Here is a 55,477-nt window from a genome sequence, read left to right on the forward strand (position 1 = left end):
GGGCGGCGGCCGGCCGCGCCGGCCGCGCCGGGCGGGGCCGCGGCCCCCGCCGGCGGGGCGCCCGCCCCGCCCCCCGGCGCGCCCGCCCCCCCCCCCCCCCCCCCCCGCCGCGCAGACCGGCACCGTGCCCCTGATCGACCAAATCACAAGTGATCCGAAGATTGGCGACCAGCCGAGTGGCGACCAGGCGAGCGGCGATCAGGCCGAAACCTCCAAGCTGCAGCCGGCGCCCAAGCCCGACACAAAGGCTGAAGCTAAGCCGTCAGCCAGCAAGCAGTCCGCCAGCACCCCGGCCACGGTTCCGGTGGCGCCGCAGCGTCCGTCCGACCAACCGGTCGATGTGGTTGGCGAGGTCAAGCCCGATCAGGTTGCTTCCATCGATCCGGCCGCGGCCGGGGCTGGTTCGTGGTCGATACAGATCGCTTCGCAGCCGACAGTCGAAAGCGCCCAGGCGACTTACCAGGATCTGCAGCGCCGCTACGGCAGCGTGCTTTCCGGCCGCACCGCCAACATCGTCAAGGCCGAGATCGCCGGCAAGGGCACCTTCTACCGCGTCCGCGTTCCGGCGCAGTCTCGCAACGAGGCGATCAAACTGTGCACCAGCTACAAGGCTGCCGGCGGCAATTGCTTCGTGTCCCACTAGGCACCAAAACCTCTCGAAAAGTCGGCGTCCGCGCCGGCTTTTTTGCGTGAACGGAAACCTCTGAAGGCAATTGCGGGCGATTCCCTTTGTCGGCGCGAAGCTCTAAACTGTTCCGCATGACCGAATCAAAATCCATGATCCTCGGCTGCGCCGGGAAATCACTGACCCGCGACGAGATCCGTTTCTATCGCAACGAATGCCCGTGGGGCTTCATCCTGTTTGCGCGCAATATCGGCGAGACCGAGCAGATCCGCGATCTGGTGGCCGCCATGCGCGACTGCGTCGGGCGTGCGGATGCGCCGGTGTTCATCGACCAGGAGGGCGGCCGGGTGCAGCGCCTACGGCCGCCGCTGGCGCCGAACTATCCGGCTGCCGGTGCACTCGGCGCCTTGTGGCGCGACGACCATGACGCCGGCACCCGTGCCGCATGGCTGATGGCGCGGCTGCATGCCTTCGACCTGCTGCGCTACGGCATCACGGCGGATTGCCTGCCGGTGCTCGACGTGCCCATCGAGGGCGCCAGCGACGTCATCGGCGCGCGCGCCTATGGCAAGGAGCCGCGCGCCGTCATCGAATTGGGTCGCGCCGCGGCGGAAGGCCTGATGGCGGGCGGCGTGCTGCCGGTGATGAAGCATATTCCCGGTCATGGAAGGGCCTTCGCCGATACGCATTTCGAACTGCCGACCGTCGACGCCTCGATCGGCGACTTGCAGCGGCATGATTTTGCCCCGTTCAGGGAGCTCAACCATTTGCCGATGGCGATGACGGCGCATGTCGTCTATAGCGCGATCGACCCGAAGAACCCGGCCACCACATCCGGCAAGGTCATCGAAAAGATCATCCGCGGCGAAATCGGCTTCGACGGGCTGTTGATGAGCGACGACACCTCGATGAAGGCACTTTCTGGGGATTTCCCGTCAAAGGCGGCCGCTATCCTTGCGGCGGGCTGCGATCTGGTCCTTCACTGCAACGGCGTGTTCGAGGAGATGGCCGGCATTGCATCGCGCACGACCGGGCTGGAAGGCAAGTCGTTTGAGCGCGCGGAGCGGGCGCTGACCTATATCAGGAACCGTGACGTGGCGGACGAGACCGAGATTCGGGCCGAATTTGCCAGTTATTTCGACGCGGTGGCCTAGCATCAAAGGAAGCGAAGTGGCGGAAACATTGGACCTGAAGGCCGGCAAGGCCGCACCGATGGACCGCTTGTGGGCCGAGAACGACGATTCTCGGCTGACCGGCGATCCGGCGTTGGTCGTCGATGTGGCCGGCTTCGAAGGTCCGCTCGATCTTCTGCTGCATCTTGCCCGCAATCAGAAGGTCGACCTGTCGCGCATCTCGATCCTGGCGCTGGCCGAACAGTATCTGGCCTTCGTCGAGAAGGTGAGGGCGCTGAGGCTGGAGCTTGCCGCCGACTATCTGGTGATGGCGGCGTGGCTGGCGTTTCTCAAGTCGAAGCTCCTGATCCCCAAGCAGCCCGGCGACGAAGGCGAAAGCGGCGAGGAACTGGCGGCAGTGCTGCAGTTCCGGCTGAAGCGGCTGGAGGCGATGCGCGACGCGGCGGCACGGCTGGTCAACCGCAACCGGCTCGGACGCGACGTGTTTGCACGCGGCATGCCGGAAATGGTCATCGTCGAGAAGCGCAATGCCTATTCGGCCTCGCTCTACGACCTGTTGACCGCCTATGCCCAGCAGCGCCAGAAGCAGGCAATAACCAATGTGACGATCGCCAGGCGCGGCGTGTGGTCGCTCAAGGATGCGCGCGACGTGCTGACCAGGCTGATCGGGTCGCTGCGCGACTGGACGGCGCTCGACAGTTTCCTGGTCGAATATCTGGCCGGCCCGGAAGAGCGGCGCACCGCGGTTGCCAGTTCGTTTGCGGCGACGCTGGAACTGGTGCGCGAAGGCAAGATGGAAATGCGGCAGGACCAGGTGTTCGCGCCGCTTTATCTGCGCGGCCGCGCCCAGGCCATCAAGATAGTCGAGGTAACACCATGAGCGAACGCGCCAACGCTTCGGTCATTCCGTTCAAGGTCGACGACGATGCCGAGCAAGGCGCGGTCGCCGAAAACCCGGCACAAAATCAGGGGCAGAATTTGTCGCGGAATCCTGGCGAGCGGCTGCATATGGCGGAGGCCGTACGGATGGCCGAGGCGATCGTATTCGCCAGCGCCGAGCCGGTCAGCGAAAAACAGCTCACTTCGCGACTGCCCGACGGCATCAACATTGCCGCGGCAATGGCCGAACTGCAGCAGATCTATGCGCGGCGCGGCGTCAATCTGGTGCGCGTCGGCGATGCCTGGGCGTTTCGCACCGCCGGCGACCTCGCCTTCCTGATGAGCCGTGACACGGTGCAGCAGCGCAAGCTGTCCCGCGCTGCCCTCGAAGTGCTGGCGATCATCGCCTACCACCAGCCGGTAACGCGCGCCGAGATCGAGGACATCCGCGGCGTCGAGACCTCAAAGGGGACGCTCGACACGCTGATGGAGACCGAATGGGTGAGGATGCGCGGCCGGCGCCGCACGCCCGGCCGTCCCGTCACCTACGGCACGACCGACATTTTCCTCGACCATTTCGCGCTGGAGGAGATCCGCGATCTCCCCGGCATGGAGGAATTGAAAGGTGCCGGGCTGCTGTCCGGCCGCATGCCGTCGAATTTCTCGGTGCCGCTGCCGCCGGCCGACCCCGATGCGCTCACCGACGACGAGGATCCGCTGACCGACATCGACCTCGAAGAACTCGGCCTTTTGACGCCGCGCGTCACGGAAGATTGAGCCGAGCGCCATCTTAAAGCCACAGGCAGGATGGAACTGCGCCGATTGGTAGCGGGCCGCCGTGCCGAAAGTGCGTGACTTCGGCCACTCATTCATGAACTCTGTCGCAGTTCTGTTTGAATCCGAACCCGAAAGCGCATAGATCAGCGTCTGGGAAACCGTTCGAGAGAGATTTGCTATGGGTTCATTTTCGATTTGGCACTGGATGATCGTTCTGGTGATCGTGCTGCTGGTGTTCGGCCGCGGCAAGATCCCCGAGTTGATGGGCGACATGGCCAAGGGCATCAAGAGCTTCAAGAAGGGCATGGCCGACGACGAGACAGCCGAGGACAAGCGCACCGTCGAACACCGTTCCGACGAAACCGTTTCGGTACCGAAGGAAAAGGCCAGCAAAAGCTGAGCCCAAAACTTTAGTCGGCCAAAACTTGAGTCGGAACGTATAGCCATGTTCGAAGTCGGCTGGACCGAGATGCTGGTGATCGCGATCGTCATGATCGTGGTCGTCGGGCCCAAGGATTTGCCCAACATGCTGCGCACCTTCGGCCGCACAACTGCGAAGCTGCGGAGCATGGCGTCCGATTTCCAGCGGCAGTTCAACGATGCGTTGAAGGAAGCCGAGCTCGACGACGTCAAGAAGTCGGTCGATTCGCTGAGAAGCCTCAATCCGGCAGCCGAGATCAGGAAGCAGCTCAATCCATTCGAGCAGGCCGCCGCCGACGTCCGTTCCGGCGTCGACGCAGTGATGAAACCCAAGCCGGCCGTCGATGCCGCCGCTTCGACGGAGCAGGCGGCCGAGCCGCTTAAGAACGGCGCAACGACGATGCCGGGCGTCAGCCCGCCGGAGCCGACGCCGGCCACGCCGATCTTTCCGGCGATGACGGACGAGTCCGTCGTAGCGCCGGCAGTGCAGGCGCAAACGGCTGCAGCGGCCGTGCCGAAAAAAGCACCTGCGGCAAAGAAGAAGCCAGCGCCCGCGAAAGCCGCGGCCGCCGTCCCGGCCAAGCCGGCAAAGACCGCTGCGCCAAAGCCTGCCGCAAAAGCTGAGCAAAAAGCGCAGTCGTCAGCGGCGAAGAAGCCGGCGTCAGCAACGAAGAAGCCGGCCGCCAGGAAAACGGCGGGAGCCGCCAAGTGAGCGTTTCGGACAAGGAAAAGGACGAGATAGAAAAATCGTCGGCTCCGCTGATGGAGCACCTGATCGAGTTGCGCCGGCGGCTGATCTGGTCGATTGGCGGTTTTTTTGTTGCCTTCCTGGTCTGCTTCTTTTTCGCCAAGCGGCTGTTCAACCTTCTGGTCATTCCGTTCAGATGGGCGACCCAATGGGCCGGGCTCGACCCGCACAAGGTCGAGCTGATCTATACGGCGCCACAGGAGTTCTTCTTTACCCAGGTCAAGCTCGCCATGTTCGGCGGCATGGTCATCGCCTTTCCGCTGATCGCCACGCAGATCTACAAATTCATCGCGCCCGGCCTCTACAAAAACGAGCGCAACGCCTTCCTGCCGTTCCTGATCGCCTCGCCGATCCTGTTCCTGATGGGCGCATCGCTGGTCTATTTCTTCTTCACGCCGATGGTGATGTGGTTCTTCCTCGCCATGCAGCAGACCGGCACCAACGACCAGGTGCAGATTTCGCTGCTGCCGAAAGTGTCCGAATATCTCAGCCTGATCATGACGCTGATCTTCTCCTTCGGCCTGGTGTTCCAGCTGCCGGTGGTGACAAGCCTGATGACGCGGGTCGGCATGCTGTCGTCCACGGCCCTGGCCGAGAAGCGCAAATGGGCGATCGTCATCGCCTTCGTGGTGGCGGCGGTGCTGACGCCGCCCGACCCGATGAGCCAGATCGGCCTCGCCATTCCGACGATCCTGCTCTACGAGGTCTCGATCTGGTCGGCCCGGCTGATCGAACGCAGCAAGGAGCGCGACCGTGTGGCCCGCGAAAAGCAGGACGCCACCGAAGAGGTGGCCGAAAAGCCGGCAGACGCGTCTTCGACGTAGTTGGGGGCGAGTGGTCTTTCGCCGGCACTGTCGTATTTTGTTCTTGCTTTGTGCCGGCAGCTATGCTATTAATTTGGGTATGGTGCTGATTCGGCGCCGAGGACCCGCCCACTGAGGCGGGTTTTTTGGTTCAGATTCCTTTCGACCAAATGTTGCGAGTGCTGCCGACATCAATGTCGGCAGGACAGAGGGGGGCGCGAAGGAACTCGGCTTGACATCTTGCATCGATCAGGGATGCGGTTTACGCCCTCTGGTCTTTGTTTTGGGCATTTCCTTGCCCCGAAACCGCCGTGCCGAGGACGAACAGACCATGCTTGACATCAAATGGATTCGCGACAACTCGAAGGCCCTTGTCGAAGCGCTCCAGAAGCGCTCGTGGTCGGCCGGGGATGCGCAGTCCACGGTCGACGACCTGATCGCCGCGGATGAGGCGCGGCGCGAGCATCTGACCGAGCTGCAGACCAGGCAGGAACGCCGCAACGCCGCATCGAAGGAGATCGGCAATGCCATGCGCTCGGGCGATGCAGCTCTTGCCGAAAGGCTGAAGGCCGAGGTCGGCGAGATCAAGGCCTTCATCCAGAATGGCGAGGCGCGCGAGCGCGAGCTCGACAAGGCGCTGAACGATGCGCTGGCAGTGCTGCCAAACGTGCCGTTCGACGACGTACCGGTCGGCAAGGACGAGCACGACAACGTCGTCAAGCGCGTCGTCGGCGAGGTGCCGACGCGGCCGAACTGGGTGAAGGAGCATTTCGAGATCGGCGAAGCGCTCGGCATGATGGATTTCGAGCGGGCAGCACGGCTTTCCGGCTCGCGCTTCACCGTGCTCAAAAGCGGCCTGGCGCGGATGGAACGCGCGCTCGGCCAGTTCATGCTCGACCTGCACACGACCGAGCATGGCTATGAGGAGATTCAGCCGCCACTGATGGTGCGTGACGAGGTGCTTTTCGGCACCGGGCAGCTGCCGAAATTCGAGGAGGATTTATTCTTCGTTCGGCACGGGGACGGCAGGCTTGGCCTAATCCCAACCGCCGAAGTGCCGCTCACCAATCTCGTTCGCGACGAGATCACGCCGCACGAAAAACTGCCGCTGCGCTATACGGCGCTGACGCCGTGCTTCCGCTCCGAGGCGGGCTCGGCCGGGCGCGACACGCGCGGCATGCTGCGCCAGCACCAGTTCTACAAGGTCGAACTGGTGTCGATCACCGACCAGGAGACTTCGGTTGCCGAGCATGAGCGCATGACCGAATGCGCCGAGGAGGTGCTGAAGCGGCTCGGTCTGCCGTTCCGCACCGTGACGCTGTGCACCGGCGACATGGGCTTTGGCGCGCGCAAGACCTACGACATCGAGGTCTGGCTGTCCGGCCAGAATGCCTATCGCGAGATATCGTCGTGCTCGGTATGCGGCGATTTCCAGGCGCGGCGCATGGACGCCCGCTACAAGGACAAAGACGGCAAGGGCAACCGCTTCGTCCACACGCTGAACGGTTCCGGCACCGCCGTCGGCCGCGCTCTCATTGCCGTCATCGAAAATTACCAGAACGAGGACGGCAGCGTAACCATTCCTGAAGCGCTTCGGCCTTACATGGGCGGTCTCGCAAAGATCGAATCATCGAAGTGACAAGCTTGTCGGCCCCGCGTTCCTTCGCGCCCCCCTCTGTCCTGCCGGACATCTCCCCCTCAAGGGGGGAGATTGCGCCGTCATCACAGCTTTCGCCAACTGTTGGCGTAGCAAGGAAGGCGGCGGCTACGGAATTGCCGATCTCCCCCCTTGAGGGGGAGATGTCAAGCGGTGGAAAAGAGGGCAGGACAGAGGGGGGTATCGTAGAGCGCTGCCGTCAATCCAATTCTGCAAAGGCGGTCTCATGCGCATCCTTCTGACCAACGACGACGGCATCCATGCCGAGGGCCTTGCATCACTCGAACGCATCACGCGCACGCTGTCGGACGACGTCTGGGTGGTGGCACCGGAACAGGATCAGTCCGGCTATGCGCATTCGCTGTCGATCTCGGAGCCGCTGCGGCTCAGGAAAATCGGCGAAAAGCACTTTGCGGTGCGCGGAACGCCGACCGACTGTGTCATCATGGGCGTGAAGAAGATCCTGCCCGAAGCGCCTGACCTGATCCTGTCCGGCGTCAATTCCGGCGCCAACATCGCCGACGACGTCACCTATTCGGGCACGGTCGCCGGCGCCATGGAAGGCGCGCTGCTCGGCGTGCGATCGATCGCCATCAGCCAGGCCTATTCCTATGTCGGCGAGGACCGCGTCGTTCCCTACGAGACGACCGAAGCGCTGGCGCCGGCCCTGCTCGAAAAGCTCGTCGCCATGCCGTTGCCGGACGGCGTGCTGCTCAACGTCAATTTTCCGAACTGTGCGCCGGAAGAGATCGCCGGAACTGTAGTCACTTCGCAGGGCAAGCTGGTCCACAGCCTGTGGGTCGACGAGCGGCGCGACGGGCGCGGCCTGCCTTACTACTGGCTGCGCTTCGGCCGCGAGCCGGTCGAGGGCAAGCAAGGCACCGACCTCCATGCCTTGCGCAATCGGCTGGTGTCGGTGACGCCGCTGCAGCTCGATCTCACCGCGCATGAAATCCGCGATCAACTGGCCAAGGCGCTCGCATGAACTTGAACCACGCTGCAACGGTCGACGAGCGCGAAGGTTTCGCTGCCTTCCTGCTTCGTCTGCGCGGCAGGGGGACGGTGCCGAAGGCGCTGATCGCCGCCTTCGAGGCGACGCCGCGGCGCGGCTTTCTGTCTCCGCATTTCCACCCGATAGCCTGGTCGGACCGTATGCTGCCGATCGAATGCGGCGAGGCCATCGAAGGCGCCGACCTGCAGGCGGCGGTGATCGCGGCACTTGCCATCGAGCCGGGCAACCGGGTGCTCGAGATCGGCACCGGGTCCGGCTACACGGCGGCGGTGATGTCGCGGCTTGCCGCGCGGATCGTCACCATCGACCGTTACAAGACGCTGGCCGAACAGGCCCGGCAGCGGCTCGAGGCGCTCGCCATCGGCAATGTCATCGTGCGCCAGGCGGACGGTTCCAACGGGCTGGCCAACGAAGCGCCGTTCGACCGCATCGTCGCCTGGGCGGCCTTCGACAGCCTGCCGCGCTTTCTCCTCGACCAATTGTCGAGCGGCGGCATCGTCATCGCGCCGATCGGACCCGACGAAGGCGAGCAGGTGCTGGCCAAGCTGACCAAGGTCGGCAGCCGCTTCGAACGCGAGGATATCGGCCTGGTGCGCCTGCAGCCGATCCTGCACGGTGTCGCCGCGGTGATCTAGGCTGTGTCGATATTCAGGTTAGGCCGGCCTGCAAATGGCGGCTTCCTCCACTTCCGGCCTTCGCCGGCCGAAGCATTCATAAGAGGTCGCGGCAGTTAAGGCTATGGCCGGCGTAGGCCGGTGCTCACGTACCCAAAAGTACGCTCCGCTCCGGTTCTCGGAACCCACCATTTTCGGCTCGGCCTGACCTGAATCTCGACACACCCGGCGCTCGATCCTCGAATATTTTAAGAAAATTTGCGTCTGATTCTACAAGTTTAACCGACCGGTAACATTAACGCGCTTTAATCACACTCAGTTGTACCGGGTCTGTGCGGGTTAGTGCGATGCAATTCAGTGTTTTGAAGGCAAACGGACGCAATCTGGCGCGTGGCTGCGCCGTCCTCATGATCGCAGGCGCTGCGACGGGGTGTAGTTCCCAGGTGGCGCGGTTCAACAGCGTCGATGACGTGTTCACCGCCTCGACCAACAACCAGCGCGCCATCATCGACAAGCAGGATGCTGCCCAGCCCTATCCGGGCGATGTTGCGGCCGCGCCGATCGACGGCAGCCACACCCAGTCGGTCAGCCGCTCAAGCCTCGAACCGGTTACGGGACAGCAGTTGCCACCGCCGGCTCCCGCCCTGGCACCCGCAGCCCGTCCGGTGCGTACCGCTGCCGCGCCGACCCTGGCGCCTGCCGCTCCTCGTGTCGACAGGACGGCAACCGGCACCGTCGCTCCGGCGGCAAGGCCGTTCAAGAACGCCGAGCCCGACGCGCCGCGCATGGCGACGGCCGCCGGCGCACCGCATGCAACCGAGATCGTCGTCAAGGACGGCGAGACCATTTCCGGCCTGTCACGGCGCTACGGCGTGCCGGCCGATGCCATCATGAAAGTAAACGGGCTGAGCGCGACCAAGGGGCTGAAGACCGGCCAGAAGCTCGTCATCCCGGCCTATGCGTATTCGAGCAACGGCGCCACGCCGAAAGTCGCCGACGCCAAGCCCGCGAACGGCACCAGGCACGACCAGCCGGCCGACGCGCCGGAGAAGGTGGCCGTGCTGCCGCAGCAGCCGAAGCTCAGGGAAGGCAAGTCTGCCGCGCAGGTGGACGCCTCGGCTGCCGCAAGCCAGCCGAAGGATGGAAAGACCGCGCCCAAAGTGGCTTCGGCGACGGCCAAGCCAGCCGGTGCTGGCGGCACCTACACGGTTCAGCAAGGCGATACGCTGTCGGCCATCGCCAGAAAGACCGGCGTCGGCGTCGTCGCGTTGAAGCAGGCGAACGGCATGCAGGATGGACTGCTCAAGATCGGCCAGACCCTGAAAGTGCCGGCAGGCGGAACCGCTGTCGTCGCCAGTGCGAAGCCGGCAAAGGTCGATCCGGTGACGACGGCCACCACCCAGCCGCCTGCCAAGGCCACGCCGACGCAGACGCTCGCCTCCTACACGCCGCCAAAGAAGGACGCGAAAGTCATCCAGCAGGCCGAGGACGACGATGCGGTGGCGCCGGACGCAACGGGCATCGGCAAGATGCGCTGGCCGGTGCGCGGCCGCGTGATCTCAAGCTTCGGCGGCGGCAAGGACGGCGTCGACATTGCCGTGCCCGAGGGGACGCCGGTCAAGGCAGCTGAAAACGGCGTCGTCATCTATGCCGGTGACGGCCTCAAGGAATTCGGCAACACGGTGCTGGTGCGGCACGAAAACGGTCTGGTCACTGTCTACGGCCACGCCAGCTCGATCGAGGTGCAGCGCGGCCAAAAGGTCAAGCGCGGCCAGGAAATCGCCCTGTCCGGCATGAGCGGCACCACCGACTCGCCGAAACTGCATTTCGAAGTGCGCAAGAACTCGGCGCCGGTCGATCCTTCGACCTATCTCGAATAGAAGACGAAAGCGATTTGCGGGCCACTTGACCTTCAGCCCGCCGAGGAAGTCCGCTCCGCAAGGTGCGGGCTTCTTCTGCTGTTAGTCCTTGAGCGGCTAATCCTTCAGCGATTTGCCGAGCCGGCCTGCCAGATCCTGGGTGAACTGCCAGGCGACGCGGCCCGAACGGCTGCCGCGCGTCGTCGCCCATTCCAGCGCCTCGGCGCGCAGCGTCTCGGGATCGATGGCGAGATCGTGATGGCGGACATAGCCTTCGATCATGTCGAGATATTCGTCCTGCGAACATTTGTGGAAGCCAAGCCACAGGCCGAAACGGTCCGACAGCGAAACCTTTTCCTCGACCGCTTCGGACGGATTGATCGCCGTCGAGCGCTCATTGTCGATCATGTCGCGCGGCAACAGATGCCGCCGGTTCGAGGTGGCGTAGAAGATGACGTTGGCCGGGCGGCCCTCGACGCCGCCTTCAAGCGCTGCCTTCAGCGATTTATAGGACGTGTCGTCATGGTCGAATGACAGGTCGTCGCAAAACAGGATGAAGCGGAAGGGTGCCGCCTTCAGCAGTCCCATCAGCTTCGGCAGCGTGTCGATGTCTTCGCGATGGATCTCGATAAGCTTGAGCGGCAGGTCGAGCTTGGCCGAAGCGTTGACCGCGGCGTGCACCGCCTTGACCAGCGACGATTTGCCCATGCCGCGCGCGCCCCACAACAGCACGTTGTTGGCGGCGTAGCCGGAGGCGAAGCGCTCGGTGTTGTCGACCAATATGTCGCGGACGCGGTCGACGCCGCGGATCAGGCCGATGTCGACGCGGTTGACCTTGCGCACCGGTTCCAGATAGCCGGGATCGGCCTGCCAGACGAAGCAATCGGCCTCGCCGAGGTTGGTTTGCGGCACCGGCGGCGGGGCGAGGCGGGCGACCGCCTCGATCAGGCGGTCGAGCTTCTGGCTCAGGATATCGATGGTACTGTCGGTCATCTCTTGTCTTTTTTGTTTCGCTTTCAGGATGGTGCGGCAGGCCAACCTACCTGATTTCAGCGGTTTCGAAACTCGTCCCAAGCATTTGTTCGGGCATGATCTTTTGCGGAAACCGAGCGTCGCTTTTGGGGATCACCCTCTAACACGGCTCACCAGGCTGGAAAAGCAGCCGATTTGCCCGGCCGCGCAGTTGCATTGGCAACGTTACCGACTATATTCCGGCCAAATTTGGCGGGGCCGTCAAATTCCCAGAACGGTTAAGGCGGCTGTTTTTAAAATTCAGGAGTACCTCGATGTTCGTGACACCGGCATACGCCCAAGGCATCGGCGGGGACTCGTCCGCAATGTTTATCCAGATCGTGCCGTTTGCTCTGATTTTCGTGATCATGTATTTTCTGATCATCCGGCCGCAGCGCACGCAGCTGAAGAAGCGCGGCGAGATGCTGGCGGCGGTTCGCCGCGGCGACACCGTTGTCACCGGTGGCGGCTTGGTCGGCAAGGTAACCAAGGTGATCGACGATAACGAGCTCGAGATCGACCTTGGCGGCGGCACCAAGGTGACGGCGCTGCGCTCGACGCTTGCCGACGTGCGCGTCAAGGGCGAGCCGGTGGCGAACCAGAACGCCAAGAAATAACCGAATTGTCGGCGGAACGATCCGCCAGTACGCCCTGACGGACGACGCCATATGCTCTATTTCTCGCGCTTCAAGATGATCCTGATCTGGCTGGCCGTGGCCGCCACGGTGGTCCTCGCTGCGCCCAATCTTTTCTCGGCAAGCACCTTGGCCCAACTGCCCAGTTGGGTGCCGAAGCGGCAGATGACGCTCGGCCTCGACCTGCAGGGCGGCTCGCACATCCTGCTCAGGATGGATCCGAACGATCTGATCAAGGACCAGCTGGAGACGACGCGCGACGAAATTCGAACGCTGCTGCGCAATGCCAAGGTCGGCTATACCGGCCTTTCCGGATCGGGCCGCAGCGTTCAGGTCCGTATCACCGATGCCAATCAGGTCGATGCCGCCAAGAATGCGTTGAAGACATTAACCGATCCGGTGCAAGCTGGCCTGTTCAGCGGCGGCTCCATCCGGGAGATGACACTGGATGAATCCCAGCCCGGCCTGCTCAAGTTCACCGTCACCGATGCCGGCATCAAATACCGCACCTCGGCGGCGCTGACGCAGTCGATCGAGGTCGTCGGTCGCCGCGTCAACGAGCTCGGCACCACCGAGCCGATCGTGCAAAGGCAGGGCGACGATCGCGTTCTGGTCCAGGTGCCGGGCCTGCAGGATCCGCAGCGGCTGAAGGAGATCCTCGGCCAGACCGCCAAGCTGACCTTCCAGATGGTCGACCAGTCGATGCCGGTGCAGGATGCGCTCAAGGGCCGCCCGCCGGCGGGGTCCTCGGTGCTCTATTCGCAGGACGATCCGCCCGTTCCCTATCTGATCGAGAACCGCGTCATCGTCTCGGGTGAAGACCTCGACAAAGCGAGTGCGACCTATAACTCCCAGACCAACGAGCCGGTGGTTTCGTTCACCTTCAATTCCAGGGGAGCGACGCGGTTCGGCCAGGCGACATCGCAGAATGTCGGCAAGCTGTTCGCCATCATCCTCGACAATCAGGTGATTTCGGCGCCGCAGATCCGCGAACCGATCCTTGGCGGCAGCGGCCAAATCTCGGGCAATTTTACTGCCGAGAGCGCCAACGACCTCGCCGTGCTGCTGCGTGCCGGCGCTTTGCCGGCGACCCTCACCGTGATCGAGGAGCGCACGGTTGGCCCTGGCCTCGGCCAGGACTCCATCCATGCCGGCAAGGTCGCCGGCATCATCGGGTCAATCCTGGTGGTGGCGTTCATGTTCGTCGCCTACGGTTTCCTCGGCTTCCTCGCCAACATCGCGCTGGCGGTGCATGTTGCGATGATCGTCGGGCTGCTGTCGCTGCTTGGAGCGACGCTGACCCTACCTGGTATCGCCGGTATCGTGCTGACCATCGGCATGGCGGTCGATTCGAACGTCCTCATCTATGAACGCATCCGCGAGGAGCGACGTGCCGGCCGCTCGGTCATTCAGGCGATCGATACCGGTTTCAGCAAGGCGCTGGCGACCATCGTCGATTCCAACGTGACCTCGCTGATCGCAACCGTGGTGCTGTTCTGGCTCGGAACCGGGCCGGTGAAGGGTTTTGCCGTCACCTATGCCATCGGCATCCTGACCACGGTCTTCACCGCCTTCACCTTCACCCGCCTGCTGGTGTCGATCTGGCTTCGCCGCGCCCGTCCGAAGGAGTTGCCGCGGGCGCCAGTGACGTTCATTCCACCCGGCACGAAAATTCCGTTCATGGGCATCCGCCGCTGGACGTTCACACTGTCCAGCGTGCTTTCGGTGCTGTCGGTCATCGGCTTCATGACCATCGACATCAATTACGGCATCGATTTCAAGGGCGGCTCACTGATCGAGGTGCAGTCCAAGGCCGGCAATGCCGATCTGGCCGACATCCGCGGCAGGCTGACGGAACTTAATATCGGCGAGGTGCAGGTTCAGCAGTTCGGCGAGCCGAACGACGTGTTGATCCGCGTCGGTACGCAGGAGGGCGGCGAGAACGCCGAGCAGACCGTCATCGACAAGGTGCGCGGCGAGCTGCAGGACCAGTATGATTTCCGCCGCGTCGAAGTGGTCGGGCCAACGGTCTCAGGCGAGCTTGCCAAGCAAGGCACCATTGCCATGCTGGTCGCGCTGCTCGGCATCCTGATCTATGTCTGGTTCCGCTTCGAATGGCAGTTCGCGGTCGGCGCCATCGTTGCGACCGTTCACGACGTGGTCATGACGATCGGCTTCTTCGTCATCACCGGCCTCGAATTCAACCAGTCGTCGCTGGCGGCGATTCTCACCATCATCGGTTATTCGCTCAACGATACGATCGTCGTCTATGACCGCGTTCGCGAGGATCTGCGAAAATATAAGCGAATGCCGCTGCCGCAACTGCTGAACAACGCCATCAACGAGACGCTGTCGAGGACGACGCTGACCTCGGTGACGACGATCCTGGCGCTGCTGGCGCTGGTGCTGTTCGGCGGCGAGGTGATCCGCTCGTTCACCATGGCGATGCTGTTCGGCGTCGTGTTCGGCACCTATTCGTCGATCTTTATCGCCGCGCCGCTGCTTATCCTGTTCAAGTTGCGGCCGCAGGCCACAGCGTCGGACGAGGAAAAGCCGGTGGGCGGCGGCAAAGCCATAGCCACCTGACGGCCTGCCGCACGGCTTGCCGCGCCAGTTAGAATCGGACCACTAGTGGCCAAAGGCATCGTCATCCGCGAGGCGCATTTCCCCGGCCGCGCGCCGATCGAAGCTTACGGCAATGGCGGCTTCCGCTTTGCCGATATGTCGCATCGCGGCTCGTTGCTGTGCCTGCCTTCGGGCATCTATGGCTGGGAACCGGCCGATCCGCTGGCGCTGACGGCGGCGGATTTCACCAAGCTGTTTGACGAGGCCGCCAAGGTCGAGATCCTGCTGGTCGGCAGCGGCAAGGATCTGAGGCCGTTGCCGACCGCGCTGCGTGCCGCGCTGAAGGACGCCGGCATTTCCGCCGATCCGATGTCGACCGGGGCGGCTGTGCGGACCTACAATGTGCTGCTGGCGGAAAACCGCGCCGTGGCCGCAGCACTCATCGCCGTCGACTGACGTGGCCGAAAACACCAAAGTCGCCATGGAGACGGTGCGCGCCGCCGATCATGACCGCTATCTGACCGCGCTCTACGCGCCCGAAGACAAGCGGGACGCGCTGTTTTCGCTCTATGCCTTCAACGCCGAAATTGCCGGCATACGCGATCGCATCCGCGAAGCGCTGCCGGGCGAGGTGCGGCTGCAATGGTGGCGAGACGTCATCGCCGCCGAAGAGGATCCGACTAAGGTCGGCCATCCCGTGGCGGACGCGCTGAGGGCGACTATTTCCGCTCACCGCCTGCCCAAGGCCGCTTTCGACAATATGCTCGAAGCGCGCATCTTCGATCTCTATGACGACCCGATGCCGTCGCGCACCGACCTCGAAGGCTATTGCGGCGAGACTGCCGCCGCGCTCATCCAGCTTGCGGCGATCGTGCTCGATCCGGTCGAAGCACCACGCTTTGCCGAACTTGCCGGCAGGGCAGGTTGTGCGCAGGCGATGACCGGTCTCCTGCTTCTGCTGCCGCTGCATCGCAAGCGGGGACAGTGCTTTGTCCCGGCCGATATTTTGGCGGCGGCGGGATCCTCGCCGCAAGAATTCGTTACGGGCAACGGCGGGCCGGGCGCGGAACGCGCCGTTGCCGCGATGATCGCTCTGGCACGGGAGCATCTTTCCGCCTTCGAGTGGGGAGCGTCCGCTTTACCGGTTTCATTGCGCCCGGCCTTTCTGCCGCTGGCTCTGTCGGGCGCCTATCTCGACAAGATGGAGACTGCCCGCCGCCCGCCTCTCAAGGATATGGCTCGGCTCTCCATCCTGCGCCGGCATTGGCTTTTGTTCCGGCGAGCGACGCGAGGCTGGCCGGCCGCATGAATGCTGATGACCAATGAGGAAGTCCGGGGAGGCCGCCAAGCCTGGACTGCAGGCGGCGAGCATTGCCCCGGCCGAGTAGTTTTTCATCACGATGGATTACTCGATCCGCCATCGCGCATCAGCGTCTCATAATCGCGACCGCCGTAGAAGATGTTGACGATGCGAACAAGATCGTCGCTGACAACATAGGCGATAATAGCCGAGTGCTCGAACGGCACCGTTCGCAACCCTGGTGCAATGTCATCGCGCGGCCGGCCGCCACGCGGTGCATTGCCGATGCTTCGGCAGCGATCTTCGATTCGAAGCACGAATTTCAGCGCTATGTCCGGATTTCCGCCGGCCTCGATGATGTGCTTGAAAATGTCAGCCAAATCGTTTCTGGCGGTTTCACGGTAGTCGACCTCAAGCCGCTGAATCATCAGCGCGGCCTGAATACCGAGCAAACAGTCCTCGGAGATGATCGCGCACCTCTTCTCCGGTATAGCCAGGCCTCGTATCCTCGATCGACGCCTTTACACGGGCCCTGATCGAGGCCATGCGCTCGGCATGTTCTTCCTCCTCGCGCTGGAAGGCGCGAAGCGCTGCGCGGATGACTTCGCTGGCCGAACCGAAGGAGCCGTCTTCAACCTTTTCGCGGATCATACGCGCCATGGCGGGCGTTACGGTGATTGACAGTTTCTCAGCGGATTCCATAGAATTTGGCCTCGCGATACAAAGTAGGATGTTATCCTACTTCTGCGCCGCGCAATCCGCAAGCAGGGAGCTACTCCGCCGCTTCCGCCCGAAAAGGCAGCCCCAGCCATTCGCGGCAGTCGGCGAGCGCGCGCGATGTTACCGCATGCCGCTTGGCAACCGTCTTGTCCTTGCCGCGCAGCCGCTTGCCCTCGATCTTTGGCGCGTCCACGGGCGGGAACAGACCGAAATTGACGTTCATCGGCTGGAAGGAGCGCTTTCCCGGCTCGTCGTCGGAGACAATATGGCCGCCGGTGATGTGGTTGAGCAAGGCGCCGAAGGCGGTGGTCAAGGGCGGCAGCGACGGCGCGTGGCCAAGCCTTTCGGCGGCGGCAAAGCGCCCGGCAAGCAGACCGATGGCGGCGCTCTCGACGTAGCCCTCGCAGCCGGTGATCTGGCCGGCAAAGCGCAGGCCGGGTCGCGACTTCAACTGCAGCGACGCGTCGAGCAGCGTCGGCGAATTGATGTAGGTGTTGCGGTGCAGGCCGCCTAGGCGGGCAAATTCGGCGTTTTCCAGCCCGGGGATGGTGCGGAATATGCGCACCTGCTCGGCGTGCTTCAGCTTGGTCTGGAAGCCGACCATATTGTAGAGCGTACCCAGCGCATTGTCCTGGCGGAGCTGGACGACGGCATACGCCTTTACAGACGGATTATGCGCATTGGTCAGTCCCATCGGCTTCATCGGCCCGTAGCGCAATGTCTCGACGCCGCGCTCGGCCATCACCTCGATCGGCAGGCAGCCGTCGAAATAGGGCGTGCCTTCCCATTGCTTGAATTCGGTTTTCTGGCCGTCGACCAGCGCCTGCACGAAGGCAAGGTACTGCTCCTTGTCCATCGGGCAGTTGATGTAATCCTTGCCGGTGCCGCCGGGGCCGACCTTGTCGTAGCGCGACTGGAACCAGCAGATATCCATGTCGATCGTGTCGAAATGGACGATCGGCGCGATGGCATCGAAGAAGGCGAGTGCGTCGGCGCCGGTTGCTTCCGCAATCGATTGGGCGAGCGAAGGCGCGGTCAGCGGGCCGGTGGCAACGATCGCCTGGTCCCAATCCGCCGGCGGCAGGCCCGGCATTTCCTCGCGCCGAATGGTGATGAGCGGGTGGGCTTCGAGCTTTCTGGTCACCGCTTCGGAAAACCCGTCGCGGTCGACGGCCAGCGCACCGCCGGCCGGCACCTGGTGAGCATCGCCGGCGCTCATGATCAGCGAACCAGCCAGCCGCATTTCGGCGTGCAGCAGGCCGACGGCATTGGTTTGCGCATCGTCGGAGCGGAAGGAATTGGAACAGACGAGCTCGGCCAGCCCGTCGGTCTTGTGCGCATCGGTGCCGCGGACGGGACGCATTTCATGCAGGACAACGGGAACGCCGGCTTCGGCCGCCTGCCAGGCGGCTTCGGAGCCGGCAAGTCCGCCGCCGATAACGTGAATGGGGTTCTTGTCCATGAGCGCCGAAATAGTCGCTTGGCGCAAGGATTGCAATTGCCACGCGGGAGAATGGCTGACGGGGGAAGCCGCCCCAAAACAACAACACCCGCCGGGGGAGGAGGTCCGGCGGGTGTCGTTTTGTTGGTCGATCCTCGGGAGGAGGTGAAGATCGACCGTATTCGTCATCGCCGGAGAGGAGGTCGGCTTTGACGAAATTCTTTTCGCCATTTGAAAGGGCGCGAAACCCTTTTTAGAAACAACCTGGAAACAGCGCCCGCCGAGGGAGGAGGTCCGGCGGGCGCCGTTTTTGTGGTCAACCCTCGGGAGGAGGTGAAGGCTGACCGTATTCGTCAGGGTCGGGGAGGAGGTCGACCCTGGCGAAATTCTTGTGGTTAGATCGCCCTGCGAGCGACCATCTTGATCTCGTCGCGGACGATGCCGAGATCGTTGAGCTGGCGATTCGACAAGCGACCCAGCTCGGTAACCGTCTCGCGGTAGACGCGCCAGTTACGATAGTTGCGGATCAGGTTCATTGTCGTTCTCTTTTCAAAACTGGTTCGGACCATTTGCGGCCCGAAGGATTAGACCGCCTTGCGGGCGACGTAGTGAATGTCGCTGCGGCTGATGCCGAGGTCGGTCAGTTCACGGGTGCTCAGGCGGTTCAGCTCGGACACGGTGTCCCTATAGCGGCGCCAGTTGCGATAGTTGCGGATCAGGTTCATGGTAGTCTCGTTTCGTCTTTCTTTCGGATCATTCCGTCTTTGTGTGCACCGTGAAAATAGGTGGGGTCATATCGATTTAAAAGCGCTATTGGTGCATGGCAGCAATGCAAATTGTGCAATGCAGCATTAACGCGCGTCCGGCTTTCCGCCCAGATCGGAAAATGCCGTTAGGTCAAACGCTTGGCCGGACGAGCTAAAAGGACCAAGCAAAGGGGGAGGGGCATGGCGAGCTATTCGTCACGGGTCAGGTCGGATATCGCACGATGGCAACAGGCCGGCCTGATCGACGCGCCGACAGCCGATGCGCTGACGCGCGACGTCGAGGCAAACGAACGCAAATCGCTGAGTTTCGGCTCGATCCTGGCGATGATGGCGGCGCTGCTGTTCGGCGCGGCTATCCTGATCTTTATCGCCGCCAACTGGGAAGTCATCCCGCGGCTGGTGCGGGTCGCGGCACTTTTTGCCGTTATCCTTGCCGGCTATGTCGGCGGCGCGGTGCTGAAGATGCGCGACCATGCGGCGATCGGCGAGGCGCTGTGGATCGTCGCGGCAGCAGCGTTCGGCGGATCGATCGCGCTGATCGGCCAGATGTATCATTTGTCGGGCGACGAGGCCTCGGCCTTGATCACCTGGGGCGCCGGCACGGCGCTGGCGGCGGTGGCGCTGCGCTCAAACCCGCTGACCGTCGCTGCTGTCGGCATCGCCGATGCCTGGCTGTTCCTGAGAGGGTTCGACTACTTCCGGCGCACGGAATTTCCGCATCTCTTCGTGGTCATGGCGCTAATTCTGTTCGCCGTTTCGTTCTGGACGCGCAGCCAGGCGGCGCGCCACCTGATCATCCTGTCGGTGCTTTTCTACCTCGTGCTGTTGGCCATGGAATACGACACGCTGCAAGTCGCCATCCCGCTCGTTGCCGCGTCGGTGCTGCTTTTTACCGCTGCGATCTTTGCTGCCGGGCCGGTCGAGAGGGTTTTGCAACTCGGCGGCAGGTTGCCCTTGCACGCGCTGATCGGCTTTCTCACCGGCCTGGCGATGATCCAATTCGAACTGGCGGATGAAAGCAGCTACAATAGCGGCTTCGCCATTGCCTCGGCTGTTGCGCTGGCCGGCATCGTCGCGGCGATCGTGCTGGGCGGCCGCGAGAGCCGGGGACTGCGCTGGGTTGCCTATGCGGGCTTCGCCTTCGAACTCGCCATCATCTATGTGGTGATGCTGCAATCAATGCTCGACACGGCAGGCTTCTTCCTTGCGGCGGCGGTGCTTCTCGCCGTTCTTGCTTTCATTATCATCCGCATAGAAAAGCGCATGAACGCCTCGAACATGACAGGAGCGGCGGCATGATGACCGGCAAAAGACTGATCCTCTCGGCGCTGGTCCTGGCGCTCGTCCAGATCGGCTTTCTGAGCTGGATCATCGCCGGACGCGCGGCGATCCTGCGCGATGGCAAGCAGGTCCTGCTCAGGGTCGAGCCGATCGATCCGCGCGATCTCTTGCGCGGTGACTACATTCTGCTCGGCTACGATATTTCGCGCATACCGGTGAAGCTGATCGGCAACATTCCGGCCGGCAAGCTTTCCAGCGAGGAAACGTCGATCGTGGTCAGGCTGAAGCAGGGCGCCGACGGCTATTGGGGGCCGACCGCGGCTTGGTTCGGGCAAGCGCCGGCGCCGGCAGCATCCGATGAAGCCGATATCGTCGGACACGTCTCCGAGGGCTGGAATATCAGCCAGGGAGCAACGACGATCGCGCCGGATTACGGCATCGAGCGCTTCTATCTGCCGGAAGGCGAGGGGATGGCGATCCAGAACGACATGCGGGTGCGGCCGTTCGGCATCCGGGTGGCGATTGCGGCGAACGGCACGGCGCAGATCAAGGCGCTGGTGGATGGCGACAAGACACTGTTCGAGGAGCCGCTTTACTAGATCGCGCTACGGCCTTGGCAATGATCCTCCTTCGCCAAGGCTTCGGAGGAGCTTCGAGTGGCCTGCCACCTGCAGCTCGAAGAGCGAAGGGTGGTGCGGATGAAGGGACTCGAACCCCCACGCCTTTCGGCACTGGAACCTAAATCCAGGGCGTCTACCAATTCCGCCACATCCGCATTGCCCGGCCAATCCCATGTAGCCATCATTCTGTCAATGTCAGAGCCCACATCGGCATCATTGGCCGGAATGCAAAGATGGTTGAAAATCGGCCGCGCCTGTGACAAAAGGCGTGTCGAATGTGACGGGACGCGACGATCCGCTTCTGCAGAATGTGATAAGAAGTAGGAAAAACAAAGACTTATTCACATTTTGGAGCGTATTTCTGGAGGATTTGTGCCGCGTTGAGCGGACAGATCGCCAAGTCCCGCACCAAAAGCCATTCCCGGCAAGATCATACCGGCAGGCTGTAAACGGCAGGGGCCGTTTGACGGCCTCATTGGTGGAAACAAAGGTTTTATGATGCAGGTCACCGAAACGCTCAACTCCGGTCTCAAGCGCGAGATCAAGATCACCGTGCCGGCCGGTGACATGGAAGCCAAGCTGATGGCGCGGCTCTCCGACGCCAGGAACAAGGTCCGCATCAACGGCTTCCGCCCCGGCAAGGTGCCGGTGCAGCATCTGCGCAAGGTCTACGGCAAATCATTCATGGCCGAAGTGGTCAACGAGATTCTCAATGATTCGACCCGTTCGATCATCACCGGGCGCGGCGAAAAGGCCGCCATGCAGCCTGAAGTGATCATGACCGAGGACGAGAAGGAAGCCGAGAAGATCCTGGCAGGCGGTGCCGATTTCGAGTTCCGCCTGAACTATGAGGTCATTCCGCCGATCGAGATCAAGGATTTCTCCGACATCAAGGTGACGCGCCAGGTGTTCGACGTGCCGGATGAAGAGATCGACGAGCAGGTCAAGCGTGTCGCTGAATCCGCCCGCACTTACGAGCCGAAGACCGGCAAGGCCGCCGAGGGCGATCGCGTGACCATCGATTATGTCGGCAAGATCGACGGCGAAGCCTTCGGCGGCGGCGCCGGCACCGATCAGCCGCTGGTGCTCGGCTCGAAGGAATTCATCCCCGGCTTCGAGGACCAGCTGGTCGGCAGCAAGGCCGGCGACGAGAAGCAGGTCACGGTTACCTTCCCGGAAAACTACCAGGCGGCGCATCTGGCCGGCAAGGAAGCCACTTTTGACGTGACGATCAAGGAAGTGTCGAAGCCCGGTGCGCTTGAGATCAACGACGAGATGGCCAAAAATCTCGGCCTTGAATCGCTGGAGCGCCTGCGCGAGGTGGTGCGCGGTCAGATCGAGAACCAGTTCGGCTCGATAACGCGCCAGAAAGTCAAGCGGCAGTTGCTCGACCAGCTCGACGCTGCTTACTCGTTCGAGGCGCCGTCCAAGCTCGTCGAGGCCGAGTTCAACAACATCTGGAACCAGGTCAACCGCGACCTCGAAGCTGCTGGGCGCACCTTTGCCGACGAAGAGACGACGGAAGAAGAAGCGCGTGCCGAATACATGCGGCTTGCCGAGCGCCGCGTGCGTCTCGGCCTGGTTCTCGCCGAAATCGGCGAGAAGGCCGGCGTCACCGTGACGGACGAGGAATTGCAGCGCGGCCTGTTCGAGCAGGTGCGTCGCTATCCGGCCAACCAGCAGCAGGAAGCCTTCGAATTCTATCGCAATAATCCCGAAGCGCTGAACACGTTGCGCGCGCCGATGTTCGAAGAGAAGGTGGTTGACCATCTGCTCGGCCAGATTTCGGTCACCGATGTCAAGGTCAGCAAGGAAGAGCTGCTGGCCGACGACGAGGATACGGAGACAACCAAGGCCAAGCCGGCGAAGAAGGCGGCTGCGAAAAAAGCGGACACCAAGAAGGCCGACGACGACGCTGAAGAGCCGAAGAAAAAGGCCGCGCCGAAGAAGAAGGCCGCCAAGGACGCTGAATAACGTCCCTGCTGAATTCCGAAAGGCCGCCTTCTCGAGGCGGCCTTTTTCGTTGTGGCGCAGACGCAACGGATTTCACGCATCTGGCGGTCGAGGTAGCGATATGAAGCTTTGATGATTATCTGCGCTGGGTTGCTGACCGCAGCGGTTGTTGGAGGCATCGTTGAGACAGTTCTTCGGTATCGGAAGCGTGGCGGCGGCGTTCCTGCTTGCGTCGGTCTGCGGCATTGCCCAGGCTGATACGGTTCTCGACAACTGGCGGTTCGACAAGAGCAGCGATGGCCTTGTCACCGCCTCGCTTTACGCGACCAACAAGCTCATCACCGGTGGCGGCGCATTGAGCTACAGCCCGGTTTTGACGATCGCCTGCCGGACAGCCGGCGAACCGCGTTGGAGCGAATGGCTGCAACTGAGCGACACCGTTTCCGCCAGCCGAACCATCGCCATGTCGGTGACTGTCGGCCAATCCGGCAAGCTCAACGAAAGCTGGTCGGTCGGCCCGCGCAGCAGAATGCTGGTCCGCGACGGTGCCGACGGCATCAGGCGACTGATTTCCGCGGACCGGCTGCTGCTGTCCTGGCGGTTCGGGCTGCTGTCGGGGCGCGGCAAAGCCGAGTTTGACCTCACCGGAGTTGAAGAGGCGATCGGCCGGATCGCCGCCAGCTGCAACACCAAATTGCCTTGAGCAGATTGTCCGCATTAAACCTTTGCATGGCCGAACTCTACCTGCCGGCCGGGTTCTGTGGTATGTAGGTGCCGCAACCCCAGGCATTGGATATCCGTTCTGCCATTCAAGAGCGCATGCGAGCGGACTAAATGTCGGCCTGTGCAGGTCAGCCAGGGCAAATTGGCGATCAGGGAGGAAATGCCATGCGTGCCATTGTGTTTTTCATCATCATGTCCGTCGCCACCGTCATTGCCGGCCCCTCGCGGGCACAGGATGCCGCGGCGGGTGAGAAGGTCTTCGCCAAATGCAAGGTCTGCCATATCGCGGACAAGGATCAGAACAAGATCGGTCCGTCCTTGAACGGCGTCATCGGCCGAACGGCCGGCACGCATCCAGGGTTCAGCTATTCCAAGGCTATGACCGAGGCCGGAAAATCCGGCGTTAAATGGGACGAAGCCACGCTGACGACCTACCTTCGCGATCCCAAGGCGATGGTCAAAGGAACCAAGATGGCGTTTGTCGGCCTCAAGAAAGACGAGGACATCGCCAACGTCATTGCTTATCTGAAGCAATTCTCCAAATAGCCCGGCTCTTCCGCCGGATCTTGGCATAGCAAACAGGTCGAGGCATAGCCTCGGCCGCAATCTGCCGGCAGTGTCGGTGGGGAGGGCGGCTCGTTGCAAAAAAGACATTGGCCGGCTAGGCTGCCATTCCCATCGGTGGTCGTCTGAATGTCGACTGAAGAAAGCCGTCTCAAGGATACCGGCATCCGCCTCTCGGAGGCGACGGCGGGTGATTTCTTTGCGCTTTTGAAGCCACGCGTCATGGCGCTTGCCGTGTTTACTGCCTTCGTCGGCCTGATGATGGCGCCCGGCGTGATGAATCCAGTTATCGCCGTAATTGCCATCGGCGCAATCGCGGTTGGAGCGGGAGCCGCCGGCGCGCTCAATATGTGGTACGACGCAGACATAGACGCCTTGATGTCTCGCACGTCCAAGCGACCAATTCCGTCCGGTCGCGTCACGCCTGGCGAAGCTCTCAGCTTCGGTCTGGTGCTTTCCGCACTGTCGGTCATGACGCTCGGCGTGCTGGTGGGGTGGCTCGCCGCATCGTTGTTGGCGTTCACCATCTTTTTCTATGTTGTTATCTACACGATGTGGCTGAAGCGCTCGACGCCACAGAATATCGTCATAGGCGGCGCGGCAGGCGCCCTTCCTCCGGTGATCGGGTGGGCTGCTGCAACCGGCGCAATCGGCATTGAAAGTCTCATCCTGTTTCTGATCATTTTCCTCTGGACGCCGCCTCATTTCTGGGCGCTGGCCCTTTTCAAGGTCGGTGACTATGCCGCGGCGGGGGTCCCGATGATGCCGAATGTGGCCGGCCAGCACTCGACCAGAAAACAAATCTTCGCCTATTCGCTGCTCTTGGCGCCAATCGGCGTGCTTCCTTGGGGCTTCGGCTTCGCGAGCGGATATTACGGCACTGTTTCAGCCGCGTTGGGTGCAGGTTTCATTTGGCAGGCCTGGAAGGTTCTCGTCGCCGACAAGGAGATGAAGCCGGCAAAGGCACTGTTTGCGTATTCGATTGTCTATCTTTTCGCAATATTTGCGGCGTTGCTTGCCGACACCATTGTAATGCGAGTGATCGCTTCAGCCGACTATTGACCCCGGCTCAAAACATCACGTTGGCAGAGCACAAAATCCCAGCAACAGCAGAATAATGACGCCAAGGCCGAGTATGAGAACTGTCCTTCCGTCCATGACCTTCACCTTCGACTAGAAGAGCATATCGAAGAACGGCGTCCGTAGCTAGTCAGGCTACCCGGGAGCTCCTACTCCCGGGCCTTCCTACAAAGCGCGACAAGTCCCCCGCATGAGAGTATATTGATCATGGTGCAGGTCGCGGTTTGCGTGGGCCAATCATGCAGAACGGCAGCACCGTAAAACGCGACCTTACCGGACCTGGTCTGGAGGAATGGTCATGGCAAGCTTTCACGTGATAGCAGGCGCCAGCGAGACGCTGGAACACACCAGAATTCGAAAAATCGGTGTCTCCGATCTTTTTGATGCGCTCAGGCGTGGCGTCGATGATTTCATGGTCAAACCGTCGCACATCGTTTTTCTCTGCCTGATCTATCCGATTGCGGGAGTCGTGCTTGCTGTCTGGACATCAGGTAACAACACGCTGCCATTGCTGTTTCCGCTTGTATCCGGCTTTGCACTGATTGGTCCGTTCGCGGCGATCGGCCTCTATGAGATCAGCCGGCGACGGGAAGCCGGGCTCGACGCCTCGTGGAGGCACGCCTTTGAAGTCAGGAGTTCTCCGGCACTGCCGGCTATTGCAGCGGTCGGCGTCATGCTGCTTGCGATCTTTATCGCCTGGCTTTTGACGGCCCAGATATTCTACCAGACCCTGTTCGGCCCGGCGCCGCCGCAATCGCTGTCCAGCTTCATCAGTGAAATATTCGCAACGGGACGCGGCTGGACGCTCATCATCCTGGGTCACGCCATCGGCTTCGTGTTCGCCGCGGTTGTGTTGTGCACCACGGTCGTCGCATTCCCGTTGTTGCTCGACCGCGATGTCGGCGCCTACGAAGCCATCCACACCTCGGTGCGCGTTGTCCTGGCCAACCCGATCGTGATGGCCGTGTGGGGCCTTATCGTCGCCGTCGCCCTGATCGTCGGCTCGCTGCCAGTGTTCGCCGGGTTGGCAGTCGTGCTGCCGATCCTTGGTCATGCGACCTGGCATGTCTATCGGAAAGTTGTGGAATCGCCGCCGGCCACCAGACCGTGAGCTGAAAAAAACCTGCCCTGCGCGCACCGGTGAAAGTGCCGGTGCGGGCAGGGTGGGGCAGAGCTTTCAATAGGCCGGGTGGCTGAAACGGGCCTGGCGCGCGCCCTTTGTCAGGTCGCGGAAATCCTTGCCGCTCACATGCACCAGCGTCCTATGGTCACCGCCCTCGAAATAGATTTCGGGAGCGTCGCCGAGGCTTTCATCGAGGACCACTGGCACATCATAGGCAGCGCCGATCGGCGGCACAGCGCCGACATCGCAATCGCCGAACAACGAGACCACCTCGTCTTCGGAGGCAAGTCCAAGAGGCTTGTCCATGACATCCTGCAATGTCGCGAGTTCTATCCTGTGCGTGCTTGGAACCACGGCGAGCGCGTAGCCACGGTCGTGGTGAACAACCACCGATTTGGCCATTATGCTGCCAGGCACATGTGCCGCAATGGCAGATTGTCTGCTTGTCGCCGTGCGGTGATGCTCGACGGTGTCGTAGGAAATTCCTTTCCTATCGATGAAGTCCTTCAGTCTGTTTGCGATGGTCATCTTGGGCGCCCCTTGCTGGTGTTCGCGACGCATGTGGAAACGCCGGCATCGCCTGTCGTTTCCGATACCAACAGAAATGGACCAGCCGTGGATTGTTTCAAGGCGAAGGCTCCAGGACCGGACCGCCTGGATCCGGATTGCATGTCAGGGCCCGGCCCCGAAAAACGCCATTCGGGTGAGAAGCGTGTAGTCCGCTTCGAAGACCATCATCGTCACGAACACCAGCACCAGCACCGGCGGCAGGATGATTGCATATGTCAGCGCCAGCCGTTCCCAGGCCATGTGCATGAAGATGGCGACGATCAGCCCTGCCTTGAGGATCATGAAGATCAGGATCAGCGACCATCTGAGATAGCCGTGGAGACCGAAATAGTCGACCAGATAGGAGCAGGTGCTGAGGATGAACAACCACGCCCAGACCACCAGATAGAGCTTGATCGGGTGCTCCTGATGAACCTCCGCCGGGGTAAACCCGGTCGTCGTCGCATCATGGGTATGGGCGCTGTCCAGCGCATGCTGTCCCAGGCCGTTTGCGGTTGCTTCAGCCATGTCCTGCCTCTCACCAAAGATAGAAAAATGCGAAAATGAACACCCAGACCAGGTCGACGAAATGCCAGTAAAGCCCCATGATTTCGACGTTCTCGTAGCGGCCCCTCCGGCTGGTGAAGAAGCCGGGCCGTCCGACATCGTAATCCCCGCGCCAGACCTTTCGCGCCACGATGATCAGGAAGATCACCCCGATCGTCACGTGCGTGCCGTGGAAGCCGGTGATCATGAAAAAGGATGCGCCGAACTGGGCAGCGCCCCAGGGATTGCCCCAAGGCCGCACGCCCTCGGTGATCAGCTTGGTCCATTCGAAGGCCTGCATGCCGACGAAGGTCGCGCCGAGTGCTGCGGTCAAGAGCATCAGCACTGCCGTCTTGCGGCGGTCGCGGCGGTAGCCGAAATTGACCGCCATGGCCATCGTTCCGCTGCTCGAGATCAGCACGAAGGTCATGATGGCGATAAGGATCAGTGGAATGTCGGAGCCACCGATGCGCAGGGCGAAGACCTCGCTCGGATTGGGCCACGGCACGCGTGTTGAGATACGCGCGGTCATGTAGGAGAGCAGGAAGCAGCCGAAGATGAACGTGTCGCTGAGCAGGAAGATCCACATCATGGCCTTGCCCCAGGACACGTTTTTGAACGCCCGCTGATCCGAGGACCAGTCGGCGGCGATGCCTTGCAAGCCTGCGGGCCGCAGCTCTGTTCGGCCGATGTGGGCCAGTGTCGTCTCTGCCATCCGCCCATTCCTCCTAGGTCAGCAACCCTCGGCAAATGTCGATTAAAGTCGAAGCCCAGCCGGCCAGAAGCGCAAAGATGGCGAGCCAGATGAAAAGCAGGAAATGCCAGTACATGGCGCACAGCTCGACACTGAGGCGAAGCCGCTGCGGCTGCGCTCCGTTCCAGGCGCCGACGCTCGTTCTGCCCAGCCCGACCAGTCCTCCCAGTATATGCAGGCCATGCATTCCCGTTAGCAAGTAGAAGAAGCTGTTGGCCGGATTGGATGCCAGAAAATAGCCGTCCGCACTCAGTTCCCGCCATGCCACAAGCTGTCCAATCAGGAAGACGAGCGCCGTGAGTCCAGCGGTGGCGAGGCCAAGCCTGACCATGTCCACTTGACCCTTGCGCGCCGCGAGCGAAGCGCACTGTATCGCAATGCTGCTCAAGACCAGTACGCCGGTGTTAAGCCAGAGCAGGGGCGGGATGGGCAGCGGCCGCCAATCCGACAGCGCCATGCGCATGAAATAAGCACTGGTGAACAGCGCGAACAGGCAGCCGACGACGGCAAGGAAGACGCCGAGACCGATCTTTGCGGTCGGCAGCGCCGATCGGTCCAGAGCGACAAAATCCCCGATCATACCTTGCTCGAGCCACGGCTTCGTCATTAGCCGCTGATGGGAAAGCCACCACCCGGCAATACCGGCGATCACGAGCAGGAAGACCAGGATTACGCTCATGCCGGCTCCCTGGAGGGCGCGAAGGAGCCCGGAACGTTTTGCGGTATGAAGTCCTCCTTGGCTCCCGGTACGCTGTAGTCATAGGCCCAGCGATAGACGATCGGCAGATCCTTGCCGAAATTGCCGTGGGCGGGCGGTGTTTCGGGCGTCTGCCACTCGAGCGTCGTTGCCCGCCACGGATTGCCGCCAGCCTCACGGCCATGGCGGATGCTCCAGATGAGATTGAACAGAAACACAATCTGAGCAAAACCGACTATAAAAGCCATGATGCTGATAAACGAGTTCAGGTGGTGGGCCGATTCCGTCATGATCGTCATGTCGGTCAATTCGTTGTACCGCCGCGGCACGCCCATCAAGCCGAGATAGTGCATGGGAAAGAAGATCAGATAGGCGCCGAGGAAGGTGACCCAGAAATGGAACCGGCCCAGTGTCTCGTTCAGCATCCGGCCGGTGACCTTCGGATACCAGTGATAGATCGCTCCGAAGATTACGATGATCGGGGCAACCCCCATGACCATATGGAAATGGGCGACGACGAACATCGTGTCCGACAGCGGAACGTCGACGACGACATTGCCAAGAAATAGCCCAGTCAACCCGCCATTGACGAAGGTGACGATGAAGGCCAAGGCAAAAAGCATCGGGATGGTGAGGTGGATGTCACCGCGCCACAGCGTCAGCACCCAATTGTAGACCTTGATGGCTGTTGGGACGGCGATGATCAATGTCGTTGTGGCGAAGAAAAAGCCGAAATAGGGATGCATGCCACTGACATACATGTGGTGCGCCCAGACCACGAAGCTCAGCGCGCCGATGCCGACGATGGCCCAGACCATCATGCGGTAGCCGAAGATGTTCTTGCGCGCATGGGTGCTGATCAGGTCGGATACGATGCCGAAGGCCGGAAGCGCCACGATGTAGACCTCCGGATGGCCGAAGAACCAGAACAGATGCTGGAACAGGATCGGGCTGCCGCCGCCGTGCTGCAACTGTTCGCCCATCTCGACGATCGCCGGCATGAAGAAGCTGGTGCCGAGCGCCCGGTCGAGCAGCATCATCACGCAAGCAACGAACAGCGCCGGGAAGGCGAGCAGCGCCATGACGGTGGCGGTGAAAATACCCCAGACAGTAAGCGGAAGGCGCATCAGCGTCATGCCGCGCGTGCGCCCCTGCAGCACCGTCACGACATAGTTCAAGCCGCCCATGGTAAAGCCGACGATGAACAGGATCAGCGAGACAAGCATCAGGATGATGCCCCAGTCCTGGCCGCCTGGCGTACCGGTCATGATCGCCTGCGGCGGATAGAGCGTCCAGCCGGCACCCGTCGGTCCGCCGGGCGCAAAGAAGCTCGACACCAGGACCAGCACGGCGAGCAGATAGATCCAGTAGCTCAGCATGTTGACATAGGGAAAGACCATGTCGCGAGCACCAACCATCAACGGGATCAGATAGTTGCCGAAGCCGCCCAGGAAGAGTGCCGTGAGCAGGTAGATCACCATGATCATGCCGTGCATGGTGATGAACTGGTAGTAGGCTTCCGGGGTGATGAAGTCGAATGTGCCGGGGAAGCCGAGTTGCAGCCGCATCAGCCAGGATAGCACCAGCGCGACCATGCCGATCGCTGTCGCCGTCGCCGAATACTGGATGGCGATGACCTTGGCGTCCTGCGAGAAAACGTATTTCGTCCACCAGCTGTGCGGATGGTAGAGTTCCATTTCCGCGACTTCGGCCGGCGGTACCGCATCTGCAGGTGTGATATCGACCATAGGAACACCTCCGTGCCCTTTTCGGCCAGCCCGACAGCTCGGGCTTGCCGCATTAATTTCAATCCCGACGGCGCGCCGTCGTTCCGGCTTCCTACTCTGCCGAGCCCATCTGCTGGGGGGCGGACAGCTGCGCAAAAGTCTGCTGCTGGCCAAGCCACGCCAGATAGTCTTCCTGAGTATCGACCATGACCACGCCATGCATCATCGGATGTCCCTGGCCGCAGAGTTCGGCACACAGGACCTGGAAGGTTCCGGTCTTGGTCGGAGTGAACCAGAAATAGGTGACCGAGCCCGGGATCATGTCCATCTTGGCGCGGAATTCCGGCACGTAGAAATCGTGCAGCACATCGATCGAGCGGAGCAGCATCTTGACCGGTTTGCCTACCGGGAGGTGCAGGTCGGCCGCTTCCACTACGACATCGTCCTGACCGTTGGCATCGGTGGCGATGACGCCGAGTGGATTTTCAGCGTTGACGTCGCGAGTGTCGGATGTGCCGAGCTTGCCGTCCTTGCCGGGGAGGCGGAAACTCCATTGCCACTGCTGGCCGACGACTTCGACCTCGGTTGCGTCGCTTGGAACGTTAACGAACCGGCTCCAGACGAACAGGCCTGGAACGAGCAAAGCGGTGACGCCAACCGCGGTGACGACCGTCAGCCAGGATTCGAGCCGCCTGTTCTCAGGTTCGTATGCCGCCTGATTGCCTTCCCGATGACGGAAGCGGAAGACGCAATAGGCCATGAAAAGAACCACGGCGGCGAAGACGACACCGGTGATCCAGAAAGTTATGATGATGGTGTTGTCGATATAGTCCCAGTTCGAGGCAATCGGCGTCCACCACCATGGGCTCAGGAAGTGGAACAACACCGAGCCCACGACTATCAGAACGAGTACAAGCGCAACGGCCATGTCCCGGTTCCTCCCGGTATTCCAAGCGGCGCAAGCCGTCCCGGGAAATACCAAGTGCATCATAACTTGATTTGCGATGAAAATTCTAGAGCCGGCTGTGGGAAGGGCAAAAATACCATTTCGCCGCGCTGGCGGTCCTTCGGTTCGGCGGTGATCAGCGGCAGGCCCTCATCTATTTCCAGCTCACCCGCCCGATGCGGCCACGCGGCAAACATCGTCAGCGTGGAGTAGCCGGCAATGGCGGGCACGCCGAATGCGCCTAGCAGAACCACCGGAACGGCGATCGTCGGGGATCCCTCCACCTGCTCGACCGACAGCTCGACGAAGGGAGTGGAGCCACTTTATTGGCCGACAGATGTCACCCGCCAAACTGTGTTGCCGACGTCGTCGGCGATGAGCAGGGCCCCGGTTTTGTCGACAGCCAGGCCGACAGGCCGGCCGCGCGCCTTGTTGTCCTTGTCCAGGAAGTCAGTCACCACGTCGGTAGCGACGCCGCTCGGACGGCCGCCGCTGAATGGTACGAACACTACCTTGTAGCCATTGAAGCGCGTGCGGTTCCAGCTGCCATGCTCGCCAACGAAGGCGCCGCCGCGATATGCCTCGGGAAGGCTGGTTGCCGTATAGAAGGCCAGTCCCAGAGGGGCGACGTGGGAACTCAGTGCATAATCCGGAACGATCGCTTTTGCGACCAGGTCCGGACGTTGGGGCATGACGCGGGGATCGAGATGCTGGCCGTAATAGCTGTATGGCCATCCGTAGAAGCCGCCATCCTTTACCGAGGTCAGATAATCCGGCACGAGATTGGGGCCGAGCTCGTCGCGCTCATTGATCACTGCCCAGAGCGCCCCGGTCTGCGGCTCCCAGCTCAGGCCGTTTGGATTGCGCAAACCGCTGGCGAAAATGCGCGACCGGCCGGTGGCCCTGTCTACCTGCCAGATGGCGGCGCGGTTCTTCTCCGCCTCGATGCCGTTTTCGGCGACGTTGCTGTTCGAGCCGATGCCGACATAGAGCAGCGAGCCGTCGGGGCTTGCCACCAGGCTCTTCGTCCAATGGTGGTCGATCGGGCCGCCGGGCAGGGCGGTTAGCGGCGTCCCGGGCGCGGTGATCTTTGTGTCACCGGTGTTGTAGGGATAGCCGACGATGGAGTCGGTATTGGCGACGTAGAGATCGCTTCCCACCAGCGCCACGCCAAAGGGGGAGCTCAGGTGGTCGAGGAATACGCTGGTCAGCTCCGGCTTGCCATCGCCATCGGTGTCGCGCAGCAGCGTAATGCGGTTGCTTGGGCCGCTGTCGCCGCCCGAGGTGACCCAGGATTCGATCCAGCCCATCACCAAATCCTTGGGCCGTTTGATCGGTTCGCCACCCGGCGCCTTGGACTCGACCACCAGGACGTCGCCATTGGGCAGCACGTAAAGCGACCGCGGATGCTGCAAGCCGTGGGCATAAGCCTGGATCTGCAGCCCCTGCGCGACGGTCGGCTTTTCGTCGTTCTTCCATCCGACCACGGAAGCGAGATGCATGGGCGGGAAGAAATATTGGATCGGCTCCGGCAGGTTTGGATTCGGCCCTATCTGACTGCTGGGATCCGGGTCGTTGCCGCTGCACGCTGCAAGAGTGATCGCCGCAGTGCAAACGAGGACGGACACCGCGATGCGCCTGGTCTGACCGATGGAGCTTGCTATGCGCATCAATCCGCCACTCCGACGTGATGCCGGTACACCATGGACCAGCCCAGCCAACCAGTGAAGATGAGGATGAGCACGACAACCGCCGAGAGGATCAAGCCGGTAGGAACGATGGAGGTCCATGCATCGCGGGTGTGCACGAGCATGTTGATGATGGATAACGCCAGCGCCAGAAGATTGCCGAGCACGTGCGGCCAGGCGGGGGGCTGTGCCCTTATCAGCGGATTGGCCAGGAAATCGATCAGCCCCGCGATCGCTGCTAGGCAGCCCATGATCACGCCGACGGTAACCAGCCAAGCGGAGAAGTCAGCCCACATCACCTCCGCTGTTCGCCAATAGGCTAGATCCGTCAGCAGGGTGCCGACGAAGCAGGCGATCGGAAATGGCACGAGCATCGGATGAATAGGATGTCCCGCAATCCTGGCCGTCGAACGCGGATTGTCACCGACCATAATGCGCCATCCTTCCTATTCTCGTCCAAACAACCGCCTGCCCGGCCTCCGGCGGCTGTTGCCGAGAGACCGGCAGACGATCGATAGATCCGTCAGGCCCAAAAAAGGGCGCTGGCTGGCTGCGCCTGTTAGGCGGCGGACTGGGTCGGCGGGTTCTGATACATCATCCAGAGCTCGATCGCCGCCAGCACGGCGACCAGAATGCCGATCACGACATGCACGGTCATCGCCGTGGTCGCCTGGAATCCAAGCACCCAAGGCGATGCGAGAACCCACAGTCCGACGACCAGGTTCACCCACTCTTCCCACACGGCAAATGCTGCGAGGGCGGCAACCGAAAGCACGACGATCAAGATTCCGCTGCCGAGGGCGTTCTGCGTCTGCGGGCCTGCCGCAAATGCGAAGATCCAGGGAGAGAAGAACAGAATTGCCCCAAGGATCAGGTTGGCTACGTCACAGAGCCTGGCGTTTGTCCACTGGTTCATGGCATCCTCCATAAGGAGCGTTTATGGCTCCCGAGTTCGGCAAGGTGGTGCCTGAGTTCGGCGCGATACGCCCGAAGCCGCTCACTCCGTGTCGCGGCAGTGCCCTTGCCCGGCCGGAGTTGCGCATGTGGCGAACTCCAGTCAAATCCGGCTATCTAACTGAATTCCGGGCTTTATGTTCCATTGGGCACCGGCACGCCTGGATCAATTGATGGTGATCGAACAAATCCAAACCTGCCTGTCAGGGGGCGGCGGGGCCGCGGCGCGTAGCTCATTCTGTCTTTTTATCGAGCCGGTGAAACATTTCTCATGGATCGCAGTTCTTGGATCCAGAGGAGTTGAATAAGGGCAACCTGATTGCACGGGAGGAGCGCGGACGGCACAACTATAAATACGCTCTGCATAGAATACTTCGCAACTGGAAGCTCTCGCTTGTCTTGGTTGCCGCCGAAGCTTGTTTGAAAGACGGCGGTCGCCGCCGAAAAGATTTCTAAATGAAAATAGCCCAGATCGCACCGCTAACCGAATCCGTGCCGCCCCGAACCTACGGTGGAACCGAGCGAATTGTTTCGTATCTGACCGAAGAACTTGTCCGACAGGGCCATGAGGTGACGCTGTTCGCCAGCGCCGATTCTCGTACCTCAGCCGAGCTGGTGCGATGTTGCGACGTCGCGCTGCGCCTGAACCCAAGGGTCCAGGACGGTGGTCCGCACCATGTTATGATGCTTGAACGGGTGCGCCGGCGAGCCGATGAATTCGACGTTTTACATTTCCACGTCGATGTTCTGCACTTCCCCATAATTCGGGATTTTGCCAGACGAACGGTTACCACGCTTCACGGCAGGCTCGACCTGCCCGATCTGGCGCAGCTTTATGCGATGTTCGACGACGTTCCCCTGGTCTCGATTTCCTTCGACCAGCGCCGGCCCATGCCGCCCGTCAATTGGGTTGGAACCGTGCATCACGGCCTGCCCCGCGATCTTCTGCCATTCCACCCGAACACCTCTGGCTATCTTGCGTTTCTCGGTCGCATCTCGCCGGAAAAGGGGCCGGAAACGGCTATAGAAATAGCAGCGCGGGCCGGGTTTCCCCTGAAGATCGCCGCCAAGATCGACAAGGTGGACCAGTCGTTCTGGAAAGAAAGGGTCGAGCCGCAAGTGCTGCGGCATTCGAACGTGGAGTTCATTGGCGAGATCGATGAGCGGCAAAAGGCGGATTTTCTGGGCAATGCGATAGCGCTTTTGTTTCCGATCGACTGGCCGGAACCCTTCGGGCTCGTAACGATCGAAGCAATGGCCTGCGGTACGCCGGTGGTTGCGTTCCGGCGTGGCGCCGTCCCGGAGATCATCGATGACGGTGTGTCCGGATGGATCGTGGATACGGTGGAGGAAGCCGTGGGCGCGCTCCGGCGCATAGACAGCCTCGATCGCGCACGAGTGCGGCAGACGTTCGAGAAGCGGTTCACGGTCGAGCGCATGTGCAGCGATTATGTGGCACTCTACCGAGCACTCACGAGCGGCACGGCAGACGCAGTTGCCCCCACAAACGAGCTCTCCAGAAATATCGCGATGGTGGCTGTGCCGGGCTGAGGAACCGACTAATCCACATACAGACCACGACGGCGGAGTCCGGGAGCGCCTGCGGGGTCTTGTCGCCGGGCGCGGCGATCGCGCCAGAAGCCTTTGATCAGCAGCAAGCCTTCCCGGGGCTAATGCTTTCGCGAGCGGCGGCGCACTGCCGCCCGGTCCGGATTGACGCGCGCTGCTTTCGCTGCAAAGGTGTTTTAACGACTTGTTTACCATGCGTCAGTCAGGGGTGGGGGGAATTTGGAACGGTTTCTGGGCGCGAACCGCCTTAATTGGGATGATCGGGCCGAACTGCACTCGACCGACACAACGGGCAGCTACCACATCGAGAATGTGCTGGCCGGCGGATCCAATCTCTATGAGCTGGAAACGCGCGAGCTCGGCGATATCGCCGGCAAGGATATCGTCCACCTGCAGTGTCACATCGGTCTTGACACGATCAGCCTGAAGAATCTCGGCGCAGGCAGCGTGACCGGGCTCGACTTTTCACCGACGGCGATCGTGGCGGCGCGGGATTTTGCTGCGAAGGCAGGCACCGACGTGCGCTTCGTGGAAGCGCCACTGTTCGAGGCGCTGGAAGCGCTCGGCCGGACCTTTGATATCGCTTACGTTACTTGGGGTTCGGTAAACTGGCTGGACGACGTGTTCCGTTGGGCGCGGGTGGTTGCCGATCTTCTGCGACCCGGCGGCCGTCTCTACATGGCCGAGGGCCATCCATTGATGTTTCAGTGCGATCGAAAGGCCGCGGCCCTGGAATTGAAGCACGATTGGCGAACGCCGATAGCTCGGCCGCTCGCCTGGAACGAGGAACTGACCTACACCGGCGATGATCGCATCTTGAAGCATCCTCGCTATTATGAATGGATCCACCCGATCAGTGACGTGGTGAATGCGCTGATTTCAGCTGGTCTGACGCTCGATTTTCTCAATGAGCATGACACGGTTTCGTGGCAGCACTTTTCATTTGCCGTGCGGGCCGGCAAGGATATGTACGGCTTGCCGGAGAACTCTCCCAAGATACCGATGGCCTATTCCATTGGCGCGACGAAGCGCAGCGTCGGCAAGATACCATACCTTGTGTCTCCCAAGGCGATTGAGGGGCACTAGTCCAGGTCAATGCTCTGACCTACTCGGGTCGGAGCGTCGAAATGTGCAATGGCGCTCGTGCGCCTCGATCTTCCGAGCAAGGCTGATCTAGCTGGCGTTTCATGTTGGTCCGCATCGTGCAGCCCGCCTTCAGCATCGCTGTCGGTATCGCAGCCGGCGTCAGCCGTCGGAAAATGAAATTTCTCAGGAGTATGAAGGTCAAATTAAACATTGAAAGCTAATGTTCCTCATCGGGTCGACCCCGAGAACCTGAAAATGGCACTTGAGGAATCGCCTATTGGCTTTTTTCCGCGCTAGGTTCAACGGCATCAAGGAGGCCGTCTTTTCGTCGGCAAATATTCCGGCGGCGATCGCGTTTGTCGTCATCCTTGTCAGCGCAGCGTTCGCGGAGCACCAGAACAAAATCGTCTCGGACCAGGCCGTCCGTGCGGACGTGCTGACCAAGGTCAATCTCATCCGCGCCAAGCTCGAAGGCAATATCAATGGAAACCTCCAGCTCGTGCGTGGACTGGTCGCCGCGGTCGTGACCGAGCCCTATATGGGACAGCAACGCTTCGCCTCGCTCGCGAGCAATCTGTTTGGCGCCGACTCGCAATTGAACGATATTGCCGGCGCGCCCGATCTGGTCGTTTCCCTTATGTATCCGATGGAGGGTAACGAGCAGGCGATGGGTCTGGACTACCGCAAGAACGAGCGGCAGCGTGCGGCTGCGCTAAGGGCGCGAGACGAACGCAAGCTGGTGCTTGCCGGTCCCGTCGACCTGAAACAGGGAGGACAAGGCTTCATCGGCCGCTTTCCGGTCTTCGTGCCGAGCGCTGGCAATACGGAAAGGTTCTGGGGTATCATTTCCGCCGTTGTCGACGTGCAGCGCCTTTACAGAGCGAGCGGCTTGCTTGACGACGATCTCGGGATCGACGTAGCGCTGATCGGCAGGGACGCCCTCGGTCACCGAGGTGGTCAATTCTACGGCAATGAGGAGATCAGCAAAAGCGATCCCGTGACGGCTGACGTTTTGCTTCCTTCCGGCTCGTGGCAGCTCGCGGCCATTCCCAAAAATGGCTGGCCTTCGACGCCAAGCAACGCATGGTTGTTGCGCGCGATCATGGCGACGGCCGGAGCCTTGGTTGTGTTCCCTTTCCTGGTCACAGGCCGCCTGATTGGCGAAAGACAGCGCAATTATGCGGAATTGCGTCGATTGTCACGACGCTTGGAACTCGCTCTGGAAGCTTCGGCTATTGGGGTTTGGGAACACGATCTCGCGACCAACGAGCTTACGTGGGATGATCGCGTCAACGAAATATATGGCAAACCAACCGGCGAGCACCGGGGCTACCCAGACTGGGCGGGAGCAATCCACCCAGATGATTTGGCTGGCGCCAACGCGGACTTCGACAGGGCGGTGGCCAGCGGAAGACCATATTTGTCGGAGTACCGGATTGTGCGTCAGGATGGCGAGATCCGTCATGTCCGGTCCAAGGCGATCCTTTACCGGGTCGCAAACGACACCCCAAAAATGATCGGCGCGGAATGGGACGTGACTGCCGACGTCCTGCTGAACAAGGATCTGGTTCGTGCAAAACAGCTGTCCGAGTCGAAAAATGCAGAACTCGAGTCGGCCAAAGCGCGCATAGAGCACATCGCGCTTCATGATTCGCTGACCGGCTTGCCCAACCGGCGTTACCTCGACCAGGTACTGGAACATTACGCGGCAAACGCCAGGCGCTCAGGCGGGCACGCGGCACTGCTTCACATAGATCTGGATCGGTTCAAGCACATCAACGATACGCTGGGCCACGCCGCCGGTGACGCGATGTTGGTTCACGCGTCAACCGTGCTCAGGTCGAAGGTCGGCGACGAGGGATTCGTCGCCCGTATCGGAGGAGACGAATTCATCGTTCTGTGCGTGGTGCGCGACGATACCAAGCAACTGGCGCTGCTCGCCGACCGCATCATCAGCCAGATGCGCGAACCCGTCTACTATCAGGGTCATCGATGCCGTTTTGGTGTCAGCGTGGGAATCGCTGTCGATAACGCAAAAGATGTCGAAGCCAAACACCTGCTGGTGAACGCCGATATCGCCCTTTACCGAGCAAAGGGGCGGGGCCGCAATCGATACGAATTCTTCACCGACGCGATGCAAAGCGAAATCGTCGATACTAAGCGGATTGCCGACGAAATTCTCGGCGGCCTCGAGCGCAACGAGTTCATCCCCTTCTACCAGCCCCAATTTGACGCAAAGACGCTCGAAATCGTTGGGGTTGAGGCGCTGGCGAGGTGGAAACATCCAACAAAGGGTATTTTGGCGCCCGACGTCTTCCTGAGAATTGCAGAAGAACTGAACGTCGTCTCGATCATCGACCAAGCCATATTGAAGCAATCGCTTTCGGATTTCGAAGAGTGGTCCGCTGCAAAACTTCACATTCCGCGGGTGTCGGTCAATGTCTCGGCCAGGCGCCTTCAAGACGAGGAGCTCATCAAGAGCCTGCGAGAACAAAATATCAAGAAAGGAACAGTTTCGTTCGAGCTTGTTGAGTCGATTTTCCTGGACGAGAACGACGACCTTGTCACCTGGAATATCGAGCAGATAAAAGAGCTGGGGATTGACGTCGAAATAGACGATTTTGGTACCGGCTACGCTTCGATGGTCAGTTTGCTGAAGTTGCAGCCGCGCCGGCTGAAGATAGATCGGCAGCTGGTCACCCCAATCGTCAAATCTCCGCAGAGAAGGCAGGTTGTCTCGTCGATCATTGAAATCGGCAAGTCGCTGGGTATCGAGGTCGTGGCGGAAGGCGTCGAGACGATGCAGCATGCACGGCTACTCAAGGGCCTAGGCTGCGACATATTGCAGGGTTATGCGTTCGGCCACGCATTCGATTCCGAGGGACTTAAGACCTTTGTCAGATCGCGGCGCCTGCGCACGGCCAGCTGAGCCTCGGCGCCAGAGTTTTATCGAGCCGACCGCCTTGACGTTGCGGTCCATAGGCGCACAGCGGACAAAGCAGAAAACAACGCCAAACCTCAGATCAGCAGCAGGCCCTTCATGCTGGAGTGGCCTTTCCTGCCGATGATGATGTGGTCGTGAACGGCAATGCCAAGCGGTTTGGCCGTCTCTATGATCAGCTTGGTCATCTCGATGTCGGCGCGCGACGGCGTCGGGTCTCCCGACGGATGGTTATGCGCCAGAATGATCGCCGTGGCGGAGAGCTCCAAGGCGCGCCTGACCACCTCGCGCGGATAGACCGGTGTGTGGTCGACGGTGCCGACCTGCTGGACTTCGTCGGCGATCAGCGCGTTTTTCTTGTCGAGGAACAGGATGCGGAACTGCTCGCGCTCCTCGAAGGCCATCACCGACCGGCAGTATTCGAGAACCTGCGTCCAGGTCGACAACAGCTCGCGGCCGGCGATCTCGCCGCGCGCCATGCGCTGCGCCGTTGCCGCAACCACCTTGAGGTCGAGCGCCACCGCCGGGCCGATGCCCTTCACCTCCTGCAGGCGCTCGACGGGCGCACCGAGGACCTCGGCCAATGTACCGAAGCGTGCCAGCAATGCCTTGGCGACAGGCTTGGTGTCGGCGCGCGGGATCAGCCGAAACAATAAAAGCTCGAGCAGTTCGTAGTCGGGGAGGGTGTTGGTACCGGCGGCGAAGCGCTCGCGCAGGCGGTCGCGATGGCCGAGATAATGCGGCTTGTTGGCGGCCACCGCCTTCGCGGGCGATCGCACTGGCCTTTCGGGAAAGAAGGCCCGCTCGTCGTCGTCACCATTCATGACTGCCCCACCCAGCATTTGCCGGGCAAGGTAACGCCCGATCTGCCAGACACTAGGCCCGCAGGCCGGGGCGGTCGAGGTTTTTTGGCGACAGCGTGAAGATCTCGCAGCCGGTCTCGGTGACGCCGATCGTGTGCTCGTACTGCGCCGACAGCGAACGGTCGCGCGTCACCGCGGTCCAGCCGTCCGACAGCACTTTCACATGCGGCCGGCCGAGATTGATCATCGGCTCGACGGTGAAGATCATGCCCGGCCGCATCTCGACGCCTTCGCTGGCGCTGCCGTAATGCAGGATATTCGGCGCGTCGTGAAACAGCCGGCCAACCCCGTGGCCGCAGAAATCGCGCACCACCGAGCAACGCTCGGCTTCGGCATAGGTCTGGATGGCGGCGCCGATGGCGCCGGTTCGGGCGCCCGGCTTGATTGCCGCGATGCCGCGCATCAGGCACTCATACGTGACTTCGAGCAGCCGCTCCGCGGCACGCTTGATCGTGCCCACCGGATACATGCGCGAGGAGTCGCCATGCCAGCCGTCGAGGATATAGGTGACGTCGATATTGACGATGTCGCCATCCTTCAACGGCTTGCTGTCGGGTATGCCGTGACAGACGACGTGGTTGATCGAGGTGCAGGATGATTTCGTGTAGCCACGGTAGTTGAGCGTCGCCGGAAGCGCGCCATGGTCCATCCCGAACTCGAAGACGAAGCGATCAATCGCTTCGGTGGTGACGCCGGGCGCCACAATCGGTACCAGTTCGTCGAGGCAGCGCGCGGTGAGATCACAAGCCTTGCGCATGCCGACAAAACCTTCCTCGTCGTAAAGACGGATCTGGCCGGTGTTTCTGAGCGGTGCCGTGGCGGCGTCGAGATAGGTGACCATTTTTGTCCGTCTTGCAGGGATGCGAGGCGTGGATGAGCCCCGCGAGAGAAATCCCCCCAGATTTGGCACTGGAAAGCGCAAGGTTCAAGGACGAACTGCCGGCGACGGCCGAAGACCGGCGATATTCATGCCTGGGAGCATTCTCCTTGCCTGCAGCGGCTCATGCTTCCGCCGGGTTCATCTGGCTACCGCAGTGACGACACATTTCTAGGCGAGAAGTCGGCCCAAGCGTTAGCCGCCACGGCAACTTTTTGCGACGAACGGCGCTGCTGCGGGGGTCGGTTCGGGAGAGATCGAATGGACAGACTGCAATTCGAGGTGCCGGTGCGGATCGCGCCTGTGCCCGGCCAGCCGGTCGAGGAAATCTACAGTGTCGAGCAGGCGCTCGATTTCCTGCAAACGTGGCCGGTTCGCCGGAAGGGACCAACCTACCAGGCCGCGTTCAATGCCTGTTTTGGCGCCACGGTGGACATCGTCGAGACCGAAGACGCATGGCGGGCCTTCATGGCCTTTTGCCGGGTGAGCCGCCTGCTTGCCAGGGACATGATGGTTCCGCGCAAGCGCGGCGGCGAGGCGAGGGGACTGCGGGCGTAGACAGCCTTCGACGTAGTCCTCAGTCGTCTTCGCCTCTTGTTGCCGACATCCCTATCAGAGTGGCGGGTCCAGCAAAGCTTGCGCAGCATCACGCTGGCGATAGACATAATGCCAAGTTGAAATGCTGGTACGCCCAAGGGGAATCGAACCCCTGTTACCGCCGTGAAAGGGCGGTGTCCTGACCGCTAGACGATGGGCGCGCTCAGATGTGAGCGCTTATAGTTGCGTCGCGACAAACCGGCAACCCGTCTGCCGCCGGCTGCGACAACTTTTTTCCTTTGGCTCCAAACCGCGTCTTTCCGACAGCCAAGCTGGTTTTTGCGGCATGATGCAACGCCGCCGAAGGGCCTTCGCGGTGACGGAAGATCCTCGCCCTAGCCGCGCCTGCGGCAGCGCCAGTTCCAGTCGCGCTCCGGTCCGACATCGACGTGAACGGATTCGGTGTGGCAGTAGGTGCCGACGCCGCCGCGGCCCGGCATGGTGCGGATGTAGCTCGCCAGTTCCCACTTCGAGACGCCGGGGACCTGGATGTCGGCGGCGGCGCAGTACATGTGCAGCGAATTCTTGGCGCCGTTGGCGCGGCGGTTGCGGGTCGGATCGCGATAGCCGGAGGTGACCGTCATCTTGCGGCCGTAGTGGCCTTCGATCGTCTTCAGCACGCGAACCAGCGACGGCTTCAAGCAGGCGACATCGACGCTTTCGTTCTGTTTCAGGAGGCCGTTGGGCGCCAGCCGGGCAAGGCCGGCGGCGGAGGCGACCTGGTAGGCGCCACCCGAACCTTCGTCTTCGTTGAGATCGACGTCACTCTCATCGTCGAGGCCGGATTTGCGCTTGATCTCGAACAGCGCCGTCTGTCGCACGCCGGGCAGCGCATCGGCCGTGAAGTGGCTGGTATCGCCCGTCGACACCAGCTGCACCGGCTTTTCAGCCGGGTTGGCCGAAGCCAGGGTCACGGTAGGTTTTGCCGCAGGCGTCGCCTTGGCCTGCATGACCGTTGGCTGCCCGCCCGATCTGCTGTTGGCCGGCGATGCTGCCGAAGCGGGGGTGGCGCTGAACAGCGAGGCCAGGAAGTTTTTCTTCGGTGCGTAGGCCTGTGGCTGCGGCATCTCACCGGCGGTCACATAGACCGGGTTGTTCATCGCCGGCGCGGCGGCCTTGGCGTCGGGCTTCGATGCATCAGCACTGTTCTGCGCCACGGCCTGTTCGGCCGTCTGGGCGTTTGGTTGCAGCGGCTGCGGCGTGTGTGCCGCGATCGTCTCGGCTGCCGTGGGGACGGCGATCGGGAAGCCAGCGTCGAGCTTGGCCCCTGGCTTGGCCACCGGCACATAGGCGACCTGCTCGGGAAGGTTGGCGTCGCCGTCGGCATTCATCGTCATTTGTGCGCTTGTCATCTGCGACGATGATGCGGCCGTGTTGGCCTGGGGCGCACCGGCGGCCGTGCTGATTTCGGTAGCCGAGGTATTGTAGCCTGGCATGCCGACCGACATGGTCGGGTCGCCGGCCGAGGTGCAGGACGCCAGGAGCACCGAGAAAAGCGCCGCCACAATGGCGCGGCTTTCTCCCTTCGCGAGGCGCGATCCTGCTGATCTCAAAACAAAATTCCCCCTCGATATCCGACCGGTTCGTCATTGGCGCGGCGTCGAAACGCCTCGTCGAAATGACCCTTGTTCCCCGAACCGGAAACGAGACCTGTGTCAAATCTGCAAGCCTCAAAGTAATTTGGCGGCTAGAGGATGAATCAAGGCTGCTCAGGGTTGACGGCACCATTTCGCCCGCTTTTGGCGGCGCGTCAACTCACCACACATTACAGATGGTTACACGCGCACCTTGACATAGGTGCCGGGGGCTTCGCCTAGAACTTGCATATGCTCGCCCGGTTTGCGGGCCGGTACGCGGGTATTGTCCTTGGCTTCGATCCAGCGTTGCCAGTGCGGCCACCAGGAACCGGGATGGTCGGTGGCCCCGGCGAGCCACTGGTCGAAGTCGCCGGCCGGCTTGCCGCCGGTCCAGTAGTGATATTTCTGCGCTGCCGGCGGATTGACGACCCCGGCGATGTGGCCGGAGCCGGCCATGACGTAATCGACCTCGCCGCCGAAATATTTCGAGCCGAGGAATACCGACAGCGCCGGCGCGATATGGTCCTCCTTAGAGGCGAGGTTGTAGACCGGCATGGTAACGTCCTTCAGCGAAACCGTGCGGCCCGCCAGTTCCATCATGCCTTGCGAAAGCCTGTTCTCGAGATAGCAATTGCGCAAATAGAAAGAATGGTTGGCAGCGCCCATGCGGGTCGAATCGGCATTCCAGTAGAGCAGGTCGAAGGGCAGGGGATCCTTGCCGCGCATGTAGTTGTTGACGACATAGGGCCAGATCAGGTCGCCCGAGCGCAGCATGTTGAATGCAGTCGCCATCTTGGTGCCGTCGAGATAGCCTTTTTCGTTCATCGCCTTTTCGACGGCCGCGACCTGTTCCTCGTCGACGAACACTTTTAGATCGCCGGCATAGGTGAAATCGACCTGGGTGGTGAAGAAGGTCGCCGATTTGATGCGGTGGTCGCCTTCCTGCGCCATCAGCGCCAGGGCCGCCGCCAGAAGCGTGCCGCCGACGCAATAGCCGATGGCGTTGACGTCCTTTTCGCCGGTGGCCTTCTCGATCGTGTCGAGGCCGTATTGCAGGCCCTCCCTGATATAGGCCTCCCAGCTCTTGGCGCCGTGCCGCTCGTCCGGGTTAATCCAGGAGATTACGAACACGGTGTGGCCTTGCTCGACCGCCCAGCGAATGAAGGATTTTTGCGGGTTGAGGTCGAGGATGTAGTATTTGTTGATCCATGGCGGGCAGATCAGCAGCGGCCGCTTGAGCACGGTGTCGGTAGTCGGCTCGTATTGCAGGATTTCGGCGACGTCGCTGCGGCCGACCACCTTACCCGGGGTGGCGGCGAGATTCTTGCCGATCTCGAAGGGCGAATAATCTGCCTGCCGCAGCTTCAGGTCACCCTTGCCCGCGGCGATGTCCTCGGCAAGCATCTTCATGCCGCGCACCAGGTTTTCGCCGTTGGAGGCGACAGTCTCGCGAAACAATTCCGGATTGGTCAGGATGAAATTCGACGGCGAGATGGCATTGGACACCTGCTTGACATAAAAGCCGGCCTTGTGGCGGGTGTGCTCGTCCAGGCCGTCGGCGTGCTCGACCAGTTCGGCCGCCCAGCGCGAGGTGACCAGATACGCCTGTTTGACGAAATCGAAGAAGGCGTTGCGGCCCCATTCCGGGTCCTGGAAACGCTTGTCACCGCGCTCGGGCTTGACCGCGTCCTCGGCGTCCTCGGCGCCGGCGCCGATGCGCTGGACGGCGTTGGCCCAGACGGTCATGTAGCCGGAAAACAGCCGCGTTTGCGCCTCCAGCGCGCGCTGCGGGTCGGAGAGCCAGTACTCGGTGAGCTTGGAGAACGTCTTCACCATGTCGACGACCGGCTCGGCGACGTGATCGCGCACCTCGCCCTTTTCCCGCGGCTCGGCCCATGCCGAGGCGGCCTTTCCGGCCTGCTCGATCATGCGGGCCATGTTCAGAGCGAAGCGCTCCGGGTCCTTCACCAGATATTGCTCGACGGTCGAAGGTTGGTCATCTTCCGCTTTGCCCGAATCGGGTGTTTTGGACATGGTTCGCGGGGTTCCTCCCGAAGCGTTTTGTTGACATATTACCATGGGATATCGAACAGGGTCCAATGTGCTCTAACCCGGCCGCCAGGAAAACAATATGACGATTAATATTGGCAAGAACGTTTTTTCCGGCACTGGTCGTTTTTGCCGCATGGCGCTCGTGCTGTTGGCGATGGCCGGTTGCACGAGCAGCAACATGGAAGGTGCGGCGCCCGCCACCGGCCTTGTCGGCGCGAAGGACACCGGTTCCTATCCGAACCTGAACATCCGGCCGCAGGTGGCGGCCGAGCAATTCACCGACGAGGAAAAGAACGCCAAGCTCGCCCAACTGAAGGCCGAGGAGCAGAGCCAGGCCGCCAAGGGCGGCGGCGTCAAGGTTGCGGACCAGGCAGCGCTGGACCAGCTGGCAAAAAAACACGGCGCCGAGGCGCTGAAGCAGATCGAAGGCAAATGCGACCCCGCTCTCGACCCTAGTTGCAAATAAGCTTATACGCGCGACCGCAACCTCACTGTCTGGAACTGCCATGGAAGAATTTCACAAGGTCCGCCGGCTTCCGCCCTATGTCTTCGAACAGGTCAACCGGCTGAAGGCCAGCGCCCGTTCGCGCGGCGCCGACATCATCGACCTTGGCATGGGCAATCCGGACCTGCCGACGCCCAAGGCCATCGTCGACAAACTCTGCGAGGTGGTACGCGATCCGCGCACGCACCGCTATTCGTCGTCGCGCGGCATTCCGGGCCTGCGTCGTGCCCAGGCCAACTACTATGCCCGCCGCTTCGGTGTGAAGCTCGACCCGGACAGCCAGGTGGTGGCGACGCTCGGCTCGAAGGAGGGCTTTGCCAATATGGCGCAGGCGATCACCGCCCCCGGCGATGTGATCCTGTGCCCCAACCCGACCTATCCGATCCACGCCTTCGGCTTCATTATGTCAGGCGGCGTCATCCGCTCGCTGCAGGTCGAGCCGGACGACGGCTTCATCCCGGCGTTGGAGCGCGGCATCCGCCATTCGATCCCGAAGCCGCTGGCACTGATCCTCAATTATCCATCCAACCCGACGGCACTGGTCGCTTCGCTCGATTTCTACAAGGAGGTGGTGGCCTTCGCCAGGAAGAACGACATCATCATCCTGTCGGATCTTGCCTATTCGGAGATCTATTTCGACGGCAATCCGCCGCCTTCGGTGCTGCAGGTGCCGGGCGCCATAGACGTCGCCGTCGAGTTCACCTCGATGTCGAAGACCTTTTCGATGCCGGGCTGGCGCATGGGTTTTGCGGTCGGCAATGAACGGCTGATCTCGGCGCTGACGCGAGTGAAATCCTATCTCGACTACGGCGCCTTCACGCCAATCCAGGTGGCGGCGGCGCATGCACTCAACGGCGACGGCGCCGACATCGCCGAAGTGCGCGACGTCTACCGCAAACGCCGCGATGTCATGGTCGACGCTTTCAGCCGCGCCGGCTGGATCATTCCCGCACCGGCGGCTTCGATGTTCGCCTGGGCGCCGATCCCGGAGCCGTTCAAGCACCTGGGCTCGCTTGAATTCTCCAAGCTCCTGATCGAGCACGCCGACGTCGCGGTGGCGCCGGGCGTCGGCTTCGGCGAGCATGGCGACGATCACGTGCGCATCGCGCTGGTCGAAAACGAGCACCGGATCCGGCAAGCGGCGCGCAATATCAAGCGCTTCCTCGCATCCAGCGCCAAGCAGCCGAATAACGTCGTGCCGCTCGCCGCGCATCGCTGATTTTCTACACATCAACCGACTGAATGGGGCGTCGCCGGACATGGCTGAAGCGTTGCGTGTTGGAATTGCCGGGCTCGGCACCGTCGGTGCGTCTGTGGCCCGCGTGCTGCGCGACAAGGCGGCCGAACTGACGCGGCAGTGCGGACGCGACATCGTCGTGTCGGCGGTTTCGGCCCGCGATCCCAAACGCGACCGCGGCGTTGATCTTGGCACAGCACAGTGGTTCGACGACGCCGTCAAGATGGCGCAGACCGCCGAGATCGACGTGTTCGTCGAGCTGATCGGCGGCGACGAAGGCCCATCACGCTCGTCCGTCAAGGCGGCGCTCGAGGCCGGCCGCCATGTCGTCACCGCAAACAAGGCGTTGCTTGCCAAACACGGCGTAGCATTGGCCGAGATCGCCGAGAGGAAAGGCGTGCTGCTCAATTACGAGGCGGCGGTGGCCGGCGGCATTCCGGTTATCAAGACAATGCGCGAGGCGATGGCTGGCAATTCGGTGACCCGCGTTTTCGGCATCCTCAACGGTACCTGCAACTACATTCTGACGCGCATGGAAGCCGAGGGCCTGTCTTTCGATGCCTGCCTGAAGGATGCGCAACGGCTGGGCTATGCCGAAGCCGACCCGACCTTCGACATCGAGGGTCACGACACCGCGCACAAGCTGTCGATCCTGACCAGCCTTGCCTTCGGCACGAGGATCGCCGCCAACGATATCTACATGGAAGGCATCTCCAACATCAGCCAGGCCGACATCCGCGCGGCCGGCGATCTCGGCTACCGGATCAAGCTGCTTGGCGTCGCCCAACGCACCGAAAGCGGCATCGAGCAGCGCGTGCACCCGACCATGGTGCCGACGGCCTCGGTCATCGCGCAGGTGCACGGTGTCACCAATGCGGTGGCGATCGAAACCGACATCCTCGGCGAATTGCTGCTTTCCGGCCCTGGCGCCGGCGGCAACGCCACCGCGTCGGCGGTGATCGGCGACATTGCCGATATCGCCAAGAGCCGGCCTGGCTTCCAGCATGGTCCGGTCTTCGGCCGGCCGGCGAAGGAATTGAAGCCTTACAAGAAGGCGCTAATGCGCAGCCATGCCGGCGGTTATTTCATCCGGCTGACCGTGCACGACCGCCTCGGCGTTTTCGCGGCAATAGCCAAGCGCATGGCCGACAACGACATTTCGCTGGAATCGATCGTCCAGCATGCCGCCGGGCCGGAAACCGAGGCACAGAAGACCGTCATCCTAGTGACCCACGAGACGACCGAGGCGGCGGTGCGCAAGGCCGTCGACGGCATCACCAGGGACAGCCTTCTGACCGACAAGCCGCAAGTCATCCGCATCGAGCGGGCCGGATAGCAGTCTCACATTTTGCGTTTAATCGATTGATATTGCTGCGCTTTCAAAAAGGTCCAGCGCAGGTCTTGCTGTTGTCACGGGGCTTTGACACAAGAAGCGCGTCTCTGGCGGGAGGCTAAACTGCCAACGAGGATTGTCCATCGATGAATGTGGCCCAGAACATTGTCGCCGGCCTCGACCGGATACTGACCATGGAATTGGTGCGCGTCACCGAACGCGCCGCGGTCGCGGCCGCCAGATTGCGCGGACGCGGCGACGAGAAAGCCGCCGACCAGGTCGCGGTCGATGCCATGCGGCAGGAGCTCAACCGTCTTGCCATCAACGGCACGGTGGTGATCGGCGAGGGCGAGCGCGACGAGGCGCCGATGCTCTATATCGGCGAGGAGGTCGGTACCGGCAAAGGCCCGGCTGTCGACATAGCGCTCGATCCGCTCGAAGGCACGACGATCTGCGCCAAGAACCTGCCCAACGCATTGGCCGTTATCGCCATTGCCGAAAAAGGCAGCCTTTTGTTCGCGCCGGACGTCTATATGGACAAGATCGCGATCGGCCCGGGCTATGCCGACGGCATCATCGACATCGATGCCTCGCCGGCCGAAAACATCGCCAGCCTGGCCAGGGCCAAGGGCGTGCCGGTGGCGGAGATCACCGCCTGTATTCTCGACCGGCCACGCCATGGCGCCTTGATCAAAGCCGTGCGGGCGACCGGAGCCGCAATTCGTCTGATCGGCGATGGTGATGTCGCCGGGGTCATCCATACCACCGACCCGGACGAGACCGGCATCGACATCTATCTCGGCACCGGCGGCGCGCCGGAAGGCGTGCTCGCAGCTGCCGCCTTGCGCTGCACCGGTGGCCAGATGCAGGGCAAGTTGATCCTCGATACGCCGGAAAAGCTGGCGCGCGCCGCCAAGATGGGCATCTCCGACCCTAAACGGATCTACCACACGCAAGACATGGCACGCGGCGACGTGCTGTTTGCCGCGACCGGCGTCACCGACGGCAATATGCTGGCTGGCGTCAAGTTCGGCCGCAATTTCATCACCACGCACACGATCGTCCTGCGATCGTCATCGCGGACCGTGCGCGAAATCAAGGCCAGGCACCAGGATCTGGAAAAGTTTTGATTTCGACTCAGCTAGCCGTTGCATACTGTGCGCAATGACAAATTGCAGACGGCGCGTCACGTGACGGGGGAAAGACGCTTTTTCCTCGATGTCAGGCAGTCGGCCACCGGCGTTTCCTGGGAACACCGGCTGACCGAGCGGCAGGACATGGCCGCGCTCGCCATCGCGCAAGGGTATGGCGTGCCTGACATCGTGGCACGCGTGCTGGCCGGGCGTGGCGTCACCGCCGAGCAGACCGAGCGGTTTCTGGATCCGACCATCCGCAACCTGCTGCCCGACCCGGCATCGCTGACCGACATGGACAAGGCCGCCTCTCGCATCGCCCAGGCGGTGATGGCCAGGGAAAAGGTGGCGATCTTTGGCGACTACGATGTCGACGGCGCCGCCTCATCGGCGCTGCTCAAGCGCTTTCTCGCACATTTCTCGGTGCCGTCGGAGATCTACATACCGGACCGCATCTTCGAGGGTTACGGCCCCAATCCGGAAGCGATGCGCGAACTCGTTTCGCGCGGCGCGACGCTGATCGTCACCGTCGATTGCGGCACCAACAGTGCTGCTTCCATCGACGCGGCGAAGGCCGTCGGCGCCGACGTCGTGGTGCTCGATCACCATCAGGTCGGCGGGCCGTTGCCGGCGGCGACTGCGGTCGTCAACCCCAATCGCGAGGACGACCTTTCCGGCCAAGGTCATCTTTGTGCCGCCGGTGTCGTCTTCCTTTGCCTGGTGCAGACCGCGAAGATTCTGCGCAGCCGCCTGCCGGATGCCGCACCGCCGGACCTGCTTGGCCTGCTCGATCTGGTAGCGCTTGGCACCGTCTGCGACGTGGTGCCGCTCACCGGCATCAACCGCGCCTTCGTTGTCAAGGGGCTGCAGGTTGCGCGGCAGCAGAGGAACGAAGGGCTGGCGGCATTGGCGCGGGTCTCGCGTATCGGCGAGCCGATCAACACTTTCCATCTGGCCTTTCTGATCGGTCCGCGCATCAACGCCGGCGGGCGCATCGGCGACGCAGCACTTGGCAGCCGCCTGCTTGCAACCGACGATCCGGTCGAAGCCCGCACCATCGCCGAGACGCTGGATCGGCTCAACCAGGAGCGGCAGTCGATGGAGCAGGAGATGCTGGCCGCGGCGCGCTCAGAGGCCGATGCCGAGCTTGCCGGCGGCAATGGTCCGGCCATCGTGGTCACAGCCAGCAGCAACTGGCACCCGGGCATTGTCGGCCTGCTTGCCTCGCGGCTCAAGGACCATGCAAGACGGCCGGCCTTTGCCATCGCCTTCAACGCCAATGGTGTCGGCACGGGGTCAGGCCGTTCAGTGTCTGGCTTCGACCTCGGCCGGTTGGTGCGCGAGGCTGCCGATGCCGGACTTATCGTCAAGGGCGGCGGCCACGGAATGGCGGCCGGCATCACTGTCGAGCGGGCGAAGCTCGGCGAACTCAGGGCTTTCTTCGAAGAGCGCACGGCGGTGGATGTGTTCCGCCTGCAAGGCGAGGAGAGCCTGGCGATCGACGGCGCGCTTGCCGCCGAGGGCGCGACGCTTGCGCTGCTCGATGCGCTTGAGAGGGCAGGGCCGTTCGGCGCCGGGCATGTTGCGCCGGTGTTCGCGCTGCCGCGCCACCGGCTTGTCGATGCGCGGGCGGTCGGCACCAACCACATCCGCGCCGACCTGCAGTCGGAAAGCGGCGGCCGCATCCAGGCGATCGCCTTTCGCGCCGTCGACACGGCTCTTGGCGAATTCCTGTTCAAGAACAGGGGTAAGCCGGTGCATGTCGCCGGCTCGCTGTCGGGCAACCACTGGAACGGCAACCGCACGGTGCAATTTCGTATCGTCGACGCGGCGCTTGCCTGAGAGCTCGCTGCCGCCCTGCCTAAGCGAGGACGGTCTGCAGCCGGGTCAGGTCGCCGATCTGCGCCATCGTTGCCTGGTAGCCGATACGGATCGCTTCGTCGGCGCGGTGGAATTCGGTCAGGCCGATATGGCTGAGCTTCGGCTGCAGCGATATGTCCGGCGGGTCGCCGGCCAGCCTGGCGCGCGAAATGCGGTCCTGGATGATGTTGAAGGCCTCGACCATGACGCCGGTAATGCCGAGCCGCGTCTCGCGTGACTGGCGTTCAGGATCGGCGTGGCCGGCCCTCGGCGCGTCTTTCTCGATGACCAGCTCGCCGGCATTGTGCTTGATCACCGCGGCGCGGCCGAACAGATCGTAGTGAAGGTTCACCGCAACTACGAGCGGCTGCTCGTAGGCACGGCAGACCGAGACCGGCACCGGATTGACCAGTGCGCCGTCAACCAGCACACGCCCATTGCAGGCGACCGGCTCGAACACGCCGGGCAGCGCGTAGGAGGCGCGCATTGCGGTGCTCAACGAGCCGCTCGACAGCCAGATCTCATGGCCAGTGCGGATTTCCGAAGCGACGCAGACGAATGGTTTTGGCAGGTCCTCGAAGCGGATGCCGGCTATGTGCTCGCGCAGCCGCGCATCGAGCTTCATGCCACCGAACAGGCCGCTGCCGCGTAGATTGAGGTCGAGAAGGCCAAAAATGCGCCGCCTGGTCAGGCTGCGCGCGAATTCTTCCAGCTCGTCAAGCTTGCCGGCAACATAGCAGCCGCCGACCAGCGCGCCGATCGAGGTGCCGGCGATCATCGACACTTCGATGCCGGCTTCGTCAAGCGCGCGCAGCACGCCGATATGCGCCCAGCCGCGCGCACAGCCGCCGCCCAATGCCAGCGAAATCCCTGTTTTGCCCGGAGATTTGGTTTCGGATGCGCCCGCGGCCGAGGAGAGGCCATTGGCCTCCCGAACGTCAGGTCTGTTGCGCAATGACGCCCAGTCGAGCATCACAATCTCCCTTGTCCCACGGCCATCCTATAGGCGGGCCGTATCGAAATCATGAATATACGTGGCTGAAGTGCTGCGAATGGTTCATATTGATGGTGTATTGCGCTTTCGATACGTTTTTTCCGCATCGAACAGCGGCTTGCTGCCGTCGCTGGCAAGTGTCCCTTTGCCATCGCTCAGCCCCACCGTCCGATAAAAGCATGAACGTCGGCCGGTGTGACAAGTTGCTTGGTGACCCAGCACTTTGACGCGCAACCATATCGCGTCCTGGTCACAATCCGTGAGCATCTCGACAACCTCCTGGACATTGCCCGAGGTTTCGCCCTTCTTCCACAGCGCGTTGCGCGAACGCGACCAGTAGTGCGCGATGCCGGTCTCGAGCGTCAGCGCCAGCGCCTCGGCATTCATGTGCGCGACCATCAGCAGCATGCCGTCTTCGGCATCGGTGACGACGGCGGTGACGAGGCCGCCGGCATCGAAGCGCGGCGAAAGGACCGTGCCTTCCTCAAGCGCCTTCTTGTCTGAGGGAGCTTTCGGGAACTCCAATGCCGACATTCGCCGGTCCTTATTTAACTAAGGTGGGGCGGGTCTGATCAGTTCCGCCGCCGCGCACCATGGTGACGAAGCGGACCTGCTCTTCGGGTGTATCCTTGAAGACGCCGGTGAAGGTCGAGGTCAGTGTGGTGGAGCCCTGTTTGCGGATACCGCGCATGGCCATGCACATATGCTCGGCCTCGAGCATGACGGCGACGCCACGCGGATTGAGCACGTCCTGGATGACCCCGGCAATCTGCGCCGTCATCGCTTCCTGGGTCTGCAGACGATGGGCGAAGATGTCGACGACGCGGGCGATCTTGGACAGGCCGACGACCTTGCCGTCCGGCAGATAGCCGACATGCGCCTTGCCGATGATCGGCACCATGTGGTGCTCGCAATGCGAGTGGAACGTGATGTCCTTGACGATCACGAGGTCATCGTAGCCGGCGACTTCCTCGAAGGTGCGGCCGAGTTCCTCGGCCGGACACATGTCGTAGCCGTTGAACATTTCGCGGAACGCCTTAGTGACGCGCTTCGGCGTGTCGATCAGACCCTCGCGGTCAGGGTTGTCGCCGGTCCAGCGCAGCAAGGTGCGCACCGCGGCTTCGACTTCGGCCTCGCTTGGCCGGTCGGTGACCGGCTTTTCCATATAGGCCGACTGCGGCATGAGTTTCTTGATAACGGCGTCCATAAAGGCGTCTCCCGTAGTTCCTCTCTCAGGAGGAACGAGTTGAACGGACCACGACCTTTCGGGTGTTAGAAACTCGCCCGGTTTCCAGCCCGTAAGTGGCGTGAACAGATTTGGGCATGACGAGGTTTGTGGTCGCCTTGTCGATACCCGACTACCGCCATTATATATGTTCGTGCCGAGCGAAAGGAAGACGCCAGAGCGGCAATCGCTGTTCGCTGGGCGGCGACGGATTGGAAAAATATGATCGACGATGTCTACAATGCGAAAATTCTGGGTTTTGCCGGAAATATCGCACGGATCGGCCGGCTCGACCGGCCCGACGCAACCGCACGAGCACATTCCAAACTGTGTGGCTCGACAGTGACCGTCGATCTGAAGATGGATGACGGCGTCGTCAGCGATTTCGCGCATGACGTGAAAGCCTGTGCGCTTGGCCAGGCGTCGTCTTCGATCATGGCGCAGCATGTCGTCGGCGCCAGTGCAGAAGAATTGCGCAGCGTGCGCGAGACGATGCTGAAGATGCTGAAGGAAAATGGCCCGCCGCCCGAAGGCCGCTTCGCCGACCTGAAATACCTGGAGCCGGTGCGCGACTATAAGGCGCGCCACGCCTCGACCATGCTGACCTTCGACGCAGTGGTCGATGCCATCGGCCAGATCGAGAAGAAGCGGGCGGAAGAGGCGGCTTAAACCTTGGCGAGAAAACGCCGGCTTTCGGCGAATTCCGCCCGGACCCACTCGGCAAAAGCCCTGGCTGGCTCGGAAAGGTCATTCAGCCTTCTGGCCACTAGCCAATAGGCGCCCGACGCGACGTCGATGTCGAAAGGCTTGATCAGCGCGCCGGACGCAAGTTCTTCGCCGATCTGCAAAAGATCGCCCAGCGCGACACCATGTCCAAGCAAGGCTGCCTGCTTCGAAAGCGAAGCATCGGCCAGCATCGGGCCGCGCGCAGGCACGGCATCAGCCGTCACGCCCGCCGCTTCGAACCAGCGCGCCCAAGCCTGACGGTTTTCTTCGTGCAGCAATGTATAGCGACCAAGGTCGATCGGCTTTTCCAGAGCTGGGCCGGATGCAAGAAGTGCCGGCGACAGAACTGGGGAATCGACGACCGCGGCAAGCTGTTCGGCTTCGCTGCGTGGCCATGAGTTGGCGTGCGCACTGAAACGTAGGGCAAGTTCGGGCTGATCGCTGCGAAACTCTATCAACCTCGGGTCGACCTCAAGGGAAACGTCGATGTCGGGTCGCAACTCGCGAAACCGGTTGAGCCGCGGCACCAGCCATACGGATGCAAGCGATGGCTCGACGCTGACACGTACCACGGACTGCGTCGGGGCTGCCGTCAATTCCGAAAGCAGCCTGTCGATGCCCTCGAAACTTCTGACCAACTGATCGAGCAGCCGCCGGCCGGTGTCGGTCAACTCGACGCGGCGATGATGGCGGAAGAACAAAGGTTGGCGCAGGAAGGTTTCGAGCTCGCG

Annotated in this window: 56 protein-coding genes and 2 tRNA genes (1 of these 58 cut by a window edge); 32 read left to right on the forward strand and 26 right to left on the reverse strand. The window is 61.9% G+C overall.

From position 1 onward, the window contains the following. The first annotated feature begins 124 nt into the window (after positions 1-124). The 11 genes from NKI67_RS26720 to NKI67_RS26770 all read left to right on the forward strand — a co-directional run bounded on the left by NKI67_RS26720 (position 125) and on the right by NKI67_RS26770 (position 10,548). Positions 125-643, forward strand: a complete 519-nt coding sequence (locus NKI67_RS26720) for an SPOR domain-containing protein (protein ID WP_502909364.1) — start codon at positions 125-127, stop codon at positions 641-643. Between the two features lie 116 nt (positions 644-759). After that, complete coding sequence (nagZ, locus tag NKI67_RS26725) at positions 760-1,779, forward strand: beta-N-acetylhexosaminidase (protein ID WP_254818318.1); 1,020 nt, start codon at positions 760-762, stop codon at positions 1,777-1,779. Between the two features lie 58 nt (positions 1,780-1,837). Further along, complete coding sequence (locus NKI67_RS26730; RefSeq protein WP_023678931.1) at positions 1,838-2,638, forward strand: segregation and condensation protein A; 801 nt, start codon at positions 1,838-1,840, stop codon at positions 2,636-2,638. Then, positions 2,635-3,414 (forward strand): SMC-Scp complex subunit ScpB, encoded by a 780-nt coding sequence (scpB, locus tag NKI67_RS26735; RefSeq protein ID WP_352451389.1) that lies wholly within the window; start codon positions 2,635-2,637, stop codon positions 3,412-3,414. The genes NKI67_RS26730 and scpB overlap by 4 nt, the downstream gene beginning before the upstream one ends. Positions 3,415-3,592: 178 nt before the next feature. Next, on the forward strand, positions 3,593-3,814 hold the full coding sequence (locus NKI67_RS26740) for a twin-arginine translocase TatA/TatE family subunit (RefSeq protein ID WP_023678929.1): 222 nt from the start codon (positions 3,593-3,595) through the stop codon (positions 3,812-3,814). Between the two features lie 45 nt (positions 3,815-3,859). Continuing rightward, complete coding sequence (tatB, locus tag NKI67_RS26745) at positions 3,860-4,546, forward strand: Sec-independent protein translocase protein TatB (RefSeq protein WP_352647774.1); 687 nt, start codon at positions 3,860-3,862, stop codon at positions 4,544-4,546. Next, a complete protein-coding gene (gene tatC / locus NKI67_RS26750; protein ID WP_023678927.1) occupies positions 4,543-5,406 on the forward strand; it encodes a twin-arginine translocase subunit TatC in 864 nt (287 codons plus the stop codon). The genes tatB and tatC overlap by 4 nt, the downstream gene beginning before the upstream one ends. A gap of 310 nt (positions 5,407-5,716) precedes the next feature. Beyond that, positions 5,717-7,024 (forward strand): serine--tRNA ligase, encoded by a 1,308-nt coding sequence (gene serS, locus NKI67_RS26755; RefSeq protein WP_352647776.1) that lies wholly within the window; start codon positions 5,717-5,719, stop codon positions 7,022-7,024. Positions 7,025-7,268: 244 nt separating this feature from the next. Continuing rightward, a complete protein-coding gene (gene surE, locus NKI67_RS26760) occupies positions 7,269-8,027 on the forward strand; it encodes a 5'/3'-nucleotidase SurE (RefSeq protein ID WP_352647779.1) in 759 nt (252 codons plus the stop codon). Then, positions 8,024-8,689 (forward strand): protein-L-isoaspartate(D-aspartate) O-methyltransferase, encoded by a 666-nt coding sequence (locus NKI67_RS26765; RefSeq protein ID WP_023678924.1) that lies wholly within the window; start codon positions 8,024-8,026, stop codon positions 8,687-8,689. The genes surE and NKI67_RS26765 overlap by 4 nt, the downstream gene beginning before the upstream one ends. Before the next feature lie 326 nt (positions 8,690-9,015). Continuing rightward, a complete protein-coding gene (locus NKI67_RS26770; RefSeq protein ID WP_023678923.1) occupies positions 9,016-10,548 on the forward strand; it encodes a peptidoglycan DD-metalloendopeptidase family protein in 1,533 nt (510 codons plus the stop codon). A 96-nt stretch (positions 10,549-10,644) separates the two neighbouring features. Here the strand turns inward: NKI67_RS26770 and NKI67_RS26775 are convergent, their stop codons facing one another. Beyond that, the gene (locus NKI67_RS26775; protein ID WP_023678922.1) at positions 10,645-11,520 is read right to left on the reverse strand and encodes an ATP-binding protein; all 876 of its coding nucleotides are present in this window, start codon (positions 11,518-11,520) and stop codon (positions 10,645-10,647) included. Between the two features lie 293 nt (positions 11,521-11,813). Between NKI67_RS26775 and yajC the strand changes: the two genes are divergently transcribed. Genes yajC through NKI67_RS26795 form a run of 4 tightly spaced genes read left to right on the forward strand, consistent with a single transcriptional unit; the run spans position 11,814 to position 16,047 of the window. Next, positions 11,814-12,155, forward strand: coding sequence for a preprotein translocase subunit YajC (yajC, locus tag NKI67_RS26780; protein ID WP_023678921.1), 342 nt, complete (start codon positions 11,814-11,816; stop codon positions 12,153-12,155). Positions 12,156-12,206: 51 nt separating this feature from the next. After that, complete coding sequence (gene secDF / locus NKI67_RS26785; RefSeq protein ID WP_352647782.1) at positions 12,207-14,759, forward strand: protein translocase subunit SecDF; 2,553 nt, start codon at positions 12,207-12,209, stop codon at positions 14,757-14,759. 45 nt (positions 14,760-14,804) lie between these two features. Beyond that, the gene (locus NKI67_RS26790; protein ID WP_352647784.1) at positions 14,805-15,194 is read left to right on the forward strand and encodes an Mth938-like domain-containing protein; all 390 of its coding nucleotides are present in this window, start codon (positions 14,805-14,807) and stop codon (positions 15,192-15,194) included. Positions 15,195-15,219: 25 nt separating this feature from the next. Next, complete coding sequence (locus NKI67_RS26795) at positions 15,220-16,047, forward strand: phytoene/squalene synthase family protein (protein ID WP_023678918.1); 828 nt, start codon at positions 15,220-15,222, stop codon at positions 16,045-16,047. Positions 16,048-16,133: 86 nt separating this feature from the next. Here NKI67_RS26795 and NKI67_RS26800 read toward each other — a convergent pair whose 3' ends face one another. The 5 genes from NKI67_RS26800 to NKI67_RS26820 all read right to left on the reverse strand — a co-directional run bounded on the left by NKI67_RS26800 (position 16,134) and on the right by NKI67_RS26820 (position 18,924). Next, positions 16,134-16,466: a type II toxin-antitoxin system RelE/ParE family toxin gene (locus NKI67_RS26800; RefSeq protein WP_198023610.1), complete on the reverse strand. Its 333-nt coding sequence runs from the start codon at positions 16,464-16,466 to the stop codon at positions 16,134-16,136. Then, positions 16,450-16,740, reverse strand: a complete 291-nt coding sequence (locus NKI67_RS26805) for a type II toxin-antitoxin system ParD family antitoxin (protein ID WP_352454489.1) — start codon at positions 16,738-16,740, stop codon at positions 16,450-16,452. Before NKI67_RS26805 ends, NKI67_RS26800 begins: the two co-directional genes overlap by 17 nt. 70 nt (positions 16,741-16,810) lie before the next feature. Further along, positions 16,811-18,220, reverse strand: coding sequence for a methylenetetrahydrofolate--tRNA-(uracil(54)-C(5))-methyltransferase (FADH(2)-oxidizing) TrmFO (gene trmFO, locus NKI67_RS26810; RefSeq protein WP_352647786.1), 1,410 nt, complete (start codon positions 18,218-18,220; stop codon positions 16,811-16,813). Positions 18,221-18,594: 374 nt separating this feature from the next. Further along, positions 18,595-18,735, reverse strand: a complete 141-nt coding sequence (locus NKI67_RS26815; protein ID WP_023678914.1) for a DUF1127 domain-containing protein — start codon at positions 18,733-18,735, stop codon at positions 18,595-18,597. Between the two features lie 48 nt (positions 18,736-18,783). Then, the gene (locus NKI67_RS26820; protein ID WP_023678913.1) at positions 18,784-18,924 is read right to left on the reverse strand and encodes a DUF1127 domain-containing protein; all 141 of its coding nucleotides are present in this window, start codon (positions 18,922-18,924) and stop codon (positions 18,784-18,786) included. Between the two features lie 222 nt (positions 18,925-19,146). Here NKI67_RS26820 and NKI67_RS26825 point away from each other — a divergent pair, with 222 nt between their 5' ends. After that, positions 19,147-20,265, forward strand: coding sequence for a DUF2157 domain-containing protein (locus NKI67_RS26825; protein WP_352568847.1), 1,119 nt, complete (start codon positions 19,147-19,149; stop codon positions 20,263-20,265). Then, positions 20,262-20,846: a GDYXXLXY domain-containing protein gene (locus NKI67_RS26830; protein WP_352647788.1), complete on the forward strand. Its 585-nt coding sequence runs from the start codon at positions 20,262-20,264 to the stop codon at positions 20,844-20,846. Before NKI67_RS26825 ends, NKI67_RS26830 begins: the two co-directional genes overlap by 4 nt. A gap of 91 nt (positions 20,847-20,937) precedes the next feature. On the opposite strand, the gene NKI67_RS26835 is transcribed toward NKI67_RS26830, so the two are convergent. Further along, positions 20,938-21,022: transfer RNA gene (locus NKI67_RS26835), tRNA-Leu, on the reverse strand. A 343-nt stretch (positions 21,023-21,365) separates the two neighbouring features. On the opposite strand from NKI67_RS26835, the gene tig reads away from it, so the two are divergent. The 5 genes from tig (at position 21,366) to NKI67_RS26860 (ending at position 26,298) form a co-directional block, all read left to right on the forward strand. Then, a complete protein-coding gene (tig, locus tag NKI67_RS26840) occupies positions 21,366-22,841 on the forward strand; it encodes a trigger factor (RefSeq protein ID WP_023678910.1) in 1,476 nt (491 codons plus the stop codon). Positions 22,842-23,001: 160 nt separating this feature from the next. Beyond that, a complete protein-coding gene (locus NKI67_RS26845) occupies positions 23,002-23,523 on the forward strand; it encodes a hypothetical protein (RefSeq protein ID WP_023678909.1) in 522 nt (173 codons plus the stop codon). A gap of 212 nt (positions 23,524-23,735) precedes the next feature. After that, on the forward strand, positions 23,736-24,089 hold the full coding sequence (locus tag NKI67_RS26850) for a c-type cytochrome (protein WP_502894605.1): 354 nt from the start codon (positions 23,736-23,738) through the stop codon (positions 24,087-24,089). Between the two features lie 147 nt (positions 24,090-24,236). Then, positions 24,237-25,169: a heme o synthase gene (locus NKI67_RS26855; protein ID WP_023678907.1), complete on the forward strand. Its 933-nt coding sequence runs from the start codon at positions 24,237-24,239 to the stop codon at positions 25,167-25,169. A 316-nt stretch (positions 25,170-25,485) separates the two neighbouring features. After that, positions 25,486-26,298 (forward strand): DUF2189 domain-containing protein, encoded by an 813-nt coding sequence (locus NKI67_RS26860; protein WP_023678906.1) that lies wholly within the window; start codon positions 25,486-25,488, stop codon positions 26,296-26,298. A 66-nt stretch (positions 26,299-26,364) separates the two neighbouring features. Here the strand turns inward: NKI67_RS26860 and NKI67_RS26865 are convergent, their stop codons facing one another. The 10 genes from NKI67_RS26865 to NKI67_RS26910 form a co-directional block, all read right to left on the reverse strand. Further along, on the reverse strand, positions 26,365-26,838 hold the full coding sequence (locus NKI67_RS26865) for an aminoacyl-tRNA deacylase (protein ID WP_352647790.1): 474 nt from the start codon (positions 26,836-26,838) through the stop codon (positions 26,365-26,367). A 144-nt stretch (positions 26,839-26,982) separates the two neighbouring features. Next, complete coding sequence (locus NKI67_RS26870) at positions 26,983-27,387, reverse strand: cytochrome C oxidase subunit IV family protein (RefSeq protein ID WP_352466992.1); 405 nt, start codon at positions 27,385-27,387, stop codon at positions 26,983-26,985. Positions 27,388-27,397: 10 nt separating this feature from the next. Further along, positions 27,398-28,120 carry a heme-copper oxidase subunit III family protein gene (locus NKI67_RS26875; protein ID WP_352466991.1) on the reverse strand — a complete coding sequence of 241 codons (723 nt, stop codon included), beginning with the start codon at positions 28,118-28,120 and terminating at the stop codon, positions 27,398-27,400. A 13-nt stretch (positions 28,121-28,133) separates the two neighbouring features. Further along, on the reverse strand, positions 28,134-28,838 hold the full coding sequence (locus tag NKI67_RS26880; protein WP_352466990.1) for a cytochrome c oxidase subunit 3: 705 nt from the start codon (positions 28,836-28,838) through the stop codon (positions 28,134-28,136). Continuing rightward, complete coding sequence (ctaD, locus tag NKI67_RS26885; protein WP_352470447.1) at positions 28,835-30,604, reverse strand: cytochrome c oxidase subunit I; 1,770 nt, start codon at positions 30,602-30,604, stop codon at positions 28,835-28,837. Before ctaD ends, NKI67_RS26880 begins: the two co-directional genes overlap by 4 nt. A 91-nt stretch (positions 30,605-30,695) precedes the next feature. Beyond that, positions 30,696-31,511 (reverse strand): cytochrome c oxidase subunit II, encoded by an 816-nt coding sequence (gene coxB / locus NKI67_RS26890; RefSeq protein WP_254818347.1) that lies wholly within the window; start codon positions 31,509-31,511, stop codon positions 30,696-30,698. Positions 31,512-31,570: 59 nt separating this feature from the next. Next, positions 31,571-31,759 (reverse strand): hypothetical protein, encoded by a 189-nt coding sequence (locus NKI67_RS26895; RefSeq protein ID WP_352539754.1) that lies wholly within the window; start codon positions 31,757-31,759, stop codon positions 31,571-31,573. Between the two features lie 93 nt (positions 31,760-31,852). Further along, on the reverse strand, positions 31,853-33,199 hold the full coding sequence (locus NKI67_RS26900) for a PQQ-dependent sugar dehydrogenase (protein ID WP_352647793.1): 1,347 nt from the start codon (positions 33,197-33,199) through the stop codon (positions 31,853-31,855). Then, a complete protein-coding gene (locus NKI67_RS26905) occupies positions 33,199-33,648 on the reverse strand; it encodes a DUF2231 domain-containing protein (RefSeq protein ID WP_352647795.1) in 450 nt (149 codons plus the stop codon). Before NKI67_RS26905 ends, NKI67_RS26900 begins: the two co-directional genes overlap by 1 nt. A gap of 128 nt (positions 33,649-33,776) precedes the next feature. Further along, complete coding sequence (locus NKI67_RS26910; RefSeq protein WP_023678896.1) at positions 33,777-34,133, reverse strand: SPW repeat protein; 357 nt, start codon at positions 34,131-34,133, stop codon at positions 33,777-33,779. A gap of 494 nt (positions 34,134-34,627) precedes the next feature. Here NKI67_RS26910 and NKI67_RS26915 point away from each other — a divergent pair, with 494 nt between their 5' ends. The 3 genes from NKI67_RS26915 (at position 34,628) to NKI67_RS26925 (ending at position 39,755) form a co-directional block, all read left to right on the forward strand. Continuing rightward, complete coding sequence (locus tag NKI67_RS26915) at positions 34,628-35,722, forward strand: glycosyltransferase family 4 protein (RefSeq protein ID WP_352454464.1); 1,095 nt, start codon at positions 34,628-34,630, stop codon at positions 35,720-35,722. Between the two features lie 237 nt (positions 35,723-35,959). Beyond that, positions 35,960-36,826, forward strand: coding sequence for a class I SAM-dependent methyltransferase (locus NKI67_RS26920; RefSeq protein ID WP_352647797.1), 867 nt, complete (start codon positions 35,960-35,962; stop codon positions 36,824-36,826). Between the two features lie 349 nt (positions 36,827-37,175). Then, entirely contained in the window at positions 37,176-39,755 is a 2,580-nt protein-coding gene (locus tag NKI67_RS26925; protein WP_352647839.1) for a bifunctional diguanylate cyclase/phosphodiesterase, read from the forward strand. An 89-nt stretch (positions 39,756-39,844) separates the two neighbouring features. On the opposite strand, the gene radC is transcribed toward NKI67_RS26925, so the two are convergent. Together radC and map are read right to left on the reverse strand one after the other, a co-directional pair. Then, entirely contained in the window at positions 39,845-40,591 is a 747-nt protein-coding gene (radC, locus tag NKI67_RS26930; protein ID WP_352647799.1) for a RadC family protein, read from the reverse strand. Between the two features lie 52 nt (positions 40,592-40,643). After that, complete coding sequence (map, locus tag NKI67_RS26935; protein WP_352454462.1) at positions 40,644-41,471, reverse strand: type I methionyl aminopeptidase; 828 nt, start codon at positions 41,469-41,471, stop codon at positions 40,644-40,646. Between the two features lie 297 nt (positions 41,472-41,768). Here map and NKI67_RS26940 point away from each other — a divergent pair, with 297 nt between their 5' ends. Further along, positions 41,769-42,065, forward strand: a complete 297-nt coding sequence (locus tag NKI67_RS26940; protein ID WP_352647801.1) for a DUF982 domain-containing protein — start codon at positions 41,769-41,771, stop codon at positions 42,063-42,065. Between the two features lie 125 nt (positions 42,066-42,190). Here the strand turns inward: NKI67_RS26940 and NKI67_RS26945 are convergent. The 3 genes from NKI67_RS26945 to phaC all read right to left on the reverse strand — a co-directional run bounded on the left by NKI67_RS26945 (position 42,191) and on the right by phaC (position 45,715). Next, positions 42,191-42,265: transfer RNA gene (locus tag NKI67_RS26945), tRNA-Glu, on the reverse strand. 174 nt (positions 42,266-42,439) lie between these two features. Beyond that, positions 42,440-43,552: a YcbK family protein gene (locus NKI67_RS26950; protein WP_352647841.1), complete on the reverse strand. Its 1,113-nt coding sequence runs from the start codon at positions 43,550-43,552 to the stop codon at positions 42,440-42,442. Between the two features lie 327 nt (positions 43,553-43,879). After that, positions 43,880-45,715 carry a class I poly(R)-hydroxyalkanoic acid synthase gene (gene phaC, locus NKI67_RS26955; RefSeq protein ID WP_352647803.1) on the reverse strand — a complete coding sequence of 612 codons (1,836 nt, stop codon included), beginning with the start codon at positions 45,713-45,715 and terminating at the stop codon, positions 43,880-43,882. Positions 45,716-45,866: 151 nt separating this feature from the next. Here phaC and NKI67_RS26960 point away from each other — a divergent pair, with 151 nt between their 5' ends. From NKI67_RS26960 to recJ, 5 genes are all read left to right on the forward strand, one after another. Further along, positions 45,867-46,199, forward strand: coding sequence for a hypothetical protein (locus tag NKI67_RS26960; RefSeq protein WP_352647805.1), 333 nt, complete (start codon positions 45,867-45,869; stop codon positions 46,197-46,199). 40 nt (positions 46,200-46,239) lie between these two features. Next, positions 46,240-47,457: an LL-diaminopimelate aminotransferase gene (locus tag NKI67_RS26965; RefSeq protein WP_352647807.1), complete on the forward strand. Its 1,218-nt coding sequence runs from the start codon at positions 46,240-46,242 to the stop codon at positions 47,455-47,457. 40 nt (positions 47,458-47,497) lie between these two features. Next, positions 47,498-48,811, forward strand: a complete 1,314-nt coding sequence (locus tag NKI67_RS26970) for a homoserine dehydrogenase (protein ID WP_352647809.1) — start codon at positions 47,498-47,500, stop codon at positions 48,809-48,811. Between the two features lie 143 nt (positions 48,812-48,954). Continuing rightward, a complete protein-coding gene (glpX, locus tag NKI67_RS26975; protein ID WP_352647812.1) occupies positions 48,955-49,938 on the forward strand; it encodes a class II fructose-bisphosphatase in 984 nt (327 codons plus the stop codon). Between the two features lie 60 nt (positions 49,939-49,998). Further along, the gene (gene recJ, locus NKI67_RS26980) at positions 49,999-51,783 is read left to right on the forward strand and encodes a single-stranded-DNA-specific exonuclease RecJ (RefSeq protein WP_352647813.1); all 1,785 of its coding nucleotides are present in this window, start codon (positions 49,999-50,001) and stop codon (positions 51,781-51,783) included. 19 nt (positions 51,784-51,802) lie between these two features. Here recJ and NKI67_RS26985 read toward each other — a convergent pair whose 3' ends face one another. The 3 genes from NKI67_RS26985 to folE form a co-directional block, all read right to left on the reverse strand. Continuing rightward, positions 51,803-52,774, reverse strand: coding sequence for a patatin family protein (locus NKI67_RS26985; RefSeq protein WP_023678882.1), 972 nt, complete (start codon positions 52,772-52,774; stop codon positions 51,803-51,805). An 84-nt stretch (positions 52,775-52,858) separates the two neighbouring features. Beyond that, the gene (hisI, locus tag NKI67_RS26990) at positions 52,859-53,329 is read right to left on the reverse strand and encodes a phosphoribosyl-AMP cyclohydrolase (protein WP_352568834.1); all 471 of its coding nucleotides are present in this window, start codon (positions 53,327-53,329) and stop codon (positions 52,859-52,861) included. 10 nt (positions 53,330-53,339) lie between these two features. Next, positions 53,340-54,002, reverse strand: coding sequence for a GTP cyclohydrolase I FolE (gene folE / locus NKI67_RS26995; protein ID WP_023678880.1), 663 nt, complete (start codon positions 54,000-54,002; stop codon positions 53,340-53,342). Positions 54,003-54,242: 240 nt separating this feature from the next. Here folE and NKI67_RS27000 point away from each other — a divergent pair, with 240 nt between their 5' ends. Continuing rightward, positions 54,243-54,689 carry an iron-sulfur cluster assembly scaffold protein gene (locus NKI67_RS27000; RefSeq protein ID WP_023678879.1) on the forward strand — a complete coding sequence of 149 codons (447 nt, stop codon included), beginning with the start codon at positions 54,243-54,245 and terminating at the stop codon, positions 54,687-54,689. On the opposite strand, the gene NKI67_RS27005 is transcribed toward NKI67_RS27000, so the two are convergent. Then, positions 54,686-55,477, reverse strand: partial view of a LysR substrate-binding domain-containing protein gene (locus NKI67_RS27005; RefSeq protein ID WP_352568833.1) — the 3' portion only. The gene runs 123 nt beyond the window's last position; only the last 792 of its 915 coding nucleotides appear in the window; its start codon lies off the right edge, out of view; its stop codon occupies positions 54,686-54,688. The genes NKI67_RS27000 and NKI67_RS27005 overlap by 4 nt on opposite strands.

It is taken from the genome of Mesorhizobium sp. M0408, assembly GCF_040321495.1.
Classification (GTDB): Bacteria; Pseudomonadota; Alphaproteobacteria; order Rhizobiales; family Rhizobiaceae; genus Mesorhizobium.

Excerpts from the sequence above, each read along its gene's own strand:
- NKI67_RS27000 (WP_023678879.1), top strand. The coding sequence starts at position 54,243 with ATGATCGACGATGTCTACAATGCGAAAATTCTGGGTTTTGCCGGAAAT.
- NKI67_RS26860 (WP_023678906.1), top strand. The coding sequence starts at position 25,486 with ATGGCAAGCTTTCACGTGATAGCAGGCGCCAGCGAGACGCTGGAACAC.
- NKI67_RS26985 (WP_023678882.1), bottom strand. The coding sequence starts at position 52,774 with ATGCTCGACTGGGCGTCATTGCGCAACAGACCTGACGTTCGGGAGGCC.
- NKI67_RS26795 (WP_023678918.1), top strand. The coding sequence starts at position 15,220 with ATGGAGACGGTGCGCGCCGCCGATCATGACCGCTATCTGACCGCGCTC.
- hisI (WP_352568834.1), bottom strand. The coding sequence starts at position 53,329 with ATGTCGGCATTGGAGTTCCCGAAAGCTCCCTCAGACAAGAAGGCGCTT.
- secDF (WP_352647782.1), top strand. The coding sequence starts at position 12,207 with ATGCTCTATTTCTCGCGCTTCAAGATGATCCTGATCTGGCTGGCCGTG.
- nagZ (WP_254818318.1), top strand. The coding sequence starts at position 760 with ATGACCGAATCAAAATCCATGATCCTCGGCTGCGCCGGGAAATCACTG.
- NKI67_RS26905 (WP_352647795.1), bottom strand. The coding sequence starts at position 33,648 with ATGGTCGGTGACAATCCGCGTTCGACGGCCAGGATTGCGGGACATCCT.
- ctaD (WP_352470447.1), bottom strand. The coding sequence starts at position 30,604 with ATGGTCGATATCACACCTGCAGATGCGGTACCGCCGGCCGAAGTCGCG.
- yajC (WP_023678921.1), top strand. The coding sequence starts at position 11,814 with ATGTTCGTGACACCGGCATACGCCCAAGGCATCGGCGGGGACTCGTCC.
- NKI67_RS26880 (WP_352466990.1), bottom strand. The coding sequence starts at position 28,838 with ATGAGCGTAATCCTGGTCTTCCTGCTCGTGATCGCCGGTATTGCCGGG.
- NKI67_RS26865 (WP_352647790.1), bottom strand. The coding sequence starts at position 26,838 with ATGACCATCGCAAACAGACTGAAGGACTTCATCGATAGGAAAGGAATT.
- serS (WP_352647776.1), top strand. The coding sequence starts at position 5,717 with ATGCTTGACATCAAATGGATTCGCGACAACTCGAAGGCCCTTGTCGAA.
- NKI67_RS26740 (WP_023678929.1), top strand. The coding sequence starts at position 3,593 with ATGGGTTCATTTTCGATTTGGCACTGGATGATCGTTCTGGTGATCGTG.
- NKI67_RS26805 (WP_352454489.1), bottom strand. The coding sequence starts at position 16,740 with ATGGAATCCGCTGAGAAACTGTCAATCACCGTAACGCCCGCCATGGCG.
- tatB (WP_352647774.1), top strand. The coding sequence starts at position 3,860 with ATGTTCGAAGTCGGCTGGACCGAGATGCTGGTGATCGCGATCGTCATG.
- glpX (WP_352647812.1), top strand. The coding sequence starts at position 48,955 with ATGAATGTGGCCCAGAACATTGTCGCCGGCCTCGACCGGATACTGACC.
- NKI67_RS26950 (WP_352647841.1), bottom strand. The coding sequence starts at position 43,552 with ATGTCGGTCGGCATGCCAGGCTACAATACCTCGGCTACCGAAATCAGC.
- radC (WP_352647799.1), bottom strand. The coding sequence starts at position 40,591 with ATGAATGGTGACGACGACGAGCGGGCCTTCTTTCCCGAAAGGCCAGTG.
- folE (WP_023678880.1), bottom strand. The coding sequence starts at position 54,002 with ATGGACGCCGTTATCAAGAAACTCATGCCGCAGTCGGCCTATATGGAA.
- coxB (WP_254818347.1), bottom strand. The coding sequence starts at position 31,511 with ATGGCCGTTGCGCTTGTACTCGTTCTGATAGTCGTGGGCTCGGTGTTG.
- NKI67_RS26765 (WP_023678924.1), top strand. The coding sequence starts at position 8,024 with ATGAACTTGAACCACGCTGCAACGGTCGACGAGCGCGAAGGTTTCGCT.
- NKI67_RS26730 (WP_023678931.1), top strand. The coding sequence starts at position 1,838 with ATGGACCGCTTGTGGGCCGAGAACGACGATTCTCGGCTGACCGGCGAT.
- NKI67_RS26770 (WP_023678923.1), top strand. The coding sequence starts at position 9,016 with ATGCAATTCAGTGTTTTGAAGGCAAACGGACGCAATCTGGCGCGTGGC.
- NKI67_RS26830 (WP_352647788.1), top strand. The coding sequence starts at position 20,262 with ATGATGACCGGCAAAAGACTGATCCTCTCGGCGCTGGTCCTGGCGCTC.
- NKI67_RS26855 (WP_023678907.1), top strand. The coding sequence starts at position 24,237 with ATGTCGACTGAAGAAAGCCGTCTCAAGGATACCGGCATCCGCCTCTCG.
- NKI67_RS26915 (WP_352454464.1), top strand. The coding sequence starts at position 34,628 with ATGAAAATAGCCCAGATCGCACCGCTAACCGAATCCGTGCCGCCCCGA.
- NKI67_RS26820 (WP_023678913.1), bottom strand. The coding sequence starts at position 18,924 with ATGAACCTGATCCGCAACTATCGCAACTGGCGCCGCTATAGGGACACC.
- NKI67_RS26965 (WP_352647807.1), top strand. The coding sequence starts at position 46,240 with ATGGAAGAATTTCACAAGGTCCGCCGGCTTCCGCCCTATGTCTTCGAA.
- NKI67_RS26775 (WP_023678922.1), bottom strand. The coding sequence starts at position 11,520 with ATGACCGACAGTACCATCGATATCCTGAGCCAGAAGCTCGACCGCCTG.
- NKI67_RS26800 (WP_198023610.1), bottom strand. The coding sequence starts at position 16,466 with ATGATTCAGCGGCTTGAGGTCGACTACCGTGAAACCGCCAGAAACGAT.
- tig (WP_023678910.1), top strand. The coding sequence starts at position 21,366 with ATGCAGGTCACCGAAACGCTCAACTCCGGTCTCAAGCGCGAGATCAAG.
- NKI67_RS26815 (WP_023678914.1), bottom strand. The coding sequence starts at position 18,735 with ATGAACCTGATCCGCAACTATCGTAACTGGCGCGTCTACCGCGAGACG.
- scpB (WP_352451389.1), top strand. The coding sequence starts at position 2,635 with ATGAGCGAACGCGCCAACGCTTCGGTCATTCCGTTCAAGGTCGACGAC.
- NKI67_RS26960 (WP_352647805.1), top strand. The coding sequence starts at position 45,867 with ATGGCGCTCGTGCTGTTGGCGATGGCCGGTTGCACGAGCAGCAACATG.
- NKI67_RS26940 (WP_352647801.1), top strand. The coding sequence starts at position 41,769 with ATGGACAGACTGCAATTCGAGGTGCCGGTGCGGATCGCGCCTGTGCCC.
- phaC (WP_352647803.1), bottom strand. The coding sequence starts at position 45,715 with ATGTCCAAAACACCCGATTCGGGCAAAGCGGAAGATGACCAACCTTCG.
- NKI67_RS26910 (WP_023678896.1), bottom strand. The coding sequence starts at position 34,133 with ATGAACCAGTGGACAAACGCCAGGCTCTGTGACGTAGCCAACCTGATC.
- surE (WP_352647779.1), top strand. The coding sequence starts at position 7,269 with ATGCGCATCCTTCTGACCAACGACGACGGCATCCATGCCGAGGGCCTT.
- NKI67_RS26825 (WP_352568847.1), top strand. The coding sequence starts at position 19,147 with ATGGCGAGCTATTCGTCACGGGTCAGGTCGGATATCGCACGATGGCAA.
- NKI67_RS26850 (WP_502894605.1), top strand. The coding sequence starts at position 23,736 with ATGTCCGTCGCCACCGTCATTGCCGGCCCCTCGCGGGCACAGGATGCC.
- NKI67_RS26870 (WP_352466992.1), bottom strand. The coding sequence starts at position 27,387 with ATGGCTGAAGCAACCGCAAACGGCCTGGGACAGCATGCGCTGGACAGC.
- trmFO (WP_352647786.1), bottom strand. The coding sequence starts at position 18,220 with ATGGACAAGAACCCCATTCACGTTATCGGCGGCGGACTTGCCGGCTCC.
- map (WP_352454462.1), bottom strand. The coding sequence starts at position 41,471 with ATGGTCACCTATCTCGACGCCGCCACGGCACCGCTCAGAAACACCGGC.
- NKI67_RS26970 (WP_352647809.1), top strand. The coding sequence starts at position 47,498 with ATGGCTGAAGCGTTGCGTGTTGGAATTGCCGGGCTCGGCACCGTCGGT.
- NKI67_RS26900 (WP_352647793.1), bottom strand. The coding sequence starts at position 33,199 with ATGCGCATAGCAAGCTCCATCGGTCAGACCAGGCGCATCGCGGTGTCC.
- NKI67_RS26875 (WP_352466991.1), bottom strand. The coding sequence starts at position 28,120 with ATGGCAGAGACGACACTGGCCCACATCGGCCGAACAGAGCTGCGGCCC.